Annotated in this window: 48 protein-coding genes (1 of these 48 running past the window's edge); 20 read left to right on the top strand and 28 right to left on the bottom strand. The window is 67.9% G+C overall.

Annotated features, from left to right (window positions below; translation table 11 throughout):
• The 6 genes from GGR89_RS12555 to GGR89_RS12530 all read left to right on the top strand — a co-directional run.
• Positions 1-1406: the 3' portion of a D-arabinono-1,4-lactone oxidase gene (locus tag GGR89_RS12555; RefSeq protein ID WP_164542678.1), read on the top strand. 178 nt of this gene lie to the left of the window's left edge; the window shows 1406 of its 1584 coding nt (coding positions 179-1584); the start codon falls outside the window, past its left edge; it ends in the stop codon at positions 1404-1406.
• Positions 1403-3487, top strand: a complete 2085-nt coding sequence (locus GGR89_RS12550) for a RiPP maturation radical SAM C-methyltransferase (RefSeq protein ID WP_125976727.1) — start codon at positions 1403-1405, stop codon at positions 3485-3487. The genes GGR89_RS12555 and GGR89_RS12550 overlap by 4 nt, the downstream gene beginning before the upstream one ends.
• 169 nt (positions 3488-3656) lie before the next feature.
• Positions 3657-3947 (top strand): hypothetical protein, encoded by a 291-nt coding sequence (locus tag GGR89_RS12545; RefSeq protein WP_164521836.1) that lies wholly within the window; start codon positions 3657-3659, stop codon positions 3945-3947.
• A gap of 78 nt (positions 3948-4025) precedes the next feature.
• Positions 4026-4178 (top strand): hypothetical protein, encoded by a 153-nt coding sequence (locus tag GGR89_RS12540; RefSeq protein ID WP_164521837.1) that lies wholly within the window; start codon positions 4026-4028, stop codon positions 4176-4178.
• Between the two features lie 253 nt (positions 4179-4431).
• On the top strand, positions 4432-4590 hold the full coding sequence (locus tag GGR89_RS12535; protein ID WP_164542679.1) for a hypothetical protein: 159 nt from the start codon (positions 4432-4434) through the stop codon (positions 4588-4590).
• 105 nt (positions 4591-4695) lie between these two features.
• Positions 4696-6387, top strand: coding sequence for a serine hydrolase domain-containing protein (locus tag GGR89_RS12530; protein WP_164542680.1), 1692 nt, complete (start codon positions 4696-4698; stop codon positions 6385-6387).
• On the opposite strand, the gene GGR89_RS12525 is transcribed toward GGR89_RS12530, so the two are convergent.
• The 12 genes from GGR89_RS12525 to GGR89_RS12470 all read right to left on the bottom strand — a co-directional run bounded on the left by GGR89_RS12525 (position 6330) and on the right by GGR89_RS12470 (position 20761).
• Positions 6330-7073, bottom strand: coding sequence for a phytanoyl-CoA dioxygenase family protein (locus tag GGR89_RS12525; protein WP_164542681.1), 744 nt, complete (start codon positions 7071-7073; stop codon positions 6330-6332). The two genes, GGR89_RS12530 and GGR89_RS12525, sit on opposite strands and share 58 nt — an antisense overlap.
• Positions 7055-8497: a S41 family peptidase gene (locus GGR89_RS12520; protein WP_125976731.1), complete on the bottom strand. Its 1443-nt coding sequence runs from the start codon at positions 8495-8497 to the stop codon at positions 7055-7057. Before GGR89_RS12520 ends, GGR89_RS12525 begins: the two co-directional genes overlap by 19 nt.
• Before the next feature lie 4 nt (positions 8498-8501).
• Complete coding sequence (locus GGR89_RS12515; RefSeq protein ID WP_125976732.1) at positions 8502-11675, bottom strand: type 2 lanthipeptide synthetase LanM family protein; 3174 nt, start codon at positions 11673-11675, stop codon at positions 8502-8504.
• Positions 11668-12876 carry a cupin domain-containing protein gene (locus GGR89_RS12510; RefSeq protein WP_125976733.1) on the bottom strand — a complete coding sequence of 403 codons (1209 nt, stop codon included), beginning with the start codon at positions 12874-12876 and terminating at the stop codon, positions 11668-11670. The genes GGR89_RS12515 and GGR89_RS12510 overlap by 8 nt, the downstream gene beginning before the upstream one ends.
• Before the next feature lie 3 nt (positions 12877-12879).
• Positions 12880-14112 carry a cupin domain-containing protein gene (locus GGR89_RS12505; RefSeq protein WP_125976734.1) on the bottom strand — a complete coding sequence of 411 codons (1233 nt, stop codon included), beginning with the start codon at positions 14110-14112 and terminating at the stop codon, positions 12880-12882.
• Positions 14113-14147: 35 nt separating this feature from the next.
• Positions 14148-15014, bottom strand: coding sequence for a phytanoyl-CoA dioxygenase family protein (locus GGR89_RS12500; RefSeq protein ID WP_125976735.1), 867 nt, complete (start codon positions 15012-15014; stop codon positions 14148-14150).
• Entirely contained in the window at positions 15011-15814 is an 804-nt protein-coding gene (locus GGR89_RS12495; RefSeq protein ID WP_125976736.1) for a phytanoyl-CoA dioxygenase family protein, read from the bottom strand. Before GGR89_RS12495 ends, GGR89_RS12500 begins: the two co-directional genes overlap by 4 nt.
• Positions 15811-16887: a prenyltransferase/squalene oxidase repeat-containing protein gene (locus tag GGR89_RS12490; protein WP_125976737.1), complete on the bottom strand. Its 1077-nt coding sequence runs from the start codon at positions 16885-16887 to the stop codon at positions 15811-15813. The genes GGR89_RS12495 and GGR89_RS12490 overlap by 4 nt, the downstream gene beginning before the upstream one ends.
• Positions 16884-17933 carry a hypothetical protein gene (locus GGR89_RS12485; protein WP_125976738.1) on the bottom strand — a complete coding sequence of 350 codons (1050 nt, stop codon included), beginning with the start codon at positions 17931-17933 and terminating at the stop codon, positions 16884-16886. Before GGR89_RS12485 ends, GGR89_RS12490 begins: the two co-directional genes overlap by 4 nt.
• Entirely contained in the window at positions 17926-19218 is a 1293-nt protein-coding gene (locus tag GGR89_RS12480; RefSeq protein ID WP_241217999.1) for an arginase family protein, read from the bottom strand. The genes GGR89_RS12485 and GGR89_RS12480 overlap by 8 nt, the downstream gene beginning before the upstream one ends.
• A 518-nt stretch (positions 19219-19736) precedes the next feature.
• Complete coding sequence (locus GGR89_RS12475; protein ID WP_125976740.1) at positions 19737-20363, bottom strand: response regulator; 627 nt, start codon at positions 20361-20363, stop codon at positions 19737-19739.
• A complete protein-coding gene (locus GGR89_RS12470) occupies positions 20360-20761 on the bottom strand; it encodes an ATP-binding protein (protein ID WP_125976741.1) in 402 nt (133 codons plus the stop codon). The genes GGR89_RS12475 and GGR89_RS12470 overlap by 4 nt, the downstream gene beginning before the upstream one ends.
• Positions 20762-21101: 340 nt before the next feature.
• On the opposite strand from GGR89_RS12470, the gene GGR89_RS12465 reads away from it, so the two are divergent.
• Positions 21102-21527, top strand: coding sequence for an organic hydroperoxide resistance protein (locus GGR89_RS12465; protein WP_125976742.1), 426 nt, complete (start codon positions 21102-21104; stop codon positions 21525-21527).
• Positions 21528-21720: 193 nt separating this feature from the next.
• Here the strand turns inward: GGR89_RS12465 and GGR89_RS12460 are convergent, their stop codons facing one another.
• A complete protein-coding gene (locus GGR89_RS12460) occupies positions 21721-23088 on the bottom strand; it encodes a DUF418 domain-containing protein (protein ID WP_125976743.1) in 1368 nt (455 codons plus the stop codon).
• A gap of 444 nt (positions 23089-23532) precedes the next feature.
• On the opposite strand from GGR89_RS12460, the gene GGR89_RS12455 reads away from it, so the two are divergent.
• Both GGR89_RS12455 and GGR89_RS12450 read left to right on the top strand, forming a co-directional pair.
• Positions 23533-23982 (top strand): DoxX family protein, encoded by a 450-nt coding sequence (locus tag GGR89_RS12455; RefSeq protein WP_125976744.1) that lies wholly within the window; start codon positions 23533-23535, stop codon positions 23980-23982.
• A gap of 295 nt (positions 23983-24277) precedes the next feature.
• Positions 24278-25216, top strand: coding sequence for a hypothetical protein (locus tag GGR89_RS12450; protein WP_125976745.1), 939 nt, complete (start codon positions 24278-24280; stop codon positions 25214-25216).
• 42 nt (positions 25217-25258) lie between these two features.
• Here GGR89_RS12450 and GGR89_RS12445 read toward each other — a convergent pair whose 3' ends face one another.
• From GGR89_RS12445 to GGR89_RS12435, 3 genes are all read right to left on the bottom strand, one after another.
• Positions 25259-25786, bottom strand: coding sequence for a VOC family protein (locus tag GGR89_RS12445; RefSeq protein WP_125976746.1), 528 nt, complete (start codon positions 25784-25786; stop codon positions 25259-25261).
• Between the two features lie 149 nt (positions 25787-25935).
• Complete coding sequence (locus GGR89_RS12440) at positions 25936-26745, bottom strand: alpha/beta fold hydrolase (RefSeq protein WP_125976747.1); 810 nt, start codon at positions 26743-26745, stop codon at positions 25936-25938.
• 29 nt (positions 26746-26774) lie between these two features.
• On the bottom strand, positions 26775-27194 hold the full coding sequence (locus tag GGR89_RS12435; RefSeq protein ID WP_125976748.1) for an Ohr family peroxiredoxin: 420 nt from the start codon (positions 27192-27194) through the stop codon (positions 26775-26777).
• Positions 27195-27315: 121 nt separating this feature from the next.
• On the opposite strand from GGR89_RS12435, the gene GGR89_RS12430 reads away from it, so the two are divergent.
• The gene (locus tag GGR89_RS12430; protein WP_425338757.1) at positions 27316-27789 is read left to right on the top strand and encodes a MarR family winged helix-turn-helix transcriptional regulator; all 474 of its coding nucleotides are present in this window, start codon (positions 27316-27318) and stop codon (positions 27787-27789) included.
• On the opposite strand, the gene GGR89_RS12425 is transcribed toward GGR89_RS12430, so the two are convergent.
• The 6 genes from GGR89_RS12425 to GGR89_RS12400 all read right to left on the bottom strand — a co-directional run bounded on the left by GGR89_RS12425 (position 27781) and on the right by GGR89_RS12400 (position 35546).
• The gene (locus GGR89_RS12425) at positions 27781-28542 is read right to left on the bottom strand and encodes a response regulator transcription factor (protein WP_125976749.1); all 762 of its coding nucleotides are present in this window, start codon (positions 28540-28542) and stop codon (positions 27781-27783) included. The genes GGR89_RS12430 and GGR89_RS12425 overlap by 9 nt on opposite strands.
• An 86-nt stretch (positions 28543-28628) precedes the next feature.
• Positions 28629-30248, bottom strand: a complete 1620-nt coding sequence (locus GGR89_RS12420) for a GMC family oxidoreductase (protein WP_125976750.1) — start codon at positions 30246-30248, stop codon at positions 28629-28631.
• A 319-nt stretch (positions 30249-30567) separates the two neighbouring features.
• On the bottom strand, positions 30568-31764 hold the full coding sequence (locus GGR89_RS12415; RefSeq protein ID WP_277600113.1) for a benzoate/H(+) symporter BenE family transporter: 1197 nt from the start codon (positions 31762-31764) through the stop codon (positions 30568-30570).
• Positions 31765-31791: 27 nt separating this feature from the next.
• A complete protein-coding gene (locus GGR89_RS12410; RefSeq protein ID WP_125976752.1) occupies positions 31792-32874 on the bottom strand; it encodes a GAF domain-containing protein in 1083 nt (360 codons plus the stop codon).
• A 411-nt stretch (positions 32875-33285) separates the two neighbouring features.
• Positions 33286-34563, bottom strand: a complete 1278-nt coding sequence (locus GGR89_RS12405; RefSeq protein WP_164542683.1) for a cytochrome P450 — start codon at positions 34561-34563, stop codon at positions 33286-33288.
• Between the two features lie 77 nt (positions 34564-34640).
• Complete coding sequence (locus GGR89_RS12400) at positions 34641-35546, bottom strand: alpha/beta fold hydrolase (protein ID WP_164542684.1); 906 nt, start codon at positions 35544-35546, stop codon at positions 34641-34643.
• A 406-nt stretch (positions 35547-35952) separates the two neighbouring features.
• Between GGR89_RS12400 and GGR89_RS12395 the strand changes: the two genes are divergently transcribed.
• Positions 35953-36678, top strand: a complete 726-nt coding sequence (locus GGR89_RS12395; protein WP_125976755.1) for a hypothetical protein — start codon at positions 35953-35955, stop codon at positions 36676-36678.
• Positions 36679-36756: 78 nt separating this feature from the next.
• Complete coding sequence (locus GGR89_RS12390; RefSeq protein WP_125976756.1) at positions 36757-37179, top strand: Ohr family peroxiredoxin; 423 nt, start codon at positions 36757-36759, stop codon at positions 37177-37179.
• Between the two features lie 121 nt (positions 37180-37300).
• Here GGR89_RS12390 and GGR89_RS12385 read toward each other — a convergent pair whose 3' ends face one another.
• On the bottom strand, positions 37301-38089 hold the full coding sequence (locus GGR89_RS12385; protein ID WP_125976757.1) for an SDR family oxidoreductase: 789 nt from the start codon (positions 38087-38089) through the stop codon (positions 37301-37303).
• Positions 38086-38415: a nuclear transport factor 2 family protein gene (locus GGR89_RS12380; protein WP_125976772.1), complete on the bottom strand. Its 330-nt coding sequence runs from the start codon at positions 38413-38415 to the stop codon at positions 38086-38088. Before GGR89_RS12380 ends, GGR89_RS12385 begins: the two co-directional genes overlap by 4 nt.
• A 96-nt stretch (positions 38416-38511) precedes the next feature.
• On the opposite strand from GGR89_RS12380, the gene GGR89_RS12375 reads away from it, so the two are divergent.
• Positions 38512-39423, top strand: coding sequence for a LysR family transcriptional regulator (locus tag GGR89_RS12375; RefSeq protein WP_125976758.1), 912 nt, complete (start codon positions 38512-38514; stop codon positions 39421-39423).
• Positions 39424-39630: 207 nt separating this feature from the next.
• Here the strand turns inward: GGR89_RS12375 and GGR89_RS12370 are convergent, their stop codons facing one another.
• Positions 39631-41310: a carboxylesterase/lipase family protein gene (locus GGR89_RS12370; protein WP_125976759.1), complete on the bottom strand. Its 1680-nt coding sequence runs from the start codon at positions 41308-41310 to the stop codon at positions 39631-39633.
• A gap of 29 nt (positions 41311-41339) precedes the next feature.
• Entirely contained in the window at positions 41340-44168 is a 2829-nt protein-coding gene (locus GGR89_RS12365; RefSeq protein ID WP_167712960.1) for a TonB-dependent receptor domain-containing protein, read from the bottom strand.
• Between the two features lie 394 nt (positions 44169-44562).
• On the opposite strand from GGR89_RS12365, the gene GGR89_RS12360 reads away from it, so the two are divergent.
• Positions 44563-45453: a LysR family transcriptional regulator gene (locus GGR89_RS12360; protein ID WP_125976761.1), complete on the top strand. Its 891-nt coding sequence runs from the start codon at positions 44563-44565 to the stop codon at positions 45451-45453.
• A gap of 62 nt (positions 45454-45515) precedes the next feature.
• Here GGR89_RS12360 and GGR89_RS12355 read toward each other — a convergent pair whose 3' ends face one another.
• Positions 45516-48305 (bottom strand): TonB-dependent receptor domain-containing protein, encoded by a 2790-nt coding sequence (locus GGR89_RS12355; protein ID WP_125976762.1) that lies wholly within the window; start codon positions 48303-48305, stop codon positions 45516-45518.
• A 269-nt stretch (positions 48306-48574) separates the two neighbouring features.
• Here GGR89_RS12355 and GGR89_RS12350 point away from each other — a divergent pair, with 269 nt between their 5' ends.
• The 6 genes from GGR89_RS12350 to GGR89_RS12325 are packed head-to-tail and all read left to right on the top strand — an operon-like array spanning position 48575 to position 57237.
• The gene (locus GGR89_RS12350; RefSeq protein ID WP_209092254.1) at positions 48575-49930 is read left to right on the top strand and encodes a CitMHS family transporter; all 1356 of its coding nucleotides are present in this window, start codon (positions 48575-48577) and stop codon (positions 49928-49930) included.
• Positions 49927-51267, top strand: coding sequence for an acyclic terpene utilization AtuA family protein (locus GGR89_RS12345; protein ID WP_125976764.1), 1341 nt, complete (start codon positions 49927-49929; stop codon positions 51265-51267). The genes GGR89_RS12350 and GGR89_RS12345 overlap by 4 nt, the downstream gene beginning before the upstream one ends.
• Positions 51268-51597, top strand: a complete 330-nt coding sequence (locus tag GGR89_RS12340) for an AtuA-related protein (protein WP_125976765.1) — start codon at positions 51268-51270, stop codon at positions 51595-51597. It abuts the gene before it with no gap.
• Positions 51594-53588, top strand: coding sequence for an alpha/beta hydrolase domain-containing protein (locus GGR89_RS12335; RefSeq protein ID WP_125976766.1), 1995 nt, complete (start codon positions 51594-51596; stop codon positions 53586-53588). Before GGR89_RS12340 ends, GGR89_RS12335 begins: the two co-directional genes overlap by 4 nt.
• Positions 53575-55056 carry a tannase/feruloyl esterase family alpha/beta hydrolase gene (locus GGR89_RS12330; protein WP_125976767.1) on the top strand — a complete coding sequence of 494 codons (1482 nt, stop codon included), beginning with the start codon at positions 53575-53577 and terminating at the stop codon, positions 55054-55056. Before GGR89_RS12335 ends, GGR89_RS12330 begins: the two co-directional genes overlap by 14 nt.
• A 15-nt stretch (positions 55057-55071) precedes the next feature.
• Positions 55072-57237: a glycoside hydrolase family 3 C-terminal domain-containing protein gene (locus GGR89_RS12325; protein WP_125976768.1), complete on the top strand. Its 2166-nt coding sequence runs from the start codon at positions 55072-55074 to the stop codon at positions 57235-57237.
• 9 nt (positions 57238-57246) lie between these two features.
• On the opposite strand, the gene GGR89_RS12320 is transcribed toward GGR89_RS12325, so the two are convergent.
• The gene (locus GGR89_RS12320; RefSeq protein WP_125976769.1) at positions 57247-57522 is read right to left on the bottom strand and encodes an Arm DNA-binding domain-containing protein; all 276 of its coding nucleotides are present in this window, start codon (positions 57520-57522) and stop codon (positions 57247-57249) included.
• Between the last annotated feature and the right edge of the window lie 149 nt (positions 57523-57671).

Here is a 57671-nt window from a genome sequence, read left to right as displayed (position 1 = left end):
GGCAGCGCCATTCGCAGCCGCCCCTGGTGATCGGCACGTCGGACCCGTCCGGCCGCCCGCTCTATTTGGTCGACATGTCCTGTTATGCCGACCTAGGGCCTTCAGGCGACCAGACGATGGTGGTCGATGTCGTGAACAAGCGCATCACCGTGAATACCGGTGTTCGCGAAGATCAGGTCGACGAATTGTTGACCCGCAACAACCTGATGCTGCGCACCGTGACCGCAGGCGGCTTTTTCAGCATCGGCGGCATGACCGCGGTGGACGTGCACGGGGCGACCATCGATGCGCCGATCTTCGCCGGCACGGTCTCCTCCTTCACGATTCTGCGCGCCGACGGCACGGTGGTTACGATCGACGAGACCAGCAGCGCGGTGGACGGCTGGAAGCCGATGCAGTTCGCGCGCGTCAATCTCGGCGGGCTCGGCATCGTCACCTCGGTGACGATCGATGTGCTCGATCGCCCCTATGCGACGACGCTCCAGGCGAGCAGCGTTTCGTTCGATGCCACCAGTCGGGACGCGTTCGCCCAGCGTTTCCAGCAACTGCTGACCAGCCACGATCGCGTCGAGGTCTTCTACAATCCCTATTTCGTGTGGCCGATCACCAACGAATATTTCGCCGCCTGCTGGGACGTCGTCGATCCTGCGGAAAAACTGCCCAACCAGCCCGTACCGGCACAGGATGCCTGTACCTTGGCGCAGGAGGACGAATTCGGCGCGCCTTTGCTGCCGGGCGAGGCGGTTGCCGAGTGGGTGGCGATCGAGGCGCAAAAGGCCAAGCTGTCGGCCGGCGGCCTTACCGTTGCCGGGATCGCGTCGATCAGCAAGTCTGTCGCCGAGGCGGCGGCCGCGCATTCCGATCTCTGGTTGACCGAAGCCGCGCGGGTGATGTTCATGTCCTATTTCCTGCCGATGCCCGCCATCGATGCGGAATCGCTGGGCAGGGTGTGGGACAGCCTGCAGGTCGTGGGCAAGCGCATGCAGCAGGGAAGCTCCTTCTACATCGCCGCGCCGATGGAGTTCCGCTTCGTGACGGGCAGCGACGTGGCCATGGCGGGGACGTACACGGCCGATCCCGGCACGCTCTTCGTCAATCTCGATCTGATCGGGTTCGTCGAGGCGGTCAGCACCGACCAATATCCGCCTGCGCTGCTGCAGTTCTTCGCCGATGTCGAACGTGCATGGGTGGCAATGGGGGGGCTGCCGCACAACGGCAAGATGTACGGCTTCTACGATCCCAAGGGGCCGCCCGGCAACTACACGGCAGCATTCAATCCCAATTTTCTCGCCGAGCTGCGCGAGCGGCGGGGAGCTCCGCTGAAGGCGTTTGCCGCCTATCGCCAGTCGCAGGATCCAGGCGGCACCTTCTACAACCCCTATCTTCGCGCGCTGCTAGAGGGATGAGACAGGGCGGTGCAGCGTCTGCGCGCGCGCCGGCCGTCCCCTTCCTGGGGGGCGGACTGGAAGCCGAGGGTGCGGGCATCGCGGGTGGCGGACAGGTGGGGCGGAAGGACGTCTGCCTCGTCTCGATGCCCTATCCGGTCATCGACCAGCCATCGGTTGCGCTGGGCTTGTTGCAGAGCGCGCTCGAGCATCGCGGCATTGCCACCCGAAGCTGGTTTCCCTGCCTCTGGTTCGCCGAGGAGATTGGCCTGGACGTCTTCTCGTTCATTGCGGACAGCAAGCAGGAGTTTCTGGTCGGTGAGTGGACCTTCGCCGGGGCGGCCTTTCCGGAGTTCGCGCCCGACCAGGAGGCCTATCTCGACACGGTGCTTTCGGCGGCGGTGTCGCGCGGGCTGCTGCTGCGCAGCGGGTTTCGCGACGATCCCCGCAGCGCGCTGCTGCGGGCGCGGGCGGCGGCACCGGACTTCGTCGATCGTGCCGCGCGCCAGATTCTCTCGGTACGGCCCAGGATCGTCGGCTGTACGTCGACTTTCTTCCAGCATTGCGCGTCGCTCGCCTTGCTCCGCCGCATCCGCGCACTCGACCCGAGCGTCATCACGGTGATGGGCGGTGCCAATTGCGAAGGGGCGATGGGCGTCGCTACCCGCCGCTGTTTTCCATGGGTGGATTTCGTCGTCTCGGGCGAAGCGGACACGCTGTTCCCCGAACTGTGCGCGCGGCTGCTCGCGGAAGGGCGGGATCTTCCGGCCGAAGCGCTGGCGGACGGCGTGGTGGGGGCGGCGAATATCGACCGGGTCGGCACCGGCGCCGCCGCTCCCCGCGCATCGGTGCGGGACATGAACGACGTCCCCGCGCCCAATTTCGACGATTACTTCGCGGCGCTCGAGGCGTCGCCGCTGCGCCCCTATATCGATCCCGGCCTGGCGGTGGAGACGTCGCGCGGGTGCTGGTGGGGCGCGAAAAAGCATTGCACCTTCTGCGGGCTGAACGGCGGCAACATGGCGTTCCGCTCGAAAGCGCCGGAGCGCGTGCTCGGCGAGCTTCGGCATTTGTCGGAGCGTCACCAGATTCGGAAGTTCAACGTCGTCGATAACATCCTCGACATGAAGTATTTCCGGACGCTGCTGCCGCAACTGGCCGAGGAGGAGCCCTACAGGCTGTTTTTCGAAACCAAGGCCAATCTCCGCCGCGACCATCTGGAACTGATCGCGGCCGCAGGTATCCGGCGCCTGCAGCCCGGCATCGAGACCATGCATGACGAGATCCTCCGGCTGATCGACAAGGGCACGACCGCGCTGCAGAATGTGCAACTGCTGAAATGGGCGCGCGAGCTCGGGATCTTCATCACCTGGAACTTCTTGTGGGATGTGCCGGGCGAGTGCGACGGATGGTATGGCGAGATGGCTGATTGGCTGCCGCGGGTGGCGCATCTGCAGCCGCCCGGCATCGACCGGATCCAGTTCCACCGCTTCAGCCCCTATCATCAGCGTGCGGCGGACTTCGGGCTCACCCTGGCACCATATCCCAGCTATGAATCGGTGTACCCCGTGGCAGCGGCGGACCTGAAGGAGCTCGCTTATTATTTCGATGCCGTGGGGCGGCCGCCGGCGGCCCGGATGCTGGCCGAGCGCCGGCAGCTGAAGCGCGTGGTGCGGATCGTCGGCAGCTGGAAGCAGGCATGGGACCGCGAGGATCCCGCCGACCGCCCGGCGTTGCTGGTCCAGCCCGACGGGGCGGACCTGGTCGTTGCGGACACGCGGCCGGGAGCGCCGGCGGCCGGCTATCGGCTGACGGGGCTCGCCGCGAGGCTCTATGCCGCGTGCGACGGCATCATTTCCTTGGCGCAACTGATGACGCTGCTCGCTTCGGATTCGCTGCCGGTCGACGAAGCAATGGTCCGCGAAGTTCTCGCCGATCTGGTGCGTCGGGAGCTCCTGCTGGAGCAGAATGGCCGATACCTCGCGCTTGCGCTGCGCCAGCTTGCCCCCATCCCGGATGGTCCGGCCGACTTCCCCGGCGGAACGACCAATCTGAGGGCCTGGTACGAAGATCATGCCGCCTTGGAGGAGGTGCTTGCATGAAGGCTGGCCGCAACGGCCCGCAAAGCAGCTAGATGTCGTGATCGTCATGCAAGCAATTGTCATGAATATGCGTGAATCGGATCGGTTTATACGTTGACCATCACGGCACGGAGAAATTATATATATAATCGAATCCAAGTCTTTTGGATTCAAACAACTTGGGAGTCGGATGATGAGCACAAACACCGTTACCGACCTTTCGGCTGAAGAATGGGCCGGCCTCAAAGCAATCAGCAAGACTCAGCATAACACCGTGTACGATGGCGAGAATTCCGGAACGGCAACGACGGATACGCCGGGGCTGGGCAAGACCGTAGTCGGGTATAGCTATGATCCGGGGAAGAAGACGGCTGAATTCACCATCAAGGAGAAGCCGGAATCGGTGCCTGCAGAGGTGATATGGTTCGCCCTTGGTGCGACTGTCGCACATGTGTCCGGTGCAGCGGCGCGGACCTATTGAAGAACTATGATTCGATACATGCATGTATTCTTGTATGGGATGAAGGATTTGCTTGATCCACAATCTGGAGGATAGGACATGGAAAGCGGACAGATCATCGATACCAACGTCGACTCGCGCAAGATCGCGGAGCTCGCGCTCGAACAGGAAATGGGCGAGGAGCTGACGGATGAGCAGTTGCTCCAGATGGCCGAGGGTTCCTGTTCTTGGGGTGCCAACTGCCGCGGCTGATCTCGGCAGGCAAGCTATTGGGGAAGCCGGATGCTCCTATTGCTGGCAGTTCGGCAGATACTACCAAGACGCACTGACAAGAGCCCACTCCTACGCCCGATCCGTCGCCCCCGCAACGCGAGGAGGCAATTGGGGTCTCGCTCGGGGCGGTTGCTGAGACCGAGAAGCGAAAGGATCCCGTTTTGGTCCGGATCAGGGCGTCGAGGTGAGATGAGTCCCTGCCAGCGCAATTTGGTTTGAGGGAGAATTACGCATGAACGTGCAATCAAATACGGGCGTCGACACGGGCGTGGAGCGCGTGGAAGAAGCCAAGATCGATCTGATGCTAGGCGAGGAACTGACCGACGAGCAGCTGTTGCAGATGGCGGAAGGATCGTGCTCCTGGGGTGCCAATTGCAACAAGGGGTGCTGAGCGGCGACGTGCAATCCAGGCACGCCCCGGATGGCAGGCGTTGATGGAATGGAGGGGCGTTGTTGTGACGCTCCCCCATTTCCCGTTCCGCGTGTTTGCACCGATATGGCTCTAGCCGATATTGGTCCTGATTTCCTGACCAGCCTGTTTGCCTGGGCCACCAACGATGGGCCGGGTGCGGCGCTGGGTATCTATCGGGACGGCCAGCCGCTGTTGCTGCGCGGCTTCGGCCTGGCCAATGTCGAGCATGGCATGCCGATAACGCCCGGCACGGTCTTCCATGTCGCGTCGCTGTCGAAGCAGGTGACGGCGTTCTGCGTCGCCCTGCTTGCCGAGCGCGGGATGCTGGACCTCGATCAGCCGCTCGGGGCGCTGTTCCCGGAAATCCCGATCGCACGAGAGATCACGCCGCGCCAGATCCTCCACCATTGCAGCGGGCTGCGCGATCAATGGGGGCTGCTCGATCTGGCGGGCTGGCGGCACGAGGACGTGAAGCACGACGCCGATATCCTTGGGCTATGCGGCCGGCAGCGCGCGCTGAACTTCGCGACGGGCACGCGCTTCCAATACATCAATAGCGGCTACACGATCCTTGCCGCGGCGATCGAGCGCGTCACCGGCATGGCGTTGCGGGCCTTTGCGCACGAGGCGCTGTTCGTGCCCCTGGGGATGCACCGAACCTGTTTCCGCGATGCCTTCGACCTGCCGCTGCAGGGGCGGGCCGATGCGTATGCGCGCGCGGCGGACGGCACGCTGCGCATCAACAACCCCGCCTATGCGACGGCGGGGCCGACGGGATTGTTCACCACCGTCGCCGATTTCGCCGCCTGGGAGCAGCATCTGCTGCAGCCGCAAATCTGTTCGCAGGCATTGATCGCGGCGATGCATCGCCCCGGTCTGCTCAACGACGGGCAGTCGACCGGCTATGGCTTCGGCCTGGCGATCGGACGCTATCGAGGCTTGGAGGTCGCGGAACATGCCGGGGGCGATGCTGCCTTCCGCGCGCATTATCTGCGCTTTCCGGTGCAGCGCCTGGCCGTCGCGATCTTCTGCAACACGGCAACCGCGCCACCGGGCCAGATCGCCCGGAAGATCGCCGATCATCTGCTGGCCGACGCGTTCGGGGCCGCCGCGGATCGTGCCGCCGCGCCCGCGCAAGCGAGCCGTGCGGTGGGAGCGGAGATGCCGGCGGGCGATGCGCTGCTCGCCTTTTGCGGAAGCTATCGCGAGCCGGGGGGGCAGGATCGCGTCGAGGTGCGCTACCGCGACGGCCGCCTGTTTCTCTGTCCGCCGGGCGGCCCCGACTATGAGCTCGCACCCACCGGCCCGGCGAGCTTTGCTTTCCTCGGCCTGGATGCGACCTGCGAATTCCTGGTGGAACCCGGTGCGCCGATGCAATTCCGGACCTTTTATGGCGGCACCCAGACGGCCTCGCTGGAGGCGGTGCCTCCCGAAGCCGCGGGGACGCCGGCACCCGTCACGGACTATGTCGGGATCTACGACAGCGCGGAACTGGATGTCGCGTACCGGGTAGCGCTGCAAGGTGAGGCGCTGGTGCTGGACCGCGGCCGGCGCGGCGCGCACCCGCTGATGCCGTTGAGGCAGGACGACTTCGCCTGTGCGGGTGGCCTCTCGATCCGCTTCGAACGCGACGCGGCCGGCGCGGTCGCGGCGATGCTGGTCAGCACCGAGCGCGTCTGGGATCTGCGCTTCGAGCGCAGGGCGACCCTGTGCGCCGATCAGGACAAGGCGATGGCGGGGCACGCCGGCCCGTCCACCGGCGCGCCCTCGCGGTAATTGGCGTCGTCCAGATACGGCGCCAGCCACTGCCAGCGCGCGGGCGAGGCTTGCAGGGCATCCCGCGTCGCGAAGCGGGTATCGGCCGGAATATAGGACAGGCCGACTGCCTCGCGCGCCGTCATTCCGCCATTTGGATCCGAGGCATGCAGCGTCCAGCCATCGTGGATCGCAACGTCGCCAAGCGCCATCGGCGCCGCGCGAAGCAGCAGTTTTCCTTCCGGTGGCGTGTCGTACGATGCTTCGGTGAACCCGTCGCGATGCGATCCGGCGGCGTAGACCATCGGCGCGAGCGCTGCATCGATCGGGGCGAGCGGGAGCCAGAGCGTCAGCATCGTCGCATCGACGATCGGAAAGAACCACAGGTCCTGGTGCCAGAAGGTGGCCGGAGCGCCCGGCGGCTTGATATAGGCGGCCGCCGCGACGAGCCGGACCGCCTCGGTCCCCAGCCAGTCTGCCGCAATTCTGCCGAGCGCCGGCGCGGTGAGGATGTGCGCGATCGCCGGCGCCGCGCGATGGGGTTCGAATACCGCTGCGATTTCCTGCCCGCTCGCGCGGTTGGGCAAATCGTGGGCGGCCTCCATCAGCTGCGGTCGCCAGGCGGCGACCAATGCCGGGTCCAGCACACCGCGAAGATGGGCGAAACCGGTATCGTGATAGCCGTTGCTCACTGCATCATTTTGCATTCGTGGATCACCCGTTCGATCAAGTCGGCCTCGCCTTCCAGCAGGTCCCGCCGGGTCAGGGCATGGACCGCATCGGGCACGACACCTCCGCCCTCGATGGGCCGTCCGGCCTGCGCGCCGGTACGGTGGCATCGCAGCACGGCGACCCGCAGGCTGGCGGCGTCCTCGTCCGGCGCGAACAACGGGTCGCCGCTCAGCCGGTGGATCAGCTGCTGCGACCAGGCCGCGCCGCCGCCGCCGCCCGTGCGCGGCGCGACTCCGATCACCTTGCCAATGCGGTGGTCCTGCACGCCGGCGGCGAACATCTCCGCCGTGCTGTAGGTGTGCGCATCGACGAGCACGATCACCGGCCCGGGATAGGGCCGGACGTGCGGGCCGATGGTCGGCGACGGGGTGAGCGGGCGCGTGGCGGTGTGGGAGGTGCCGGCCCGCCTGGCGGCCTCGATCGGCTCGCGCCAGGGCGCCAAGGCTGCGCAGTGGTTCGCGAGATCGCGCATCCAGTCGGTCGAGCGCAGCGCGAAGCCGAGGGGTGTGATCGGTCGATCGGTGAACAGGCCGAGCATGCGTTCGCCGGTCTGGACAAAGCCTTCCTCGCAGCCGCGCAGATCGATCACCACGCCCGTGCGAGGCTGGCGATCCAGCACCTCGGCGAGCATGGGCAGGAAAGGGTCGGCCGGCGCCTGGAGCGAGGCGATGCGAATCCAGCCGATATCCCCGCCCGGCGTGGCAATCCGTCGATGGCGCAGGTCGCCGGTGACCGCCTCGAAGTCCGGTTCGGGCGGAATCCAGGCGGCGCATGCGCGGGCCAGCTCCTCGGCGCTCGCGACCTGCCATTCGACGGTCATGCTGCGGGCACCCGAGGCCGTTTCCACCTCGATGGCGACGGCCTGCTCCTCGGGCGGTGGAAGGAGGCCGAGCGGCCGGATCGTGAGCGTCTGGATCGCCTTGGCGCGGCGAGCTTCGCTGTTCGCGCCGAGTTGCCCAGTGCCATGGGCATCCAGCGCCGCTACGATCGGCTGGCCGTTCCAGGCATGGAGCCGGTCCCCGCGCCGGAGCCGCGGGTCGGCGGATCCGGTGACGAGCAACGTCATGCCCCCCTGGTCCCAGCATGCGGCGACGGTGAAGGGCAGGGCGGCGAAGCGCTGGCTCTCGGCGGGCGGCAGGACGAGGCGGGTGTGGCGATCCCCGAACGCCGCGAAGACTCCCATCAATGCGCGATACAAGTGGGTACGCGGCGCGGGCGGGTTGGCAGCGAGTGCCCGCAACCGAGCCAGCGGATCGATTCCTTGGGCACGCCGATCGGGCAGGTGCACGCAGATCTGGTCGAAGGCGCGCAAGGCCCGATCGATCAGAAGCCGGTCCGCATCCTCTGCCGGTGCCGCGCAGGCCGCATCCTCCACCGCGTGCAGGCTCTGCGCATCCATGGCGCTATTCCCAGCCAAGGACCGAGGGCAGCGTCTGCGGCGCGGCGATCCGCAGCAACTGGTATCCGATGCCTGACAATCCCTGGAAGAAAGAGGGGTCGAAAAACTCCTGCCCCCCGCGTCCGGCCAGCCGGTAGCCGCCCGCCTGGCGCCGCCGCGCGAGTACTTGGCCGGCCCAGGCCTGCGCACGTGCGGGCGCCGCAGGATCGAGCAGGCGGGCCGCCGGCAGCAGGAAAAGCTCGGCCCGGCCGAGCGCGCCGCAGCACAGTCCGTCGCGATCGCCGATGCCGTGGCGTTCTGTCGTGCGGAGCGCGACTTCCAGATCGCGCCGGTGCTCGGCTGGTGCCCCGTGCGACGCACGCCCGATGCCGATCCCGGGCGCGCCGTGGCACCAGGTCGTCATATAGCGCGGCGCGGTCGCAAGGTCGCCGCCGCCATGGCGATGGTCGCGCCAATTGCCCTCGGCCAGATCGAAGGCGTCGTTCTCCGCCGCGATCGCTTGCGCCGCCGCGGCCGCGAAGCGCGCCTCGCCGGTTGCCCTCGCCAGCCGGTCGAGGGCAGCGGCGATACCGGCCGCGCCATGCGAGAAGCCGGTCAGCGGAGGTCCTCCGCCGGGAGCGGGCCAGGCGATTCCCGCACCGCTCCGGATCGCGCTGGCCAGCAGGTGGTCGCCGCACTGTAGGGCCTTGTCGAGCAGCACCGGATCGGGACAGCGGCGGTGCAGGCACAACAATCCCAGGATCGCGCCGGCCGATCCGGACATGATGTCGAACGCCGTGTCGTCGCGGATCCAGGCCGGGCTGATCCTGCTGCCGAAGGCGATGGCCTCGACGTAGAGGTCGGGTTGTGCGAGCAGTTCGCCGCACCAGGCAAGCGTCGCGACGAAGGCGCCCGCACCCGTCGCGGCGCCGAGCGTATAGCCTTCGCGTACCAGTTGTTCGGGCGTTGCGGCGTGCAGATGGCGTTGCAGTGTCGCTAGGGCAGCGATGGCGAGGTCGCGCCCCGATCCCGTCACGCGCGCCAGGGCGGCGAAGAACAGCGCCACGCCGGCGATGCCGGAATAGAGGTCCATGCGCAGGGGGCGGAATTCGTGTCGATTGGCACCCGGCAGGAGCTGCGGCGCGATCCAGGTCCCCGCGCCGCCCGACAGGATTGCCTTGCCCGCCAGTTCCTCCCCGATCCTGCGCGCTGCTTCGATCAGCTCCCGCGGCGCCGCCGCTGGGGTCGGTTCCGCGTCGGAAGTCGCGGACGTGGGCACATGCTGCACCACCGATTGCGCCAGCCCCAGCGACGCGCGGATGAATTCCTGCTGCAGCTGCAGATCGGCTTCGTCGAGCGAGCGGATGCGGCGTTGCACCCGCTCGATCGCCGATTGCTCGAACAGGTCGTCGAGCGCGATGCCGGTGGGCAGCCGCAAGCCGCGCTCGGTCGTGCGGACGGCGAACTTCGGGATATCCAGCCGTTCGAGCGCCGCGAGCTCGGCTTCGAGCAGCGGGCGGAAGCGCATCTGCTTGTGGCTTTCCAGGTAGAAGCGGCTGATCACGTCCATCTCGATGCTGCGTTCGGCACCGTCGCGCAGATGCCGTGGGGCGCCCAGCCGCTTGAGGACCAGTCCGTAGATCCGCGTGGCATGGAAGACGAAGCGGATTTCGCTGCCGGCGAAGCGCTTTGCCAGCCCGTCGCCACCGGTCCCGGCCCAGCGCGGCGCCTCGGCCATCAGGCGTCGATAGATGTGCGCGAAGCCTTCCACGAGTGCGTCGACATGGTCGGCGGCATGCCCCGGTACCCCGTGTGCCGATGGAAGATGGTCGCTGCTGTCGACGAGGATCGGCTCCTGCGCGAGGGTCATCGCGTCGGTACCGGCGTCCCGCCAGACCCGACGGACATAGGAGGTGACCTGCCCCGGTGCCGCAGCAAGGCCGCTGATGTCGACGCAGTGCCCGGCTGGTCCCATTTCCCACGCCGGCAGGAAACCGGCGCGAAACACCGAATTGAACAGCATGTCGCCGGCGACCGCTTCGGCCGGGGAGAGATCGCTGGGGCCCCGGATCACCGGATGCATCAGCGTTTCCATGTCGATCAGCAGCGGATACGCCCCGCGCGCGACGATGTTTTCGAAGAAACAGTCGGATGCCTCGACCGCGTAGAGGAGCGCGAGCAGCATGCCGGCGCGCCGATAATAGGCGGGCAGATCACCCGAATCCGCGCAGGGGGCAGGGGCGGCATATTCCACCCAGCCATGGCTCTCGCGGGACAATACCCGCAGCAGTCCGAAATGCGCACCGTTGTCGTTGAGGTCGGCCAGCCAGGCGAACCATGCCCGCTCCACATCGATATTCCGCGGCTTGTGTACGATCGTCAGCCCGCGCTCGAAGGTGAGGATCGAAACGGTGCGGCCGCCATTGTGCCGGTCCGACAGCGAGGTGCGGAGGCCCGCGACCCTCCCCGGCGCGCTGCCGCCGGCGAAGATACGGGCGATGTCCGCCCGGTCGGCGGCCAGCGCTTCGGCCATGGCGGTGGTGTTGGCGACGAAATCGGCGAGGGTCGTGGCGAGCAGCCGCGCCAGGACCGGATATTCGAGCAGGAAGCCGTGCATGCCGCCCGCGAGCATCTCCGCGACGAACGCGTCATAGCAGGCGGTCGAGGATGCTGCCGCCGCGTCCCTCCCGGCGGCGCTGCGCCGGGCTGCGAACTTCAGATAGAAAGCGGGTGCGGCGAGATGGCTGAGCGCTTCGGCGAGGTCGCCGAACAGGGCGTCGGTCGCCGCCTCGGTAAAGCCGGGCGCCAGCACCGGTGCGAGCGCGCGGCGCGCTTCGGCGACGAACGGCGCTACCAGCGCACCGAAGGGGCAGGCGGGTACCTTGGTGGGATGCTGCTCGATCGCCGCGAGCGACCGCGTGATCCAGTCGGTCCAGTCCGGCAGCGGCCCGGTGTGATGCAGCAGGCCGAGGCGGCGCTGCGCCGCTTCCGGCGTGGTGTCGAGCCAGGCCAGCCGACGGGCGAAGGCCGAGGGATCGGCCCCGCCGATCTTGGCGCGCCACTGCGCCAGGCGGGCCTGTGCGAGCTCGGCCGATGCCGGGCTGTCGACCGGGCGGAAGGGGCCGTGCAGGCGTTCGGCGACGGTCGCGGCACCGACGACGAGCTGCCGCAGATATGCCTCCCCCGGGGTGTCAGCCATCGTACCGGTGCTCGGCGACGGGTTCGACCTCGAGCAGGCCTTCGCGCACCAGCCGCGTCGCCAGCACCTGCGCCTCCCGCAGGCTCAGCCCGGGATCCAGGTCGCGGATCGCGGCGCGGCGGTGGCGGGAAAGATGGTGGAGCGCCGGGCCGATCTTGGCCGGGCCGGCGATGCGCCCGCCCGAATAGCGGATGCAGGCCATGCCTGCTGCCTCGAACACCTGGCAGGCGATGCCCTCCCGCACCCGGACGATCGTGTCTTCGCCGAGCGCCGGTGGCGCGTGCAGGAAGTCGTCGCCGGGCGGTGGCGCGCGTTCGACCAGCCAATCCTCGGCGAGTTGCCCCAGCGCGCGATCGGGATCGAGCAAGGCGGGCAGGGCGGCGGCCAGCGCGCGGAATTCCTCGCGGATCCCGCTGCCGTCCAGATAGCCGGGCGGTAGCGCCCCGCGCAGCCGCTCGTCCGCGCGCGCCGCCTTGATCCCGGCCTGCAGGAGATCCAGCCATGTCCTCGGATGGACGCCGATGCTCAGATGTACCGACATGCAGTCGGTCGCGGCGGCCGAATGGACGTGGCCGCGCGGGATGTAGAGCATGCCCCCGGCGGTGAGATCGCCGTCGAACACCAGCGGCGGCAATTCTCCGGTCACCGGGGCGTGTTCGTCGCGCAGCGGCCGGTCCGTCGCCGCCGTGCGAACCTGCCAGGCCTTGCTGCCGGAGACCTGCAGGATGAACACGTCCATGATGTCCCAATGGTGCGAAAAGGCGCGCGCACCCGGGGGCGTGACATAGAGATTGACGTCGACCGGATGCTGCAGCTCGGCCTGCAACGCCATTGCGTAGCGCTCGACGGGCTCCCACAGCTTGTCGATACCGTTGACGATCAGCGAATAGCCTTCGCCGAGCGCCGCCCGCACCGCGGTGAGCCGCGGGGTGCCGTCGACATTGGTCCAGCGCTGCCCGTAATGCTGGCTGTCCTTGACGAGCAGCATGCCCTCGGGCGGCGCGGGCTTCAGATAGTGGAGAAGCCGCCCGATGTCCTCCAGCCGGAACAGACGGGTGAATCGCGCGGGATCACCGCTCGGGACGACAAGGGAGCGGCGCTCCCAATAGTCGTCGACAAAGGCGCGCGCGGAAATCGGCGCGGTGAGGCTGTCGAGGATCGGTCGGGATGCCGTATCCTGCTCGGGTTCCAGCAGCAGCATCGCTTACGCCAGCCGTAACAGGCCGATGGCGACCAGCCGACGCGCCAGGACCAGCTTCTCGCGATCGGCCAGGCTCGGCAGGTCTGCCACGGCGAAGCGCGGGTTCGCGGCGATGTAGGCCAGCGCCGGGCGGATCTTCGCCGGGCCGAGGATGCTGTTGCCGGAGAATTGCAGCCCGGCCTGCGCTTCCGTTTCGATCAGGCGCGCGAGCGTGATGGATCGCCGCTCAAGGCGGGTGCCGAGCTGGATCGGCTCGAACAGCACCGCGAAATGCCCGTCGGGCAGCGGCGGGCGCTCCACGACCAGATGCTCGACATGCTTGTGGACGGCATCGTCGAGCGTCGCTTCCTGCTGGAGGTGCTGCTTGAACCCTTCGAACTGCTCGCGCAGCGCCTCCATGGCGGCGTCATCGTGCAGGAAGCCCAGCGGCAGCGAGCGTCGATACCGGGTGTCGCGATCGGCGAGCGCGGCGAGCGCATCGTGCATCAGGTCGAACCAGGAGCGGACATGGATTTCCAGCGTGATGTGGAGCGACGGGCTATCGTCTTCGGCCACCCCTTCGTGTGGGAAGCCGCGCGGGATATAGAGGACCGCGCCGGGGGACAGGACCGTGTCGAGGATCGGCTCGCCGAGCTGGGCGCGGTCGACCGGCGTGTACGATCCCTCCACTTTCGGTGCTTCCTGCAGCGGGGCATAGACCTTCCACCGCTTCGTCCCGTCGACCTGGACGAGAAATCCCTCCTGCGTATCGAAATGCGGCTTCACCCCCTTGGAGCGCGGCGGGGTAAGGTACACCGCGACGCCTATCCGGTGGTTCAGGTCGCCCTCGAGCTGCTGGCAGAAGGTGGCGAGCGGCGGCCAGCGCATCTCCAGCCCGCTCAGGATGATCGTGCTGCCCTTGAGATAGCTTTGGTAGACGAGATTGAGGTTGGCGGTGCCGTCGGCGTTGAGGAAATTGTCGCGGACGAACCCTTCGTCGCTGACCAGGTCGATGCTGCCGGGCTCGGGCCGCTGGTAATGGATGAAGGTGTCGACGTCGCGGCTGGAGAAGAGCGCGCGAAACATGTTCGCCGATCGGGCCGGCGCGACATACGGCTTGCGCTCCCAATAGTCGGCGAGGAATGCGTCGCGGGACAGCGGAAAGATCAGGTCGTCGAAGCGCAGCGCTTCGGGCGCGCAAGGCTCGGCCTCCGCCGGAGCGGGGAGATGGGGCGCAGCGGTTGCGGCCAGCTTCATGTCGGAGTGCCTCTTATGGATGGTCCGGATTGCGTTCAGCGCGCGAACACCAGCGGCGTCATCGGGCCGGCGGCGATCTCGCCCGGCGCGAGGCCGGGTAGCGACGTGTCGCGGTTCTGCTTGCGGATCAGGCGCGCGAAAAAGTCCTGCGGCGGGGCATCGCGGGTCATCGGCCGCTCGGCTGCCAGCCTTGCGCCATCGGCGAAGAACACGATCACGATCGCCTCGCGAAGCTGCTCGGCGGTGTTCGAGCGCGAACTGTGCATCGTCCAGGCCGAGTGCACGGCGATGTCCCCCGCGTCGAGCCGGCCGTAATTGTGGATCGCAAGCCCCCGCGCGCGCATGTCCGCCTCGAACGCGTCCATCGCTTCGTCGTCGCCGGTCGAGGGCGCGATGAAGCCGTGGCGATGCGAGCCGGTGACATAGCTCATCGGCGCCAGTTCGGGCACGATGTCGGTCAGCGGGATCCACATGGTGACGATCTGATCGGTATCGAGCGGCATGAAATAGGCGTCCTGGTGCCACGGCGTGTTGGCGCCGCCCGGCCCCTTGAAATAGCTCTGGTCGCGGAAAAGCCGGACGGCATCGACACCCATCAGGTCGGCGGCGATCTCCCCCAGCCGCGGCGCCAGCACGAACAGCCGCGCGACCGGATCGAGCGTCCACAGATTGTTGACGAACATCCAGTTCTTGCCATTGCCGGCGACCTTCTGCTCCATCGCGTGCTGGTCGTCGTTCGAGCGGGCGACGGCCGCTTTCAGCGCGGGGCGATAGGCGGCGATCTCGTCGGGCGTGAGCACGTTGCGGAGCAGGACATGGCCATCCCTTTGGAAGCTGGCGATCGTCTCGGGCGCGAGGGCGAACGTGCCGTCGAGGGGCGGCGGGTCCACGAGCAGCGTCATGATCTCACTCCTCCAGCTTCGATATCGGGGTCGCGATAGACCAGGGGAACCGCGTCGCCGCGGGCAGGCGCACCGGGTTCCAGGCCGCCCAGTGCCGCTGCCAGCAGGCTCGCCATCATCGGCGGGCCGCCTTCGGCCGATCGGACCAGCGCGCCATCGGGGAAATAGCTGATCGCCAGCGCCTCGCGGGGATGGTCGGACCGGTTCGGCGCGGAGCGATGCGCGGTCCAGCCGCTGTGCAGCGAGACGTCGCCGGGCTGCATCGGCGGATTGGTGAAAAGCGGATAGCGGGTCTCGATGCCGGCGAGGTCGATCGGCCCCGCGCGATGCGAACCGCTGGCAAAGGTCAGCGCGCCGCTGTCCTCGCCAACCGGCACCAGCGGCAGCCACAGCGTCACCACGGCATCGCAGGCGAGGGGGATATAGCCCATGTCCTGGTGCCAGGGCGTCGCCATGCCCCCGGCCGGCTTGTAGAAGCCGTTGAAGTGGAGCACGCGCACCGCCGGCGCCCCCAGCGCCTGCGCGGCGATCCTGCCCAGCACGGGCGCGCAGACCAGGCTGCGCACCGCCGCCGGCGCGGCGGCGAGGCTGAACACCGTGCGGGTCGCGCTTGCCCCCAGCGACCGCTCAAACCCGTTGAGCTCGGCATGACATTGGGCGACATAGGCACGAAGCGGTGCTGCTGCGGCGAGAACGGCCTCGCGCGGCGCGGCACCGGGCAGCATGCAATGGCCCTGATCGACGAAGGTGCCGATCTCGAGCGTGTCGGTCGCGCGCGTGAGCAGCGTCGCGGCAGTCACGCGGCTGCTCCCTTGGTGACCGCCCGCAGCGCGCGCAGCGCCGTCGCCGCGCCGAAAATGCCGCGATGGTCCGGGCTGAAATTGGTAAAGGTCGCGGCGAGCCCCTCCAGCGATGCCGGTGGGTCCGCGGGCATGCCTTGCCAGCGCGTCCAACGGACGTCCTCGGGCGGGTCGATCGCGTGCGGCGGGGGCACCCGCAGCCGGGCGGTCGGCCCCCATCCGCCACTGTCTCGCTGCCACGCGGCGAGCGCAGCGGCACCGGCGCGGGCGGCACGGCGCGCGTCCGCCTGATCGGATGCTTCCGCGAGCGCATGGGTGGCGCAGGCAAGGGCAAAGGCCGGACGGATCGCGCCCTGCGCCGCCGCCAACAGCGAGGCCCGGCGGATCAGCCAGCCGGTCGCGCGCTCGATCGCCGGGCGGTGGGCCGTGGCGTCCAGCTTGGCCAGTGCCCGCACCGCCTCGCTCGTGGCATATTCGCGGTCGAACCAGAAATAGGCGGGCCAGCTGCCATCGTCCGCCTGCCGGTCCAGCAGATAGGGGGCGAGCGTATCCGCATGCGGAGCAAGGTGCGCGCCGGCGGCGGAAACGCAGGCGTGCGACTGCGTCCAGCCGTCAAAGGAAATGAAGGCGGGCAGGCCGACATAGCCGCGAATGGCGGCGGGATCGGCATAGGTGGCCAGTCCGCCATCGGGCCGGACATGGCGCGCCAGGAACGCAAAGCCGCGCTGCGCCGCCGGCGATTCCGCCTGCGCCAGCCCATCGGCCAGGCGGAGGGCCCAGAGGCTGCTATCGGCATCGCCAGGGACGCCTGGGTTATAGCTCCAGCCGCCTTCTGGCAGGCTGTGTTCCCGCAGGAATCGCCAGGCTCGCTCCGCCGCGGCGCGCGGTGCCGTATCCTCTCCGTCGCCGAGCAGGGCTTCGGCCGTATAGGCGGTTACCCAGCTGTCGCTGAGACCCGCGGGCAGCAGGAAGTCGCGCCAGCTGCCGCCTGGATCCTGCCGCGCCAGCAGGAAATCCACGGTACGCGCTGCGGCGGCGCCGATGTCCGCCTGCCGATCGAGCAGCGCCGTCATCCGCCCTGCTCCACGTCGCGCAGCGCGATGCCGAAATAGCCCTTGGCCTGGGCGCGGCCATCCCCGGCCAGCACCAGCTTGACATGGCTCAGCCCGCGCAGCAGCAACCGCGGCACCCCGTCCAGCACGACGTGCTGATGCCCGGTCCAGTCGAGCAGCGCCGCATGCTTGGCGGGCGTGAGCACGCCGCCGTCGGACAGCGCCTGCCAGATCCCCGCCCAGCGACCTTCGCGATGCGGCTGGCGCGACCAGCTTCCCGAGCGGAAGTTCGGCTCGATGCCGATATGCGGAAACACCTGTGCGGCGATGTCGAAGTGCAGGCCGATGAAATCGCAATGTGGCGCCAGCGCCGCCAGCCAATGGTCGAGCGCGGCGCGATCCCCGGCCCAGCCGATCGCATCGAGATAGGCCGGCACGGCGGCGAGCGGCAGGTCGAAGATGCACAGGCGAACCGCCTGGATCGGCCGGCTCAGCATCACCCCGATCTGGAAATCCCCGGTGCCCGCCGGGCAGGCGCGGAAGGCGCGATCGAGGCTGTCGTGCAGCGCCGCACTGTACGCGCCGTCGAACAGTTCGGGGAACAGCGTGTGCTGCATCCACTCCCAGGGGCGCGCCGTCTGCGGCTCGTCGGGCCAATAGCCGAACAGCAGGTTCGGCGCGGGATCCGCCTCGCCCGCATCGAATTCCAGCCAGGTCGAGGCGGCATCGGCAAAGGGATCGGCATGGGTTTGCTGCCAATGCCGATAGAAACGGCCGATGCGTTGCCAGGTGCCGGTGCCCGAGCCGATCGCATCGGCGGCCAGCAGCCGTGCCCCTTTCGGGGAAAGGTTCAGCGCGCAATCGGTCGACTGCGCGGCGCCTTCCCCCAGGCGGCATTCGAACCCGAAGAACTGGACGGCGTGGAGCGGGAACAGCGCGCCGACCCGCCGGCTATGGTCGAAGCTGGTGGGGGACATCAGCAGCGGTGGCAGCAGCGGCGCGATCTGGTCGAACGCGGCGGCAAGGCTGCCCTGCTCGACGACGGGGTCTGCGGTCAGGCTATGCATGGTCGGCAGGCTCCAACGACGGTACCGACGTCGCAGTGGGCGCCGTCCTTCCCGTCGCCCCCTCCGCCGGACCGGTCGTTCGCCGCGTATAGGAGGCGAGGGGATCGAAGGGCACGCCGGCAAGCAGCAACCGGCGCAGCAGCCCCGCAGCGCAAAGTGCGGCGCCGTTGGTCGCGCGCTCGGACTGGCCCACCTCGACGATGTCCCAGCCGACCAGCCGGAATCGCTGTGCCGCCGCGTCCACCAGGTCGAGTGCCTGGTGATAGCTGATGCCGCCGGGGAGGGGGGTGCCCGTCTCCGGCGCATGGATCGGGTCGATGCAGTCGATGTCGAAGCTCAGATAATAGGGAATGTCCCGCGGCAGGCCGGCGAAAACCGCATCCGTCGAAAGCTGTCGCAGCTCGCGCGCACTGACATAATCGACTCGAGGGTCGTGGTGCAGGCTGGCGGCAGCGGCCGTTTCGAACGTGCGCAGCCCGAACTGCCGCAACACGCGCAGGTTCGGCCGTGCCAGCGCGCGGTGGAACACGTTGGCGTGCGTGACATAGTGAAATTGTGCGCCCGCGGGCGGCCAGAGATCGTGATGCGCGTCGAAATGGAGAATGCCCAGCGCCGGCCAGTGGCGAAGATGCGCCTCGATCGCGAAGGCGGTGCAGGAATGATCCCCGCCGAGCATCGCCGGCACGCAGCCCTGCGACAGGAGGATCTCGCTCAACAGCGAGAGGCGCGGCCCATAGCTGGCGATGCCTTCGCCGACCAGTCCCGCGACGTCGCCAAGATCCCCGACCGATGGAAGCGAGGCAGCATAGGATCGACGCATCTCGAAATCGAGACAGACGCGGTCCTTGCCAGCCGCCGCGGAAGGCGCGGCAAACGGGACCTGCGCGTGGCGGCGTATCTCGGACGGGCCTGCACGTGCACCACCGCGACCGCTCGATGCGACATCGGTCGGCGCGCCGAAGAGGACGATGTCGGGCTTGCTTCCCGGTTCGAGGAGTTTCGACAGGGTCAGCGGACCGCCAATTGCGGCGGCGGTCTGGGTGAGTAGCTGGTCCGCCGCCACCAGCAGCGCGTGGCGGATCGCCGTCGGCACGTCTCGCGCCTGAGCCTGCGCCCGTCCGAACCATTCATGAAGCGGCCTGGGTCGCGCGAAAAATTCGAGAAGTTCCACTATATCCCGGTGGAAGCTCTTCTCGGTGCCCGCCGCCAGATTGGCTACCGAAATCGTCTCGCCTCTATCGATAATGCGCAACCCGGGCACGGTCACGAACACGGTATCGACCATATCTGCCAAGGGATTCATCCTGACGCCCCGACCGAGTATTTCGCTTTTACGGATAATATCTGTAAATGTGCGAGAAATGCGGCATTAAAACGGGCGACCGATTTGTACGCAGCGCATCACAGTCTGGCAATTTTTTGACAGACAAGTGATATGACAATGATTCTTGCTATGTTTGTGTGGAAGGGTATTTACGAGGAAAAGGAGAGTCAAGTTGATTGTGTCCGAGTGGAACTAATCATTCGTTGGATTTGCGAAGCGTGCGCCGCAAGAACCATGCGGCCGTGCCGGCGAATTTGATGCTTTTGCCGAAGCGGGGTTGTGGTGCGATCATCGCTTGGCGCAAGATACCGGACGCCCTTGCGTCGGAAGAGGGCGGCTGAGAGGAGGCTGGGCCGAAGCGTTCGCAACGTCGCTCGCGCCGCTGCGCTATGGGGAGAGTGCCGTGCCGCCCTCTTTCGCGCGTGGCGGTGCCGTCCGTAGCTGGCAGCGCAATGCGGCTATTCCAAGCGGCGGTGGCGTCAAAGGTTGATGATCCCTCGCCTGAGCGCGGTCGTCACCGCCTGGGTTCGATCGCTGACGCCCAACTTCTGAAAGATCGTGCGCAGATGCGCTTTCACGGTTTGTTCGGAGACGCGTAGCTCATGGGCCACGAGCTTGTTTGCTTTGCCTGCGGACACAAGGGTGAGAATTTCGACCTCGCGATCGCTGAGCGGCTCTTCGGCGGAATGTAGCGCGATTTCCTGGGCGACGTCCGCGGGGATGAACCGGCGGCCGCCATGTACGGTCCGGATCGCGGTCAGCAGTTCGTCGATCAGAGAACTTTTGAGGAGGTATCCGTACGCTCCGGCCTTCAGCGCTTTTACCGCCTGAACATCGCCGGGATAGGTGGTCAGGACGATGATGCGCGCATTGGGCGCAAGGTCACGGATCCGGCTGATCGCCTCGATTCCAGGCAGAATCGGCATCTGCAGGTCCATCAGCGTGATGTCGGGTCGCATCCGCTCGAATGCCGCGACCGCCTCCGCACCGTTTGCCGCTTCTCCGACTATTTCGAGATCGGGCTCAGGCGCAACTATTCCCGCGATACCCTGTCGCAGCAGCACATGGTCGTCTGCCACCAAGATGCGAATGGGCTTCGACGTCATGGCCGTACCCGCCGGGCGATGCGACATATCAAACCATCGACGCCAAATCGCCGCGCCGGATCGTCCCGATCTGCCGTGCTGTCGGGGAGGACGAGCCTCAGTTCGGTGCCATCGCCCAAAGGACTGTTCACAACGAGTCGACCTCCTATCGGTTCGGCGGGCTCCCGCATCCCGCGCAATCCATCATGGCGCGGCCGTTCGTCTTGCGCCAGCACCTCGGGCGGGATGCCCATCCCGTCGTCCCGCAGCACCAGGCTCGGCCGTCCACGGTTCCCAACCAGCGGGACGGTCGCCACGGTTGCTCGCGCATGCTGCCGGCCATCGGACATCGCCTCCCGGTACATCCGAATAGCCTCTTGCTGTGCACCCTGATCCGCCGGGGCGCGTAGCGCGACCATGCCGCGTCGGCACCGCCCAAAAGATCAGGGCGGCGATACCCCATCTTGGGATGCGGTATCATGCGGGCGCCTGCTAGCCGCGAACGGGGATTTGCCGCCCGCCGCGCCGCTGCAGACTGCCGATGAAGCCATGTCGATGGAGGAAGGGATGAACGGAGATGCATAGGATCGCCCGCTTGCGCCGCAAGGTGATGCGATGGCTCGCCCGGGAAGCCCGCGAGGGGGGCGGCCCAGCTCGGCGCTTTCCATCCGCGATCGGGCCATTGGGCCGGGTGATGGGGAGCGGATGCAACCACGCATCGCGCACCGTTGCCCCCCCGGATCCCGGAAAGGGCATGTGATGGAGATCCTCTACGAAACACGCGCACGCGTGGTAGGTGGGCGCACCGGCAACGCGACGATCGACGACGGTGCGCTTGCGCTCAGGCTCACCAGCCCGCCCGCGCTGGGCGGCGGCGACAGCGGCGGGACGAATCCGGAGCAGCTATTCGCCACCAGCTATGCGGCATGCTTCCTGAGCGCGCTTCGGTTCGTGGCCCATCGGCGGCCGCTGGTGGTCCCGGAGGGAAGCGCCGTGGTCGCGTCGGTCGGCATTGGCATGCGCGAGGACTGTGCCGGCTTTGGCTTGGCGGTGACACTGTCGATCAGCTTGCCGGGACTGGAGCCAAGCATCGCGGCCGAACTCGTGGAGGAGGCGGAGCAGGTCTGCCCCTATTCCCACTTGATGCGGAACGGAGTGGATATCTCCGTGGGTATTCGCGATTGAGGCGTGCGTGCGGGCAGCCGGAACGTCCGGCCGGCGCCGCTGCGCGCGCATGTTCTCACCTGCCTCGGGAGAACGGGCACAACCGCTCCGGCAGCGCGTGGATAGGGCAATGTCGATGCGCCGCATTGCCCTCGGATCGCAGGATGAAGTGCAGTGCATCGGGAATGGCCCCCAGGCGACGACAAGGGCTCGCTCAGCAAAGGGGCGCGCGCGGTCGCATGCGCGCGAGGACAATCGGCTGGCGCTTCCAATAGGTCAGCGATCGCCACGCCCATTCGAGCGGACCGAATTCGAAGACGCGGAGCCAGAGCAGGCTGAAGACGATGTTGAAGGTCCAGACGCCGATCACCACCAGCATCATCTGATAGTGTTCCAGCGTGTCGACCGGCAGCAGGTAGGTCCAGGCGAACAGCGTGCGGCACAGGATGCTGGTGAAAAGATAGTTGGTAAGCGCCATGCGGCCGACCGCCGCCAGGCAGCGCTGGAGCGGCATCAACGCGCCCTGGCGTACCAGCAGGAGGAGGATGGACGCGTTGGCGAGGCACCCCGGAATGGCCTGGAACTCGTAGGGCAGCATCATCGCGACCGTGGTGACGCTGCTGCTGAAGTCGTAGTGCGAGGCTTGGACCAACCCCCCGAGGACGATCGGCCAGGCGATGCCATATCCGGCCAGGGCGACCTTCGCGTACGTGGCCGATGTCAGCTGGCCGGTGAGGAACCCCGTCCTGAACAAGCCCATCCCGGCGATGAGAAGCCCCAGCGTCTCGAGAATCCAGCCCGAGGCGAAGATGCTCGTGACGAACTCCCGATAGGCGGCGGCGGGCAGGCTGCTGACGTAGGAACGCGGTTGCTCGGGCATCGGCGTGGCCAGTGCTTTCAATTGCGCGCTGCGCGCCGCCTCGGCCGCGTGCAGCGCGACCAGCTGTGCGGCCGTCGGCAGCGCACCTCGTGCGAGCGCGCCCCGTCCGTCCGCTTCCAGCTGCGCGGTTGCCCAAGAGGCCGGGATGTTCATCGCCTGCGAGATGCCGAACGTCCCGCCGACGAGTGCCACCGACAATCCGATTGCCACGAGCCGGCGGCCGGGGAGGTGACGGAGCGGATACAGCACCAACAAGGCGCCCGACGCGTAGAAGAGAAGGACGTCGCCGCTCCAGATCAGCGTTCCGTGCAATGCACCGATCAGCAGCAGCCACAAGTTGCGACGATGGAAGATGGCTGCCGCCATGCCCGCATCATGTCGCTGCTCGAGGCGCTGCAGCAGAAGCAGCGCGCTGGCGCCGAACAGCATCGAGAAGAGCGCGCGCATCTTGCCTTCGAACAGAAGCCATTGGATCGCCATGACGACCAGATTCAGTTCCGGTTGCTCTCCCGAGGAGGAGATGACGCGCAGTGGTACGTTGAAGGCGACGCTGGGTGACCCCGCGAACAGCTGAATGTTGATCACGAGGATTCCGAGCAGCGCGGCTCCGCGCAACACGTCCAATGCCGCCAACCGGTCGCGTTGGGGTACGGGAGCCGGTTGCGCTGCGCGGGCGCGCGAGCCTTCTGTTGCATCCTGCATGCGAACGATCCTGTTTGGGAGGAAGCGGCAGTGGTGGCGCCGGTCGCGCTACATCCAGGCTGCGAAATCGAGGAATCATGTTGCCGACGGAATTTGGTGGGCGCACGCGCACTTCGGTGCGGCGGGCGTCCATATTGCACCTGTAGCCGATGGTGCGTGCCCGGTAGTCGGAGCGTCGCGCCAACGGGCCAATCGAGTGGCATGTCCGAGCCTGATTCCTGTCGGCCGCGCGGGATACGACGCGCGGTTTGGGATGCCCTGCTGCTGGGCTTCTGCGCCCAACACCATGCCCAATATCCCATGGCTTCGACGGCGGCCTTGATGGACGCATTGCACGCGCGGACCGCGAAGCGAAACCGCGGCGCGGCCGTCGAGAGTGGGGCCGTGCATGGTCACTCCGCCTGGTCGCGCGCATCATCCTGGAGAAAGAGCTTGCCCGAATGTATGACGAAGCTTCTGCGCGCGCCGGCGATGGCATGCCTCGCCCGCACGCTGTTGACGTTGCCCTTCTGGGTCAGCGGGGTCTCGAAGCTGCTGTTCTTCGACGCCGGCGTCGTCGAGATGGCGCGCGCCGGATTGGAACCTGCCGTCGCCTTCAATATCGCGACGATCGTGGTGCAACTGGCGGGATCGGCGCTCATCATCCTCGACCGGGGTGCCTGGCTCGGTGCGGGCGCTTTGGGATCGTTCACCGCGTTGACGATCCTGCTCGTCCACCGGTTCTGGGCCATCGCCGACGAGCCTTTCCGGACCATCGCGCTGCACGTCTCGACCGAGCATCTAGGCCTGATCGGCGGCCTGCTCTGCGTCGCCGTCCTCGCGGTCCGCCAGGAGCAGCCGGACCGCGCCCGTCACAAGCCGCCCGCCCATGGTCGACCGGAGGTGCGTCGATGATCGACACCGCTGCCGGCGGATTCAGGACCTTGCCCGTGCCACGCGCATGCTGGCGCGCCTCGGTGCATCGCTCAGGCAGCGGGCAACCGATTCTGCCAGCCGCGCGGCGTTCGCTCGCATCGTGGCGCTGTCCCGCACCCGTCCTGCGCTTGCCGCCGCAGCGTGCTGCCTACATCTTGAGGACGAAGCGATGGGCATCTGGTCGTGCCGATCCCGGACGCTCGGAATCGCCGCACCGGGCCGGCGGGCGTAGAGGCACCTGCATGATTCCAGTGGATCGCTCAGGAGATTTGCCATGAACCTTCGCCTCGTTCTTGCGGCCATGATCGCTTCGCCCTGCGTCGCACCCCCGGCATCGGCCACGCCGCTCCTCGATCCTCCGGCCTCCTGTGCAAGGCAGTTCGATCCGGCGACGCCACTGCGCGCGCGGGTGGGGGAGCCTTCGTCCGAGGTTCTCGCGGCCTATCGGGGATCGGGCGCCACCGGCGTCGGGCCGCACAGGCTTTCGGACGTCGAGTGGCAGCAGGTGGATGCGGCGATCGCGGCGCTGCCGCAGCGACACCGCGACATCCTGCGGCGGCACCTGCGCCGTATCAGCTTCATCGAGGCCTCCACTGGTGCGGGCAACGCGCTCACCAGCCGCGTCGAAGCGGCGTGCGGAGAGGCGCTGTTCGACCTCACGCTTCGCGCTGGCCTGTTCCGAGAGACGCTGAGCGATTTCCTCACCACCAAGGAGGCGGGGCTGTTCCAGGGCGACGGCTCCGGCACCACGGTGCGCATCGAGGCCGGGAAGATGCCTGCGGTCCCCTATATCCTGTTGCACGAAAGCACCCATATCGTCGACGGGGTGCTCGGCTTGGCGACGCGGGACGCCTTCCGCGAAGGAGTCTGGGCAAAAGAGGGGGGCAGGGCGCTGGCCCCGGGCCTCGCGGCGAACCCGGTCGGCAGCATTGCCTGGCGCGGTGGTGCCAGGCGTCCGATCGGCGAGGCGGCGGCACTCTATGGCGGCCTGCGGCAGACGCCGTTCACATCGCTGTACGGGAGTGTTGCGCCGGGGGAGGACCTCGCCGAATTGGTCGCATGGCAGCAGCTTGCATCGCGCTGGAAGGTTCGGCCCGCCATCGTCGTGCGCGGTGCGGACGCGAAGGTCCGGCTTCGTTACCGGCCGCTCGCGACACCCGCGGTCCGCGCGCGCATGCGCCGCGTGGCCGTGCTGCTGGGCACGGCATCCTGAGCGGCGGGCCGGGAACGGAGCCCGCCGCCCAGCGCCCGCGCGTCAGGCGTCGCGGGGAAGGTGATTGTTGACCGTGCGGTCGCCGGCCAGCCAGCGGGTCAGCGCATCGCGTGGCGCCTCGCGCGTGTCGGCGCCGGGATGGTCCGGATCGACGCACAGCTCGATCGTCTGGCCATCGGGATCCTCGACATAGAGCGAGCGGGCATAGCCGTGGTGGAACGCCATGGCGGGGATCCCGGCTTTCTCCAGCCGCTCGCGCAAGGCGGCCTGCTGCTCGGGCGCGATCTTCAGCGCGAGATGGACGAACAGCCCCTGCCGCTTGGCCGCATAGCGCGCCTGCAGCTCGGCATCGGCGAAGTGGAAGAAGGAAAGCGAACTGCCATCGGCGAGGCCGTAGGAGGCGAGCCCGAATGCATGCGGTACGCCGCCCAGCACTTCCCGTTCGATCCAGAAGTCGGTGAGCGGCAGGCCGAGCACGTCCTCGTAGAAATGGCGGGTGCGCTCATGGTCGGAAGAGACATAGGCGGCGTGATGGAGCCGCGCCGGGAGCAGCGAAGATAGGGAGGTCATGCGATAGGCTTTCCTGCTGGAGTGGAAGCACGGAATCTGGGACGCTGCGGCTACCGCTGCGTCACGCAGCGGGGCGGTTTCCCAACGATCGTAGTGCACCGTCGCGCACGGGCAGGGAGCATGCGGCGCCTGCTCCCTGCCGCTATCGCTCAGTTCGACTTGCGCTTGTGCGCGGCGTGCTTGGCGGCACCGTCGATCACGTCCGCGACCACCGCGGACTGAGTCATGAACACCGCATGGCTCGCCTTCACCTCGGTCACCTCGGCGCCGATCTTGGTCGCCATGCTGTGCAGCATGCGCTGGTCGAACGCCTTGTCGTCGGTAGCGATCACCGCCCAGCTCGGCCGCGTCTTCCAGGCGGCGTTCTGCAGCTTGACCCCGAACGAAGCCATCGCGATCGGCACCTGCGAATCCCGCAGGAAGGCGGCTTCCGCATCGGTGGCATCGGCGGCGAAGCCGGCCTGGAACTTGGCCGGGTCGATATAGCCGAACCCGTCCGGCGTCGTCTTCAGCACGAACTCGGGCGGGGTGGTGAAGCCCTTATACTGGTCGGCCGTCGTTTCGCCGGCATCGGGGGAGAGTGCGGAGACGTAGACCAGGCCGGTCACCTTGGGGTGGACGCCTGCTTCCGTGATGACCGTACCGCCCCAGCTATGCCCGACCAGGATGGTGGGGCCATCCTGCTGGTCCAACGCGCGCCTGGTGGCGGCGACGTCGTCGGCCAGCGAGGTGAGCGGGTTCTGGACGATCGTCACGCGGTAGCCGCGGCGGGTGAGATTATCGTAAACGGCGCGCCAGCCGGAACCGTCGGCGAAGGCGCCGTGGACCAGGACCACGTTGCGGGCAGCGGCCGGCGCCGGTGCGGCCTGCCGGGCGGTGGCGACGCCGGGGGCGGCGGCAACCGCGGTGAAGGCGAGTGCGCCAAGGGCGGCGATGAAGGTGCGCTTGTTGGTCGTCATGGGTCTACTCCTCTCGGTTCGTTGGCAAATCAGGCGATGGGAAGCTGGACGCGGTGCCCGTGGCGGGCGAGGGATGAGAGCGGGCAGATGTCGCCGGCTTCTTCGATCAGGCTGCCGGCCAGCTGCTCGGGCAGGCCCGGCAGGGTTACCGACAAGGCCACCGACAGATCGAACCCGATCGCGTCCTGGCGCAGGCCGATGCCAAGGACGGCTTCGACGCTGCTGTCGACGGGCAGCGCGACCTTGCGGCGCCGTGCGACGGTGCGGAGCGCACGCAGGAAGCAGGTGGCATATCCGGAGGCGAGCAGTTGCTCGGGATTGATCCCCTCGCCGGAGCCGCCAAGCGCCGGCGGTGCGCTGATGCGCAACGTCAGGCCGGCATCTGCGATGGTCAGCACGCCCTCCTCGCCACCGGCAGCACGGGCGCTTGTCTGGTACAGCATGTCCATTGCAACCTCCACCGGGATAACAGTTATCGCGATAACCGTTATCCCTGATTCACGTGCTCTTGTCCACCAGATTTTTATCGCGATATATATTCTCGCGGATTGGTGCCCAGAGGAGCAGGACGTGACGGATCAGGAGGCAGGGCCGGTAGGGCTGGAGCACCAGCTCTGCTTTTCGGTCTATTCGGCGGGCATGGCGATCCAGCGGCTGTACAAGCCGCTGCTCGACCGGCTCGGGCTGACCTATCCGCAATATCTGGTGCTCAACGTGCTGTGGCGCGACGACCAGCTGCCGATCGGCCACATCGCCGAGCGCCTCGCGCTCGAACCGAGCACGCTGACGCCGCTGCTCAAGCGGCTCGAAGCCGCGGGGTTTCTGCGGCGCACGCGCAATCCGGAGAATGAGCGCCAGGTGATCGTCGCGCTCACCGATGCGGGGCGCGCGATGCGGGCGCAGGCGCGCTGCCTCAACGAGGCGCTGCTCGCGGCGTCCGGAGACACGGTGCGTGCGCTGGGCGACCTCAACGCCCGGATCATCCGCCTCCGCGATGCCGTGTACGCGCGCGGCATGGACGACACCGACCCCCTCTCAGAATAGCGATTCAACCTCGGCCTCCAGCCGATAGCCGAACCCGCGCTCGGTCTTGATCAGCGCCTCGCCGCCCGGCGCCCGCGCCAGCTTCTTGCGCAGTCGCAGGACCTGCACGTCGACGCTGCGGTCGAAGATGTCGTCGTGGGCGCGGGTAGCGCGCATCAGGTGGACGCGCGACAGTGATCGGCCGGGTGCCTCGAGCAAGGCGGCGAGCAGGCTGTACTCGCCCTTGGTGAGATCGATCTGGGTGCCGTCGGGTGCGATCAGCGCGCGTTCGGCATGGCGCATCTCCCAGCCGGCGAAGCGATAGCCGCCGCGGAGGGGGGCGCTGACGACGCGGCCCAGCTCCTGCCGGCGCAGCACCGCGCGGACGCGTGCCACCAGCTCGGCGAGGTTGAGCGTACCCGCGAGAAAGTCGTCGGCGCCCAGCTCGAGGCCGACGATCGTGCTCACGCTGTCGGCCTCGCCATCGGCGTACAGGATCACCGGCACGTCCGAGCGGCCGCGGATCTCGCGCAGCACGTCGAGCGCGTTGCGGCTGCGCAGGCGTGCGCTCAGGACGACGAGGCTCAGCTGACGGCTGTGCAGCTGGTGGGCGACATCGCGCGCGCCCGAACCGATCGCGGTCCAGCGATGGTCGCGCAGATAGGCGAGGATATGGTCGCGTCCACGCTGGTCTTCGTCGACGACGAGAATGCGGCCGATGCTGGTCGCGCGGTGGACCTGTTCCTGAAATGCATGCGTGGGAAAGCGGTACATGGTGGAACTCCGCAAAGGACGTGCGCCCGGGTGGGGAGTGCCGGATATGCCTGCGATCCGCTGGCACACCCGGCGCAGCCGGCGGGTCAGAGCTGATGCGCCGCGCGCAGGCTTGCCGCCGCCTGTTCGCCGATGATCGCGCAGGGCGCCTGGGTGTTGCCGGTCGTGACGCGCGGCAGGACCGAGCCATCGGCGATGCGCAGGCCCTCGACGCCGTAGACGCGGAGCGACCCGTCGACGACCGACATGCTGTCACGACCCATCTTGGCGGTGCAGGTCTGGTGCCAGTAGGTCACCGCCGAATCGCGGACATAGTCCTTCAGCGCCTCTCCGCGCAGATCGCCGGGCATCACCTCGCCGCGGACCAGCGGTCGGAACGCCCGGGCGTTGCCGAGTTCGCGGCAGAGCTCGATGCACGCCAGCGCGGCGGTCATGTCGGCAGGGTCCGACAGCATGTTCGCATCGATCTGCAGCGCCGCCGCCGGATCGTCGCTGCGCAGCCGCAAACGCCCGCGACTCTGCGGCTGGGCGAGGCCGGCGAACATCGTCCAACCATGCTCGGGCACGCCGCGCGCGGCGGTCCGCTCGCTCGGCACCGGGAACTCGACCTGGCAGAACAGCAGGTCGGGGGCGGTCAGTTCGGGACGGCTCTTCCAGTAGAGCGTCGCCTCGCTGCCGCTGTTACGGGGCGCGATCGGCTCGGCATATTCCCAGGTGCAGCCGAACGACACATGGTCCTGCAGATTGGCGCCCACACCCGGCAGATGCTGGCGGACGGGAATGCCCACCCGGCGCAGTTCCGCCTCGTCGCCGATGCCCGAATGCATCAGCACCTTGGGCGTCTGCATCGCGCCCATCGAGAGCACCACTTCCTGCCGCGCGCCGATCCGCGTGCGCGCGCCGCCATGAAGGAGGTCGACGCCGACGGCGCGATTGCCCTCGAAGGCGATCCGCTCGACCGTCGCGCCGGTCATCACGGTGAGGTTGGGGCGATCGAGATAGGGCTGGACATAGGCACGGAACAGCGACTGGCGACGCCCGTCGCGCACCAGCATGTCGGTGATCGCGGCGCCACCTTCGCTTTCCATCATCCGGCCGTTCGGGCTGTCGAAGGTGGGGATGCCCAGTTCGCTGGCGGCATCGAGCAGCGCGTGCGCGATCGGGCTCGGATCGGCGGCGGGTTGCACCCATACCGGGCCGTCCGTGCCGCGATGGCTCGGGTCGGGCGCGCCCCGCCAGTTCTCGATGCGGCGATAGATGTCGAGTACGTTCTGGTAGTTCCACCGCGCGTCGCCGCTTTCCGCAGCGAAATGTTCCCAGTCGCTGCGGTGGCCGCGCGCCCAGACCATCACGTTAATGCTGGAGCCGCCGCCCAGGCCCTTGCCCATCGACATCGGCAAGGCGCGGCCGTTCAGGTGCGGATTGGGCTCGGCGGTGAAGCCCCAGTCGCGCTCGGTGCCGAGATTGGTCGGCCACAGGGCGGGGTTCAGCACCGACTCCGCTTCGTCGCTGCCGCCCGCTTCGACGAGCAGGACCTGAACGGCCGCATTCTCGGCCAGCCGCCGGGCAACCACCGAGCCGGAGGAGCCGGCGCCGCAGACGATGAAGTCGTAGGCGGGCTCGAGCTCGGCGGTGAGGCGCGCCTGATTCTCGGCGGCGCGGCGCAGGATGTCGGCTTGGTCGGCAGGATGGGCTTCGGTCATCATCAAACTCCTTCGAATGGCTGAGGCGCCGTCGGGAGGAGGCACGCCTGCTCGTTGGCGCGGCGACGGCGTGGGACACGCCGCCAGCCGCACCCGGGACGGGTGGCTCGCAACTCGATCGTGCCGCCGAACGCAGCAGCAGGGGGACGTTGGCTGCATTCGGTGTTCCGAAGGATTGGGGATTCGTGCTTCGACCTCCGGTGGTGCCGGGGTATCATTTCTATCAAATATGGCAATACTGCCGGATTGAAAATACGGCTACAGACATGTTACGGCAGCGTAGCCGGAGAAGCTCCGCATCCCGGACCGGCGGTTGTCGGGGCTATTGCCGCTTCAGCAGGCGGGCGGCGGAGAGCGCGAGGAGCCCGGCGACGATCCCCCACAGCGCCGAGCCGAGGCCGAAGATCGACACGCCCGAGGCGGTGACGAGCAGGGTGAGAATGGCGGCGTCGCGATCCTCCGGCGCGGTGGCCAGGCTGCCGATCGCCGCGCCCAGCGGCGGGAGCAGCGCAATGCCGGTCAGCGCCGCGATCAGCGTAGTCGGCAATGCCAGGAACTGGCGTACGAGCAGTGGCGCGAACGCGGCGAGCAGCAGGTAGAAGCCGCCATAGAGCAGGCCCGTCTTCCAGCGGCGGCGTGGTTCCGGATCGGCCTCCTCGTTGGTGCAGATCGCCGCCGTGATCGCCGCCAGATTGACCGCATGGCCGCCGAAGGGCGCGGCGGCGAGGCTGGCGAGTCCCGCGCCGAGCAGCAGCGGCGTCGGCCGCGCCGGATATCCCGCGCCGCGCAGCACGGCGAGACCGGGCAGGTTCTGCGACACCAGGGTGACGAAGAACAAGGGCAGCCCGATGCTCGCCAGCGCGCCGGCATCGAACGCGATCGGCGCCGGCACCAGGCTGCCGAACACCGCGCCGGGCACCACGGCGCCGACCTGGCCGCGGATCAGCGCCAGCGCGATACCCGCGGCGAGCACGACGAGCAGCGCATAGACCGGGAAGCGCCGTCGGGCGACGAGGAAGAGGATGACGAGACTCGCCACCAGCAGCGGGTCGACGCTGCCCAGCCGAAACAGGTTGAGGCAGAAGGGCATCAGCACGCCGGCCAGCATCGCCGCGGCGATCGCGTGCGGGATCGCCGCCGCCAGCCGGCCGAGCGCCGGGATCAGGCTGAACGCGATCCCGACCAGTGCCGCGAAGAGGAAGGCGCCGACGGCGACACTCCAGGACACGCCCGACACGCCGGCAAGCAGCGCGGCGCCGGGCGTCGACCAGGCGAGGATCACCGGCACCCGCTGCTGGATCGACAGCACCGCGCTGCCGATCGCGATTCCCAGGCAGAGGGCGGTAAGCGCCGTGCCGATCTGCGGCCCCGTCGCGCCGAGCGCCTGCAGCGCCCGGATCACCAGCGCGACCGTGCCGCCGAACCCGACCAACGCCGCGACGAACGCGGAAATCCAGGCGGACGGCGGCGGCAATCGATGCATCGGCAAGCGCTTTCGATGGGAAAGGGAACGGCGCACGACCGTGAACGCCGCGCGGCGGGAAGGCTAGCGCCTGGCGCGCGTGGCCGAGCGCAGCTTGCGGTCCAGCGCGCGGAGCCGCACCTCGTCCGAGGCGACGGCGGCCAGCGCCTGGATCGTCTTCGCCTCGCGCTCGCGGAGCACCCGCGGCTTGCGGTCGATCACGCACAGCGATCCGACGATGAAGCCGTCACCGTCGATCACCGGTGCGCCGGCATAGAAGCGGAAGCCCGGTTCACCGGCCACTGCGGGGTTGTCGGCGAAGCGCGGGTCGGCCGAAAGGTCGGCGACGGTGAACACGTCGCGCTGCAGGATCGTATGGTTGCAAAAGGCCCAGCTGCGCGGCGTGTCGGCCATGTCGAGGCCGATCTTCGACTTGAACCATTGCTTGGTGGGGGTGAGCAGCGTCAGCAGCGCGATCGGCGCATCGAAGGTCTGGGCGGCGAGCCAGGTCAGCCGATCGAAGCTCTCTTCGGCTTCGGAGTGGAGCAGGCCCGAGCGCTCGACCGCCATCAGTCGCCGCCGTTCGTCCTGCGAAACCGGGAAGGCGACGCCCCAGTCGGCGAATCCCGTATCCTCCGCGACGAACGCCGATCCGCGCAACTGCGCGAGTGCCTGTGCCGGCGTCGCCACGCGCGAAACCCGGCCGGCGAGGTCTGCCGGAACGCAGCCGTCGCCGCCGACGGCAAGGAGCCGGGTCGTCGCGATGGTCTTGTTCGCCGCGAGGCTGCGCAACAGCGGCTGGCTGTTCAGCCCCGAGGTGCAGTCTACCAGCACGGCATAAGGGCGCGCCGAGCCGATCGTGACCAATGCGGCGAGCACATCGTCGAAATAATCGATCACGAAATCGGCTGCGTTGGCGGCGGCGGCGCGATAGTCCGGCAGCCGGTCGCTGGCGGCAACGACGACGAGAACGGCGGACGCCTCAGCCTCCGCGGACGGCTGCTTGCTGTCGATCAGGGCCCGCACATCGGCGAGATAGACCCGGCGGTGGCCGCCGGGCGTCTTCCAGGACGGAATCGTGCCCCCCTCGATCAGGACCTGAGCCGTGCGCACCGAGACCCCCAGCAATTTGGCGGCGTCCGCGGTGGTCAAAATGTCCTTCTTCACGCTTCCGACTCCCTGCCCCCGCCGGACCCTCTCGCAACGTCTTTGCGGCGTCTCCACTCTGCTAGCGCGGTATGGGGCCCGATATATTGATAGAATCGGCAATTTAAAGAGCGGTGAGCCGTTGGGAAGGCGCGGCGAACGGTGCCAGATCGCAATGTCGCTGCGAACGTAACGTCATTTTCGTCGCTTCCTCGCCAATATGGAAACTATCCCGGTGAAGTATCTGCAAAGAGGAACGCGGCGGAGTCTCCCACATGCCACAAGAATCGCTCCGTAGAGGCGATGCCGATCGGGGAGGCGTGGCGCAATGGGAACGGCTGCTCCGATTGGCGCTGCTGTGCTCGCCCTTTTGCGACTGGATGTCTCTGGATGGGGAGGCCGACCGCCTGCGGCAGATCTAAGGGGCCTCGATCACGATAGCCGCACGCGGACGCGCTGATATCCGTGAATGAAGGTGGACGGTATCCGCAGCGGTTCCGCCTCCACTTCGAACGACAGCGCGCGTTCCAGCATGGCTTCCCACAAGGTGCGGATCTGCAGCTCTGCCAGGCGCGCGCCGATGCAGCGGTGCATGCCGGTGCCGAGCGCGAGATGGCGACGGGCATTGTGTCGATCGAGGAGGAAGTCGTCGGGACGTTCGAACAGCGCTTCGTCGCGATTGGCGGAAAGGTACCACAACACCACCTTTTCGCCGCGACGGATGGTTCGGCCGCCGACCGTCACGTCGCGCGTCGCGGTGCGCCGCATATGCGCGATCGGCGTCTGCCAGCGCAGCAACTCGGGCGTGAGATTGGCCAGCAGGTCCCGATCGGCCTGGAGCTTGCGCCATTCCTCGGGGAAACGGTGCATGGCGAGGATGCTGCCGCTGATGCTGTTGCGGGTGGTGTCGTTGCCGCCGACGATGAGCAGCAGGATGTTGCCGTAGAATTCGTCCTTCGGCATGGCGCGGGTGTCGGCGCCCCGCGCGAGGAGCGAAATCAGGTCATCGCCTTCGCTGGCCTCGCGCCGCTCCGCCCAGATCGCGTCGAACGTGCCGAAGCATTCGTGCATCACCCGCAGCTTGTCCTCGAGCGACAGGAAGGCGGGGTGCCCGGGCAGCGCGACCATCGCGTCGGACCAGCGGATCAGATCGCGCGAGCGTGCCTGGGGAAAGCCCAGCAGCAGCGCCAGCGTGCGTGCGCTCAGTTCGATCGAGACGCGGTCGACCCAGTCGAACCAGCTGCCGCGCGGGAGCCCGTCGAGGATGTCCGCGGCCCATTCGCGCAACCGCGGCGCCATCTGCGCCAGCCGCTCGGGCGAGAAGGCCGGCGCCACCGCCCGGCGCTGTTCGGCATGGCGGGGCGGGTCCATCGAGATGAACGCGGGGAAGAATTGCGGGTCGTCGGCGCTGGAGCCGATGGTGATCCCGCCATTGGCGTGCGCCGAGGAGAAGGTCTCGGTATCGAGCTCGATCGCCTCGATGTCGCTGTGGCGCGTGATCGACCAATAGGGCCCGAAGCGGCTCTCCGCGCAATGATGCACCGGCGCCTCGTGGCGCAGCCGGGCGAGATAGTGCGGTGCCAGCCCCGCCGCGAACAGCTCGGGCTGGGCGACGTTGAGCGCGTCGACCGGAAGCCGGTGCAGCGCCTGCTCGAAATGCGCGGCGTCCAGGGTGCCGATGGCCTCGGCCGGGCGGGGATCGTTGCTCATCGGCATATGATGCCGTCCCCCCGGCTACCGTCGTGCTACCGTTCGAGCGGCGGTGGTGACCGGGGTAGCGACGTGCGTTAGCGCTGCAATGCCTCGCGCCGTCGCCCGCACGGTGCGTGCGCGAGGAAGGTCAGCAGCGATCGATTGAACCGGTCGGGCATCTTCCATGGCACGAAGTGGCCGCCGGTCGGAAACAGTTCCAGCCGCGCCGACGGAATGGCACCGGCGAGCGCGCGGAAATGGGCCGGCAGGATGAACTCGTCGTCTTCCGCGCCGGCGATGGTGACCGCCGTGCGGATCGTGGCCAGCTGTGCGGGGCCGATATCCTGCTGCGCCGCCTGCATCGCACGGGTCGCCTCTGCCAGCCGGCCGAACCCGTTCGGATCGGGGGCCAGTGCCGCATAGTCCGCGGCGAGGCGCGGCACGATAGTGGCGAGAATGGGGGCATCGTCCGCGCCCGGCCGCACGCTCGCCTTGTCCATGTTGGCACCGAAGGCATAGACCGCGCAGGGCCGGGCATTCCCGCGCATCGCCAGCATCAGCGCGACGATGCCGCCGTCGCTCCAGCCGATCACGATCGGCCGGGCGAGGTGGAGATGCGCCAGCACCGCGCGCACGTCGTCGGCGAGCAATTCGTACCGCAGGGGATGGGGGCCCAGCGTGCTGCGGCCATGGCCGCGACTGTCGATCAGGATGACGCGATACCCCGCCGCGACCAGTGCCGGCACTTGGCCGTCCCAGCTTCGGCTGCTCGCCATTCCGCCGTGCAGCAGCACCACCGGCGTGCCGTGGCCGATGCTCGCATACCAGATGCGGGCACCGTCGACCTCGACATGGCTGCCCTGGGTCTTCGTCCCGGCGATCGCGCGCGGGGGGTGTTGGTGCTCGGCTTCGTGCTGGGCCATCGCGGGCGAGCAGGCCAGCGCCGCCGCCAAGCCGTGCCAAAGTCCGCGCCGGACGATATGCTTCGCGATTCTTCTCATGATCCATATCCGTTCGGGCGTGCGGCACGCCGGGGCGCCGCAACGCGGAAGAAAAAGGGCCCGGCGCTGGGGCTGCGCCGGGCCAGGGCAACGCCTCCGCTGGAAGAGGCGTCGGGTCGCTCGCGCCTTTTGGCGCGGCTGGATTTCCATCCCGCTTCAGTCTTCACCGTAAGGAATACGATGGTAACGTCCGTGGGATGTGCTGCCGGGTAAACCGCCGTGCATCGGGAATATGTAAACACTCTGGCCGACAACATAGTAAATGCAGATACATTGTTTGTTATGATGCATCACAATAGCTGCCATTACCATTGAAACTCATTACAGCTTTAACGGATGTTTACCAGAAACTACGGGAGCGAGGCCAGCCGCGTTTTTGGGCTGAACAGTTGTTTCTGGAGGATTTGTGCGTAACTTGGTTTCTACACTCGCCGCTGTCGGTGCGTTGTTCGTCACGGTGCCTGCCTTTGCGCAGGCGCGGCCGACCGCAGAAGAGCCCGGCGCCGGATCGATATATGTCGGCGGCTTCCTCGGAGATCGCTTCGGCCGCGAGCAGACCCTGCGCGGCGCGACTCCCGCCGGCCTGCCGCGCGTCATCGAGACCGATGCGAAAGACGGTCTCACGGGTGGCGTTGTTCTCGGTGCGGTGGCCGCTACCGGAGATTGGGGGCGCGCGCGCGTCGAAGCCGAATTCTCGGCCAGCCGCAACACGCTCAAGCGGCTCGATCTGAATGGGCAGCAGCGGACGCTGCTCGAAGGCCGTCGTTCGGTGACCACCGAGATGGTCAACCTCATCTATGATACGCCGCGCATCGCCGAGCGGCTGCGCTTCTCGCTGGGGGCCGGCATCGGCCATGGCGCCATCGACTACGATACGCGCTATCTGGTTGCCGCCGATGGTCCGGCGATCAACATTCCGACGAACGTTTCCGGCAAGGTCGCGCTGCAGGGCATTGCCGGCGCTTCGGTAGCACTCGGCGGCGGCCTCGAACTGGTAGCCGATGTGCGGTACGCCCGGATCGGGCGGCATCAGGTCGAGCGCTTCAATGCGACGGCCGGTACGTTGGATTCGGTGCTCTCGACCCGCTACAGCAACGTGATCGCGACCGGCGGATTCCGCTTCTTCTTCTGAAGCGGAGGGGCCGCGGACGAACGTCGCGGCCCCGTCTATCCCGCGTGCCGACCTGCAGAGGAAAGTGAGAAGGTCGCAATGCACATCCTGTACGAGGCGCGCGCCCGCGTGGTCGGTGGCCGGTCGGGCAGCGCGACCATCGAGGGCGGCGTGCCGGCTATCCCGCTCGCTGCGCCGCGCGCGCTGGGCGGCGACGATGCCGGCGCCAATCCGGAACAGCTTTTCGCCACCAGCCATGCCGCGTGCTTTCTGAGCGCACTGCGCTTCGTGGCGAACCGGCGGCGGCTGGTCCTCGCCGACGACAGCGCAGTGGTCGCGGCAGTGGGGCTCGGCATGCGCGAGGACGGCGCCGGCTTCGGGATCGAGGTGCGGCTGACGGTCAGCCTGCCGGGGCTGGCGCGCGATCTTGCCGCCAGCCTCGTGCAGGAGGCGGACCGGGTCAGCCCCTATTCGCACCTTGCCCGCCACGGGGCAGGGATCCACGTCGCGATAAGCGACTGATGTCGAATCGCGCTCGGAAAGGTGCGGGGCGGGGGCGGCCTTCCTCCCGCGCCTTCGCATCGAACGCGGCGCGACCGGCCGTCCGGTCACACCGCGCTCGAGGGCCGTGCGCGCAGCCCCCTCAGACGGTGCGGATGGTCCCACCGTCGATGACGAACTCGGCGCCGTGGATCGCCGCTGCGCGATCGGCGGCGAGATAGGCGATGAGATCGGCTACCTCTTCGGGCTCGGCACCGCGCCCGATCGGAATCCCCCCGAGGGCATCGAGCACGGACTGGCGCGCCTCCTCGATCGTGCCGCCCTTCGCCGCGCGAAGCCTTTCGAGGAAGGCTCCGGCAGCCTCCGTCATGATCCAGCCGGGCGAGACGGCGTTGACCCGCACGCCCTTCGGACCGAGCTCCTTCGAGATCGCCTTGCTGTAGGTCCGCAGCGCAGCCTTGGCGGCAGCATATCCGGTCGTGGAGTCCGGCAGCGGCAGGACGGCCTGGATCGAGGTGACGTGCACCACGGTGCCGGCGCCGCGCTCGAGCATCTGCGGGATCAGCAGGCGGTCGAGCCGGACGGCCGCCAGCAGATTGAGGTTCAGCTCGGCGAGCCAATGGTCCTCGGTCAGCGCGGCGAAGCCGCCTGCCGGCGCATGCGAGCCGCCGAGAACATGGACGAGGATGTCGATCCCGCCCAGCCGCGCAAGCGCCGCGCTGGCCAAGGCTTCGCCACCTGCAGCGGTGGTCAGGTCCGCCTGCACATAGTCGACGCCCTCGATCGGGTCCTGGACCGTGCGGGCAGCCGTGACGACCCGCGCTCCTCCGGCGAGGAAACGCGCGACCGTGGCGCGGCCCAGGCCCTTCGTGCCACCGCTGACCAGCACGCGCTTGCCGGCGAACTCCGTGGGATCGGCCTTGCCGCTCATACCGTGGCCTCCAGCGTCTTGATGGCGCCGTGCGCCAGGGTGAAGCGGTAGGTGAAGCGGAGCGGGCTGCCCGGGAACGTACCATGGACCGGACCTTCGACGACGAAATCGCCGTCTTCTTCCCGAGCCGTATCGGGCGTGAAGATCGCCTTCACCGGAATCACCTCTTCCTCGATGAGCCGGCGAATGGCCGCATGGCCCACGAAGTGCTTGCCGTTGTCGATGAAAACGGCCTCCTTGCCAAAGGGCTTCAACATGCCATCCCCGTCGAGACGGGCGTTGGCCTCGATATAGTCCGCGATCGGCTTGGGTAGATCTGGTTGCATCTTCATCTCCTGAACGGTGACGAGGCGCATTTAGCGTTTGCGTTTCGGCCTGATAATCGAGACAAATCGGCATAGCATGTTACGGAAATCGGGATAATGAAGCGCCATTCGCTGATCGAGCTGGAGGCGGTTCTCGCCATTGTTCGGTGCGGCTCGTTTCGCGCGGCGGCGCTGGAGCTTGGCATGTCGACGACCGCCGTCAGCAATGCCGTGGGCAAACTCGAACGCGAGCTTTCGGTCCGTCTTTTCAATCGCACCACGCGCAGCGTCTCTCTCACCTATGCGGGCAGAGTGTTCGTTGCGCAGATCAAGCCGGCGCTCGAGGATATCCAGAAGGCGATGAACACGGCCCGCGCCCAGCAGGAGACGCCGTCGGGCACCTTGCGCATCAACGCCTTCGCGACGGCGGCGCGCGAGATCATGGCGCCGCTGATCCTCAGCTATCTGCAGCGATATCCCCAGGTTCATATCGACCTCGTGACGGAGGGGCGGCTTGTCGACGTCGTCGCGGCGGGCTTTGATCTCGGCGTGCGCAGCGCGGACCTGGTACCCGCCGACGCGATCGCCATTCCGCTCGGCCAAGTCCGACGCATGGCGATTGCCGCATCGCCCGCCTTTTTCGAGAACCGGGCGATACCGCAACTGCCGCGGGAGCTGCTCGCCTACCCTTGCATTCGTGTCCGGCTACCCAATGGCGCGTTGTTCAGATGGCGGTTCGAGAAGGACGGCGAACAGCTGCAGCTCGATGTCGATGGTCCGATGACCCTCGACGAAGCCTCGCTCGCCCGAATCGCGGTGACGAACGGTTTGGGCATCGGCTATTTCATGGAAGCGGATGTCTGCGACGATATAAAGGCGGGGCGGCTCGTGCGCATTCTTGAAGACTGGACCCCGCCGCTGGTTCCATTGTGCCTCTATTATTCCAATCGGCGCAATTCTTCCGCGGCCTTTCAAGCGTTCATCGCGCTCGCGCGCGAATTCGCGGCCGGGCGCGTGCGGCAGCATTGAACCTGGAGCGGGTGCCCGGTCGCCGCGATCCTCTCCATCGTGTTCGCAGATGTCGGCATGTGGAACCGCGTCCGGAGGCAGTGCTGGCCGGATCGCGGGTATGATGAAGCGGGCCGGGGGCTTTGCTTCGCGACCTCGAGCCTTCGCGGCAGGGGCGGCCCTTGGCGCCGCGCCTGCCGCGGTGGTGAAGGCTCTGGGGGGCGAGGTTCAGCTCGGCTTGGTGGGTACCGTCGCCAGGTCCGCATCAATCGCCTTGAGCTTGGCATCGGTCAGCAGCGCCGGGAAATAGGCCCGGATGCCGACCAGCGTCTGCCCGCGGGCCATGTCGATTTGCGGGTTCTTGACCATGTCGGGCAGATGCTTGGCGAGTACCGCCCGGGCGGCGGGATCGTCGAGCATCTTGCCCAGCGGCGTGGTCAGGCTGTTATACTTGCCCGACGTCATCGCCGCTTTGGTGCGGGCCTGCAGATCGTCGATCTCCGCGCCCCAGGGATCGCGCGCCGCCACCGCCTTGCCGTCCGCGGCGAAGTCGAGGATCTCGTCGCCCGATGCGGTGAAGCGCGGCCAGGCCGGCAGGCCCGCGCCGTTGGGATCGCCCTTCTTGGCGAAGTTGGCGAGATAGGCGCTGATCGTCTTGCCGACCTGCTCGTCCTTCGCCGTCGTCGCCGCGCCATATTTGATGCGGGCATTGTCGAAGAAGAACGGGATGTCAGTGGCATGCCCGGCGCCCGGCTGGCCGACCGAGTCCGCAACATAGGAGAAGCGATACTCCCAGACCGGCACCTTCTGCGCGGCGACCATCGCGCTCGCCTCGCGCGCGCCAGCGATCATGAAGCCGGACTTGCCGCCCATGTCGGCGCTGGTCGCGCCGATCAGCATCGGCACATGCGCGAAGTCGCCGCTGGCATAGGCCTTTTCCTGATCGACGAGCAGCTTGCCGTCGAGCATCGGGCCGCCATAGGTGCGCGGCCCCGGCTTGGGCTGGAACAGCTCCATCATGCTGAGGCCATCGGTCACCTGCTCGGCGCTGAGCGCGCGGAGCTTGGCGAGCGCATCCGGGGCGGCGGGGTCGATATCATGGGCGCGGGCGAGGTTCTCGCCGATCGCCTCGGCATCCTTGAGCGTCGCGTTCTTCGCCGTCTGCGCGTTGCCGCCGGACATCACGACCGCCTTGCTGAACAGCCCGCGCGACAAGGGCGAGGTGACCAGCGTGTGGACCGACATGCCGCCGGCGCTCTCGCCGATGATCGTCACGTTCGACGGATCGCCGCCGAACGCCGCGATGTTCTTCTGCACCCATTTGAGCGCGGCGATCTGGTCCATGAAGTTGTAGTTGCCGAGCAGCCCGCCGTCCGGATTCTCCTTGGTGAGCTGGGGCAGGGCAAAGCTGCCGAAGCGCCCGACTCGGTAGTTGAAGCTCACGAACAGCACGCCCTGCTTGGCCATGTTGGCGCCGGCATAGGTGGGCGGGGAGGCGCCTCCGTTCACGAAGCCGCCGCCATAGATCCACACCATCACCGGCAGCTTGGCGGTGGCCGATGCGGCAGCGGGCTTCCAGACGTTGAGGTACAGGCAGTCCTCGGCCGGCGTGGTGCCGAGCGGCGCCGCATCGCTGGGGAAGGGCTTCTGCATGCAGTCATGGCTGTACTGGATGGCGGGGCGGACGCCCTGCCAGGCCGCCGCCGGCTGCGGCGCGCGCCAGCGCAAGGGGCCGACCGGCGGCGCGGCGAAGGGGATGCCCTTCCAGCTCGCTACGCCATCCTCAATCGCGCCCTGTACCTTGCCCGTGTCGGTGGTAGCCACCGGCGCGCGCGTCTGCGCCACCGCGGCGGCGGGGATCGCGCAGGCCGCCACCCCGCAGGCCAGCGACGTCATCCATGCCTTCATGCTCGCATCTCCCGTTGAAAGTCTCATGGTCAGAAGCTCTTGGTAATCTGGAAATTGAACGTGCGCCCGAGGATATTGGCGTTCGACGGATCATAGGCACCGAAATTGCTGCCGGCACGGGTCAACACGATCGGCGGATCTTCGTTGGTGACGTTCTGCACGTTGAGGCCGAGCCGCAACCCGCCGAGCAGTTTGCCGCCCTTGGGCACGGCATAGCTGATGCCGAGATCGGCGGTGGTCCAGGACGGCACTTCGGATTGCGGCTGGCCGGGCAGCGGGATCGTGTTGGTGTAGCTGCCGACATAGTTGACGAACAGGTTCACCCCGAATCCCGACTTGTTCCAGCCGATCTGGCCGCGGCCGCGCAGGCTGACCGGATAATAATAGGTATCCAGCACGTCCTGGGTCATGCCGCCGGCGACGGTCTGCAGCGTCTGGTTGAGGATACGCGTGGCGTTGGCGCTGACGAACCAGCGGCCGATCCCGGTCTGCAGCGTGTAGCTCAGCTGCACGTCGATGCCGTCCTGGAAGGTCGTCGCGGCATTGGCCGAGCGGCCGTCGACGATGACGTTGACCGAGCAGGCGCCGAGCACGGGCACGTTGTAGAGCGCGGGATGTCCGGCGATGAAGCGGGCCAGCACCGGGTCGTAGGTGGCGGGGCTGCCGCTGACGCACGTCGCCGGATTGTTCACCGGGATGATGTAGCGGCTGTAGAGCGAGGCGAAGGTCGGGTTCGACAGGAACAGGCCGGTATTCTGGCCGACGATCTGGTTGCTGTAATGCGTGTTGTAATAGGTCACCGACGCCCGGAAGCCCGACGTCTTGGGCGCGAAGTCGAGGCCCGCGGACCAGGTCGTGGCGGTTTCCGGCTGGAGGTCGGGATTGGCGCCGATGATCTGGTAGGCGCTGGAGTTGCCCGGGAAGACGAAGCCGATGTCCGGCCGGCCCGATGCGTTGACGATCGGCACGCCGATCACCGCCGCCGAGAAGTTGCGCGGATTGGTGTCGGTCAGCGCGGGCGCGCGGAACGAGGTGCCCCAGGAGCCGCGGATCGAAAGCGCGTCGTTCACCCGCCAGGTGGCGCCGACCTTGGGGTTGGTGGTCGAGCCGAAGTCCGAATAATTGTCGTAGCGCACCGCCGCATCGAGATCGAGCGACTGGACGAGCGGTATCCCCATGTCGGCACCGAGGATCGGCACGAACAGCTCGGCGAACGCCGAGGCGGTGGTGCGCCGCGCCGTCGTGTCGTTGGTGACGGCGTAATTGTTGTTGGCGGGATTGTTCTCGAACGCGTTGTTGCTGCCGTTGACCAGATGCTGGCGATTATAGGCGAGTTCGCCGCCGAAGGCGGTGCGCACCGATCCGGCGGGCAGCGCGAACAGCGGTCCGTCGAGCTTCAGCAGGCTGTCGTAGAAGGTGTTGTACGCGAGCTGGACGTTCGATCCCATGAACGTGCCGTATTGCGCGGCGGTGAGCGGCGTCGTCGTGAACGGATCGATGCGGCCCGCCCGGATCTCGGCCGACAGCGCCGCGCCATTGGCGTTGTTGTCATAGTTGCAGATGCCGCAGGTGGAATCGTGCGCATAGGTGAAATAGCCGTCCACCTTCCAGCTGCCGGGCAGCTTGCCGGTAAAGCCGCCTGTGACGCTGATCGTCTCGGCCGGATTGCTGGTGACCGACGGGCCGTTGAAGAACAGCAGCGGATCGACCGCGATCAGCTGCCCCGGCGCACCCCCGCACAAGGCGCTAGACGATGCGGCGTTGGCCGGCGCGCCGCCGATATAGGTGGGGCTCCCCTGGCAGATGGTGATGTTGTTGCCGAGCCGGCTGTTGCCATAGGCGCGGCTCAGCGTGTCGCGCTTGGTGTAGAAGCCCTGGGCGAACACCGAGATCGCGTCGTTCACGTCCTGGTTCAGGATCAGCGCCCCCTGGTGCCGCTTCTGCTTGCCGAGGAAGTCGGTGTAATCGGCGGAGTCGACCAGATTGGCGCCCGGCGTCAGCTGCCCGAAGGCGATCCCCGGGCCGGCCCCGCGCGGCAGCGTGTAATAGCTGTATGGGCTGCCGTTGCCGCCGACGATCAGCGTCGGTCCGGTCACCCCCAGCGTCGCGTCCACCGCACGCGTGTCGGGTCCGCCGACGCCGCGGAGGTCGCGACGGAGGAACTTGGAGCGGCCGTTGGCGAACGGCTCGCGATAATCATAGTCATAGGTAGCGAGGACGTTGCCGCTGCCCCAATCATAGCCGGCGGTGATCGATCCGCCCCATTGGTTGTTGTAGCGCGTCACCGTGCCCCGGCCGGTAACCTCGATGCCGGTGAAGTGCTTGCGGAGCACGTAGTTGATCACGCCCGAGATCGCGTCCGAGCCGTAGATGGCGGAGTTGCCGTCGCTCACCACTTCTACCCGCTCGATCGCGGCGATGGGCAGCTGGATCGCTTCGGTGAAGGTCGTCGCGGCACCGCTCGGCACCACCCGCCGGCCATCGACCAGCGTCAGCGTGGCGGAGGTGCCCAGGCCGCGCAGGTTGATCGCGGTGCCCTGGGTCGAGTTGCCGCCATATCCGGCGGTGCCGCCCTGGCGATAGACCGGGCCGGAACCGCCCGAATTGGGGTTGTTCTGCACCTGCGGCAGCGTCTGCAGCACCGAGGCGACGTCGGTAAGGCCGGTGGCGAGCATCTGGTCGCGGTTGACGGTGACGGTTTCCGATCCGACCGGCTTCACCCCCGAGATGTTGGTGCCGGTGACGATGATTTCCTGCTCCTGGGCAGGCGAGAGCGGCTCGGCGGCCGTCGTTTCCGGCACCGCCTCCTGCGCCCAGGCGGGTGCGGCAAGGGCCGTCGTCAGCGCCAAAATGCTCATGCCCGCCGCGGACCGAACCAGCCGTCGCGTTGCTTCCATCGTCATCCTCCCATTTCGTCTTGCGGGACGATGTCGATCGCTCGCCCCGTAGCGGGTCGGTCGGATGGGCGGGCCGAGAACGGGTGTCGGACGGGCGCGTGTCGATGATCGGCGCGGCAGCGTGTGCCGGCGCGTGCGCTTTCAGAAATCCCCTCTCGTGCCCGGCCTGTGTCGACCGGCTTCGCTCGAAAATAGGTATGACGTATTGCTATTCAGCGAAGAAATAGAATTAGTGGATCGATTGATTACAAGAATGAAACGATGGCGGGCGCACTTGCCCGAAGCGTCATCGACGCAATAACATGATCCGCCGATCGGATAACAAAAGCGGATCGGTTTGCGAGGAGAGGGCAGAATGCGGCGGACGCCGAATCTAACGAGCCTGCGGCTGTTTCTGCAGGTCGCCCAGCATGGCAGTTTCAGCGAGACCGGCCGCTCGGCCAATGTGTCGCAGCCGGCGCTCAGCCGCACGATCCGGCTGCTCGAGGAGCAATTGGGCGTGCGCCTGTTCGATCGCAATTCGCGCAATGTCGCGCTCACCAGCGCCGGCGAGGCGCTGCTGCCGATCGTCGAGCGGCTGACCGCCGACTTCGACCACGCCTTTTCGGAACTGGCGCAGAATTTCGCGGGATCGCGGGGTCGCGTGGTGATCGGCGCGCTGCCGTCGGTCGCGGCGGGCACGCTGCCGGCGGCGATCGCCAGCTTCCGCGAGCTGCATCCCCAGGTCGAGATCGTGTTGCGCGATCACCTGTCCGGCGCGCTGTTCCAGGCGATGGAGGAGCGCCAGCTCGACCTGGCGGTGACCACGCCCCCCGACGCCGGCAAGTTCGTCTTCGATCCGCTGATGCAGGATGCCATGGTGCTGGTGGTACCCGCCGGCGGCCCGCTCGATACCGGCAAGCCGGCGCGGTGGAGCATCTTCGCCGAGCATCCTTTCATCGCCATGGCGCCGCGCAGTAGCGTCCGCGCGCTTACCGACGCGGCGATGCTCCAGGCCAATGTCGCCGCGCGGGCGCTGTACGACTGCACCCAGCTGGCGACGGTAGGCGCGCTGATCGAAGCGGGGCTGGGGATCACGGCACTCCCCGAAACCACCTTGCGGATGCTCCACGGCGGCCGGATCGCGGCGCGCCCGCTGGTCGATCCGGTGATCGAGCGCACGATCGGCGTGGCGCGGCTGGCCGACCGGACGCTGCCGCCGGCGGCGCAGCGCTTTCTCGAGCATTTCCTGAAAGTCGCCCGCTGACCAAAAAAGAGGGCGCACGATCGCTCGCGCGCCCCTGAGGAGGGAACGGGTCGGGCTACGCGCTAGAAGCGGGCGCTCGCGCGAATATAGGTCTGGCGGCCATAGGGATCGGCGACCGAGGAGAGGTAGCCGGTATAGATCGCGTGCGGCGGCGCCTTGTCGAACAGGTTGGTCACGCCGACGCCGAGCTCGAAGCGGCGATCCGGGCCGAACCGGAAATTGTACTGCGCGTCGAACACCGACCAGGCGCCGATCCGCGCCACTTCCGGCGCACCGACGACCTGCTGATAGTCATCGCGGACGCTGGAGACATAGCGCCAGTCGATGCTCAGCGCATGATCGGCCAGCGAGACGTCGACGCCGGCGACGTTGCGGTAGCGCGGTGCGGCGGCGGCGGTGAGCGGCGAGGTCTGGTAGTTGTTGCGCTTGCCGACGCCATCATAGACCAGCGTACCGGTATCGACATCGTATTTGACCAGGATGCTGAGGTTGTCGCGGAAGGTGAAGCCGACCGGGCCGGTGGTACCCTCATAGCGTCCGGCGACGTCGATGCCCGAGGTCGCAGTGCCGCTGGGGGCATTATAGGAGGTGACGATCACCGACTGCGCCACGCCGGCCGCATCGCGGATCACGTTCGGCCCATTGGGGTCGGCGTTGATCACTGCCTGGCCGTTCTGCAGCTGGATCTGGCTGCGATAGCGATAATGCCAATAGTCGACCGACAGGCTGGCACCGCGCACCGGCAGCAGCGTCGTGCCGATATTGAAGACGTCGGCCTTTTGCGGCTGGAGCGACGGGTTGCCATATTGCAGCACCGATCGGAACACGAGCGAGCCGTCGCGCGGATCGATGATGTTGGCGACGTTGGTGCCGATCAGCGCGTTGCTGGAGTTGGCGATGGCCGGCGCCTGGAACGCCTTGCTGGCCGAGGCGCGGATCGCGATTTCCGGGATGATCCGCCAGTTCGCCGACAGCTTGGGCGCGACGGTGTTGAAGTTGCCATAATCCTCGTAGCGGGCGGCGGCATTGAGCGTCAGCGTGTCGAGCGGCTTGAAGTTCGCCTCGGCGAAGACGCTCTTCACCTCGCGCTTGAGGTCGGTATCGCGGAACGGGCCGTTGAAGGCGCCGAAGCCGTTCTGGAACAGGTCCGAATAGCGGCCCACCTGCCGCTCCTTGCGGAACTGGGTGCCGACCGCGATGTCCAGCGGCCGCCCCGCGATCTCTACCAGCGTGCCGTTCAGCACGGCCTCGCCGATCAGATATTCGCGGATGTTGGTCGAGGTCTCTTCGGTCTGGATGTTGTAGAGCAGCGACGGGTCCTGCGTCAGATTGTCCTTGGCGAAGGGGCTCAGATACAGGCAGTTGCCCGAACCCGGCACCGCGCCCGAGCCCGCGCCGTTGAACCGGATGTTGCAGTTGGGGCCGCCAAAGCCGTTCAGCGCGGCCTGGAACAGCCGCATGTCGGTGTCCTTGTCGACCGAATTCACTTCGCCGCGCGACCAGGTGAAGCTGGCGGCATAATTCCACCGGCTGGAGATCGCCCCTTCCGCGCCGACCACGAGGTGCCGCTGGTCAACCTGGTCGCGCTGCACCTTGTAGCGCGTGCCGGCGAAGCCCTGCGATCCGATCGCGCGGCCGATGAAGCCGACATCGACGCCGAAGGGATTGAGCGGGTTGCTGCCCGGCACTATCGGCGGGGTGGGGCCGTTGCGGTTCTGGGCGAAGGAGGGGACGCCGTAGCGCTGCGCATCCTGGTGATAGAGGCCGAACTCGACGTACAGCGCATGGCCGGGGGCGAACTTGAACCGCGTGTCGTTGTGGACGAGCACCGATTGCGAGGCGGGGCGGATCGGGTTCTGCGCCTGGAAGCTGAACTGGCACGCGCCGAGGCCGAAGCCGGGGCTGTTCGCGGCCGGCACGTAGCGGCTCTGCGTCGCGGCCGATCCGCAATCCGGATCGACGACGGTCAGCGTGCCTGCGGCGTTCTTGAAGCGATCGTACAATGCCGAATAATTGTTGCCGTTGATCACGACGTCGCCGGCGCTCGCGGTGCGCGGGCGGGCATAGAGCACGAAGGCGCCGGGATTGGCGCCGGAGCCCGATGAGGGGTTGAAGAAGTTGGTGACGTCGCGGTCGCCATTCTGCAGCCGCTCGATGTTGCGATAGGCGAAGGAGGTGACGCTGCGGATGCGGTCGTCGCCCAGCCCGACCATGCCTTGCACGTTGAACGCCGGCGTGTCCTCGATATGCGTATACTGGCCGGTGAGCTTCACCCCCTCGAACCGCGTATCGGTGATCACGTTGAGGACGCCGGCCACGGCATCCGCGCCATAGGTGGAGGAGGCGCCGTCCAGCACGGTCTCCAGCCGCGCGATGGCGATCTCGGGCGTCAGGCTGTTGAGGTTGACGAAGCCGTCGGTCGGTACCACCCGGCGGCCGTTGAGCAGCACCAGCGTCGCCCCGGCGCCCAGACCGCGAAGATTGGCCGAGCGCGTGTCGCGCGAGTCCGCGCCACCGCCCTTGGCAAGATCCTGGATGCCGCCGGCACTGCCGACATTCTGCGGGATATAGCGGGTGATGTCGGCGAGCGCGTTGACGCCGGTGCGCGCGATGTCGGCCGCGCTGACCGAGAGGATCGGTGAGGCGCGATCCTCCTGCCGCACGTTGCGAAGGAAGGAACCGGTGACGATGATCTCTTGCTCGGCGGGCGGCGCGGCTTGCATGGTGTCGGATGGTGCGGCCTCGGGCGCGGACGTCGTCTGCGCAAAGGCGGTTCCGGCATGCAGCAGCGCAAGGCTGGCGGTCGCGAGCGAAATGCTGGCGCACAGGCGGTGCGATCGAGCGTTGGTCATGGCACTCCCCTCAATTTTTGGCAGGCGGGGACTGTACGGCCGGCGACATGCCGGCCTCGGCGCAGCGGGTGCGCAGAACCTCCCCTGATGTTCGGCTGGTGTCTTCCCGAGCCTGCCGCTCCGCTATGCGACGCAGAGGCGCTTTTAAAAAATAGAAAGTTTGGAAGCATTGATCCGGAAAGTTGATGGCTCGCGCCCGTCTCCAACCCATCAACAATATGCATTGATCAATAGAATGTTTGACATTGCGGTATGGGTTGCTCCTCCGCATGATTGCGCTGCCCGGCATCGACCGGGTGGGGAGGATTATGCTGGCCTTTATCGGCGCCCTTGCGGTCCTGGCACTGCTCGCGCTCATCTTGTCGAACCGGACATCGCCGCTCGCCGCGCTCATCCTGGTGCCGGTTGCCGCGGCGCTGCTCGCCGGGCTGGGCGGGGCGATCCCGGCCTATGTGCTGGCCGGCATCGGGAAGATCGCACCGGTCGCGGGCATGTTCATCTTCGCCATCCTGTTCTTCGGGATCATGACCGATGCCGGGCTGCTTGCGCCGCTGGTCGGGCTGGTGCTGCGGCTGGTGGGCGAGCGGCCCCGCCATATCGCCATCGGCACCGCGCTGCTGGCGCTGCTGATCCATCTCGACGGTTCGGGGGCGGTCTGCTTCCTGATCACCATCCCGGCGCTCCGCCCGCTCTATGACCGGCTCGGCATGGACCGGCGGGTGCTGGCCTGCACCGCTTCGCTCGCCGCCGGGGTCAACTTCCTGCCCTGGACCGGACCGACGCTGCGCGCCTCGGCGGCGCTGAAGGTGCCGGCGGCGCAGCTGTTCGTGCCGATGATCGGCGTGCAGGCAGCAGGGCTCGCCTTCGTCTTCACCGCGGCCTGGTGGCTTGGGCTTCGCGAGGAGCGGCGCATCGCCGCCGGCATTCCGCTGCCCAGGTCGGCGGGCGCTACGATGGCATCCGCGGCCGCCGCCGAGCCGATGGCGGACGATCCCAACCTGCGCCGCCCGCAGCTGATGCCGTTCAATATCCTGCTCACGCTCGCCGTCGTGGGCACGATGATCGCGGGGCTGGTCGAGCCGGTCGTGGCCTTCATGATCGGGACGGCGCTGGCGTTGATGATCAACTATCCCGATGCCGCCCAGCAGCGCGCCCGGATCGACGCGCATGCGCGCGCGGCGCTGCTGATGGCGGGCGTGCTGTTCGCGGCGGGCGCGTTCACCGGCATCCTCAACGGATCGGGCATGATCCGGGCGATGGCCGAGGCGGTGGCGCAGCACGTGCCGGAGGGCGTGGGCGGAAGCCTGCCGGTGCTGCTCGGGGTGGCCTCGATGCCGCTCAGCCTGTTGTTCGATCCCGACTCCTTCTATTTCGGCGTGCTCCCGGTGCTGGCCGAGGTCGGCACCCGGTTCGGCCACGCGCCGGCGACCATGGCGCAGGCCGCGCTGCTCGGGCAGATGACCACCGGATTCCCGGTCAGCCCGCTCACCCCGGCGACGTTCCTCGTCGCGGGACTGAGCGGCATCGAGCTCGGCGCGCACCAGCGCTTCGCCATCCCCTGGCTGTTCGCCGCGACGCTGGTGATGGTTGCCGCCGCGCTGCTGATCGGAGTGCTCCCGCTGTGAGACCGGAACCCATCCGCATCGGCGCCGGCGCCGGCTTCGCAGGCGACCGGATCGAACCGGCGCTGGAGCTGGTCGAGCAGGGCGATCTCGACTTCCTCGTCTTCGAATGCCTGGCCGAGCGCACCATCGCCGCGGCGCAGCAGCTCCGCCAGAGCGACCCGCACGGCGGCTTCGATCCGCTGTTGCTCGAACGGATGCGCCGGGTTTTGCCGGCGGCGCGCGCGCGCGGGGTGCGGATCGTCACCAATGCGGGCGCCGCCAACCCGGTCGGCGCCGCCCATGCCGTCGCCGCGCTTGCCCGCGACATGGGGCTGCAGGGCCTGCGCATCGCTGCCGTCACCGGCGACGACGTGCTCGATCTGGTCCGCGGCGCCGAGCATCCGCTGATCGACCGTCCGGGTACCAGCGCCGATCTCGCCCGCATCGTCTCCGCCAACGCCTATCTGGGGGCGGGGCCGATCGCCGACGCGCTGGCGCAAGGCGCCGAGGTGGTGATCACCGGCCGGGTGGGCGATCCCGCGCTGTTCGTCGGGCCGATGGTGCATGCGTTCGGCTGGTCGCTGGACGATGCGCCGTTGATCGGCCGCGCCACCGTGATCGGCCATCTGCTCGAATGCGCCGGCCAGCTGACCGGCGGCTATTTCGCCGATGACGGCCGCAAGCAGGTGCCCGGCCTCGCCCGGCTGGGCTTTCCCTTCGCCGAGGTATCGGCGGATGCGAGCGCCGTGCTCGGCAAGGTCGCAGGATCGGGCGGTGCGCTGACGCTGGCCAGCTGCAAGGAGCAGTTGCTGTACGAGATCCTCGATCCGGGCGCCTATGCCCAGGCCGATGTCGTGGCCGATTTCCGGTCGGTGCGCTTCGCCGAGCTGGGGCCCGATCGCATCGCGGTCTCTGGTGGCGACGGTCGGCAGCGACCCGACGCGCTCAAGGTCTCGATCGGCTATGACGACGGCTTTATCGGCGAAGGGCAGATTTCCTATGCGGGGCCCGGCGCGGTCGGGCGCGCGCGGCTCGCCGCCGCCATCGTCGAGGAGCGGCTGGCGATCATCGGTGCCCCGGTGACCGAGCTGCGCAGCACGCTGATCGGGCTCGACTCGGTCGATCGGACCGGCCGGCCGCCGGAGGTCGACCCGCGCGAGGTGCGGCTGCGCGTCGTCGGGCGCGCCGCCACGGCCGAGGCGGCGGCGCTGATCGGGCGGGAGGTCGAGGCACTGTACACCAACGGGCCGTTCGGCGGCGGCGGCGCGACGGCGGCGGTGCGCCCGGTGCTTGCCGTCGCCTCGACGCTGATCCCGGCGGCGCAGGTCCGGCCCGCGATCACGCTGGTGGAGGCCTGAATGCTGCTCGGCGACATCGCGCACGTCCGTACCGGCGACAAGGGCGACCTCTCGCAGTTCTCGGTCATTGCCTTCGACCCGGCCGATTATCCGCGCCTGCTCGCGGCGGTGACCGTGCCGCGCGTGCTGGCCCATCTCGCCGGCCTGCGGGTGCGGCAGGCGACCCGCTATGCCCTGCCGGGGCTGGGCGCGCTCAATTTCGTGCTCGAAGGCGCGCTGAGCGGCGGCGTCACCCGCTCGCTGGCGCTGGATGCCCATGGCAAGTCGCTGGGCGCGCAACTGCTCGACCTGCCGATCGACGACGCATTGCGCGTGGAGGATGCGGAATGAAGCGCCATCACCTGTTGCTGGCGGCGACCACGGCCAGCCTGTTGGGGACCGGCGCGGCGGAAGCGCGGGTCACCCGCTTCGTCGTCGAGCAGCGGCGCGAGGTGCCGGCGGTGCGGCCCGGCGCGCCGGCCTATGTGATCCTGCGCGGCCATTATGAAGGCACGATCGATCCGCGCGACCGCCGCAATGCGATCATTACCGATCTCGCAGCCGCGCCCCGGCGGAAGGATGGTCGTGTCGCCTACCGCGCGACCTTCGCCATCGCCTTGCCTGCCGATCCGGCGCGGGCCAGCGGCTTCCTCCTGTACGACGTGCCCAATCGCGGCAATGGCGACGTCGCCGCCGATGCGGAAGGCCATGTGCGGGTGGTGAGCGGCTGGCAGGGGGACATTGCGCCGCAGCCGGGTATCCAGACCCTCGCGGTGCCCACCGCAGCGGGGCTGACCGGCTGGGTGCTCCAGCGCTTCACCGGCGTCGCCACCAGCACGGCCAGCATGCCCATCGACGGCGGCATCGGTCGCCCAACGCCGCGCCCGTTGCCGGTGTCGCTGGACACCCGCCAGGCAACGCTGTTCGTGCAGGCGGGCGACGATGCGTCGCGCAAGGCGATGGCTGCGCGGGACTGGGCCTTTGCCGATTGCCGCACGCAGCCCTTTCCCGGCACGCCCGACCCCCGCCAGCTCTGCCTGCGCGGCGGGTTCGACGCCGCCAAGGGTTATACGCTCGTCTATCGCGGCAAGGATCCCAGGGTGCTCGGCATCGGCTTCGCCGCGGTGCGCGACCTCAATGCGTTCCTGCGCTTCGCCAAGGTCGATGATGACGGCACGCCCAATCCGCTGGCGGGCACGATCCGCTGGGCGATCGTCAGCGGCACGTCGCAATCGGGCAATTTCGTCCGCAGCCTGATCGCGCTCGGCTTCAACCAGGCGGAGGACGGGCACCGGGTATTTGACGGCGCCAACCCGAACATCGCCGCACGGCAGGTGCCGCTGAACATCCGTTTCGGCGTTCCCGGCGGCGCGGCGGGCATGTTCGAGCCGGGCAGCGAGGGCAGCCTGTGGTGGAGCCGCTATGACGACAAAAGGCGAGGCAGAGGCGTCTCCAGCCTGCTCGACCGCTGCACCGCGACGCGCACCTGTCCCAAGATCGTCGAGACCTTCGGCTCGGCCGAGTTCTGGGGCCTGCGCATGTCGCCGGGGCTGATCGGTACCGATGCCAGGGCGGACGTGCCGCTGCCGGCCAATGTCCGCCGCTATTACTTTCCCGGTGTGACGCATGGCGGCTCCTATGTCGGCGGCTTCCCGCTGGACGGCGACAAGGCCTTTCCCGGCGCGCCCGCCTGCACGCTCGCGTTCAATCCCAATCCCTCGATGGATACCCGGCGTGCGCTGCTCAAGGCGCTTGCCGACTGGGTACAGACCGGCAAGGCGCCTCCGCCCAGCCGCTACCCGATGCTGGCCGCCGGCGATCTGGTGGAGGCGACCGCGTCGGCAATGGGCTGGCCCGCGATCCCCGGCGTGCCAGGCCCCACCGGCATGCTCAACCAGCTGCCCGACTATGATTTCGGCCCCGGCTTCCATGCCGTCGATCTCAGCGGCGTGCTCACCCGCCAGCCGCCGGCCGTGCGGGGTACGATCCCGCAGCTGGTGCCGCGGGTGAATGCCGACGGCAACGAGACGGCGGGCGTGCCCTCGGTGCAGCTGCAGGTGCCTTTGGGGACCTATACCGGCTGGAACCAGTTGGCGCGCGGCTATGGTGCGGGCGGCAACTGCGGCTTTGTCGGCGGCTTCATCCCCTTCGCCCGCACCGAGGCCGAACGTCGCGCCAGGGGCGATCCGCGCCCGTCGCTGGAGGCCCGCTACCGTGACCATGCAGGCTTCGTGGCGCGCGTCCGCTCCGTGGTGGCGGAGCAGATCGCGCAAGGCTGGCTGCTTGCGGACGACGGTGCGCGGCTGATCGATCAGGCCGAGAAGAGCGATGTCCTTCGCTAGCCTCGCCCTGGCATTGGCAACCCCGGCCGCACCCGAGGCCGCCTGCGCGGCGCTTTCGCGGCAGATCGCCGACAGTCGCACCGAATGGGCCGAGGCGCGGGTCATAGCCGGACGACATTTGCCCGCGCATTGCCGGGTGATCGGCACGCTGCAGCCGGTACAGGGCTCGCGGATCGGCTATGAACTCTGGCTGCCGCGCAGCTGGAGCGGTCGGCTCCAGATGCTGGGCAATGGCGGCTATGCCTCGGCCCTGCCCGAAGCGGCGATGGCGGAGGGGCTGGCGCGCGGCAGCGCGGTGGTCGCGACCGATACGGGGCATGAAGGCGACGATCCCGACTTCGCCCGCGGCCGCCCGCAAACGATCGCCGACTGGGGATGGCGCGCCGTCCATGAGACCGCGCTGGCCGCGAAGCAGCTGGTGGCGCGCTTCTACGGCCGTGCGGCGGCGCACAGCTATTTCAACGGCTGCTCGACCGGCGGCCACCAGGCGATGATGGAGGCGCAGCGTTTCCCGCGCGACTTCGACGGCATCGTTGCCGGCGCGCCGGGGTCCAACCGCGTTCGCCTCAACGCCGCGTTCCTCTGGCAATATTTGTCGAACCACCGCGCGGGCGACGATCAGGCTCCGATCCTCGACGGGCAAGACCTGAAGCTGCTCGCTGCGCAGAGCTTCGCCTTGTGTCGCGGTGCCAATGGCAAGGCCGCCGGAGGCTTGCCCGGCGATCGCTGGCTGAACGATCCGCTCCAGTGCCGGCCCGATCCGGCTGCGCTGCTTTGCCGGCCGGGGCAGACCGTCGGTTGCCTCAGCGCCGAAAAGGTGGCGGCGGTCGCCAGGATGCGGGCGGGGGTGCGCGATGCGCGCGGCGCGCAGGTCACCTTCCCCTGGCTGCCCGGCAGCGAGGCGGGGTGGAGCGCCTATTGGGCGGATCCACGCCAGCCCAGCCAGCCGATGCGGGTCAATTTCTGGCGGGTCTGGGCGTTCGACGATCCTGCCTGGAACTGGTGGCGCTTCTCCTATGCGCGCGACCTGCCCGCCGCGATGCGGCGTCTGTCGCCGGTGATCGACGCGACCGATGCGGACCTGCGCGCCTATCGCGCACGGGGCGGCAGGCTGCTCGTCTATCACGGCCTTGCCGATCCGGTGGTCTCGCCGCTCGATACGCTCACCTATCGCCGGGCGATGCTCGCGCGAACGGGCGCGGCAGCGGACTGGTACCGGCTGTTCCTCGTGCCGGGCATGGGACATTGCGGCGGCGGGGACGGACCAAACCGGTTCGATGCGCAGGCCGCGATCGAGCGCTGGGTGGAGCAGGGGCAGGCACCCGCGCGGCTCACCGGCACGCTCGCCGACGGCACGACCCGACCGATCTGCGCCTATCCGGCCCGCGCCCTGCACCGCAGCGGGGACGGCACGAAGGAAAGCGATTTCATCTGCGCGGCACCACCGCCGCCGCGCATCCGACGATAAAACAGGGAGAGGGACATGAAGAGGATCGGTTTGGGTTGGCTCGTTCTGGGCCTGATGAGCGGCACGGCGATGGCGCAGACCGCGCCGAAGAGCATCGACGCGGCGGATGCGCGCGCCCGCGCGGCCGAGGCGAAGATGACCGATGACGAGCGGTTCCAGCTGCTCCACGGCATCATGCCGATCGCCTTTCCGGGCACGCCGCCGCTGCCGCGCGCGGACCTGAAGCCCACCGCCGGCTGGATCCCCGGCGTGCCGCGGCTCGGCATACCCGACCTGTACGAGACCGATGCCAGCCTGGGCGTCGCCAATCCGCTCCAGCTGCGCAAGGGCGACTATTCGACCGCCCTGCCGTCCGGCCTCGCGCTGGCGGCGACCTGGAGCCCCGAACTCGCCTTCAAGGGCGGGGCGGTAGCCGGCAACGAGACGCGGCAAAAGGGTTTCAACATCCTGCTCGCCGGCGGCGTGAACCTGGCGCGCGATCCGCGCAACGGCCGCAATTTCGAATATCTGGGGGAGGATCCGCTGCTCGCCGGCCGGCTGGCGGGCGCCTCCATTCGCGGCATCCAGAGCCAGAAGGTCGTCTCGACGATCAAGCATTTCGCGCTGAACGACCAGGAGACGCTGCGCAACAGCATCGACGCACGCATCGACGAGAAGCCGTTCCGGGAGAGCGATCTGCTCGCCTTCCAGCTGGCGATCGAGGACGGCAAGCCCGGATCGGTGATGTGCGCCTATAACCGCGTCAACGGCGACTATGCCTGCGGCAACGACTTTCTGCTGAATCAGGTGCTCAAGCGCGACTGGGGCTTTCCCGGCTGGGTGATGTCCGATTGGGGCGCGGTGCACGACGTGAGCTATTTCGCCAAGGGGCTGGATCAGCAGTCCGGCGCGCAGCTCGACAAGCAGATATTCTTCGACAAGCCGCTGCGCGCCGAAGTGGCGGCAGGCCGCGTGCCGATGGAACGGGTGCGCGACAGCGTCCGGCGAATCTTGCGCTCGCTTTACGCGGTGGGCGCGGACGCGCCGCTCGCGGAAGGCGCGATCGACGAAGCCGCCCATGCCGCCGCGGCGCGCGCGGTGGCCGCAGCGGGAATCGTGCTGCTCAAGAACGACGGCGATGCGCTGCCGCTGGCGGGCGCCAAGTCGGTCGCGGTGATCGGCGGCCATGCCGATCTGGGCGTGCTGTCCGGCGGCGGGTCGAGCCAGGTGACGCCCAAGGGCCAGGTGACGGTGCTGCCGCTGGGCGGGCGGGGCATGATGGGGGCCTGGGCCCGCCAGCTCTATATGCCCTCCTCGCCGCTGCGTGCGCTGGCCGCCGCCATGCCGGGGGCGAAGGTGGAGTATGACAGCGGCTATGACCTTGCTGCGGCAACGGCCTTCGCGAAGCAGTCGGACGTGGCGATCGTGTTCGCCACCGCGTGGAGCAGCGAGGGCAATGACTTCAGCATGACGCTGCCCGAGGGGCAGGACGCGCTGATCGCCGCCGTCGCCGCCGCCAATCCCAACACGATCGTGGTGCTGGAGACCGGCAATCCGGTGAAGATGCCGTGGCTGGACAAGGTGAAGGCGGTGGTCGAGGCCTGGTATCCGGGGCAGGAGGGCGGCGCGGCGATCGCCGACGTGCTGACCGGCAAGGTCAACCCCTCGGGCCGGCTGCCGATCAGCTTCCCTTCGGATGAGACGCAGCTCCCCCGCGCGGAGATTCCCGGCTGGGGGCAGCCGGAAGGTTCGCAGGCTACGGCGACCTATCCCGAGGGTGCGGAGGTGGGCTATCGCTGGTACGCTGCCAAAGGCACAAGGCCGCTGTTCCCCTTCGGCCATGGCTTGAGCTACACGCGGTTCGAGCAGTCCGCCTTGCAGATCCGCGGCGGTGCCCAACCCGAGGCGACGGTGACCGTGCGGAACGTCGGCAAGGTCGCCGGTGCCGAGGTGGTGCAGCTCTACCTGACCCGGCGGGGCGCCATCGACACGCGCCGCCTGGCGGGTTTTGCGAGGGTCGAACTTTCTCCCGGCGAGAGTCGTTCGGTGGTCGTGAAGATCGAGCCGAAGGTCCTCGCCGACTGGACGCCCCGGGGATGGCACCTCGCGGCCGCAACCTACAGCTTCACGAGCGCAACCTCAGCCGGTGGCGCGGGCCTTGACGCTACCATTAGACTGCCAGAGCGCCAGCTGGGCAGGTAACAGCCCGTTCTAAGTCTGATCGCCGGCATCGCTGCTGTTCCAGGATGCCGGCAATCTACCCCTAAGGGCAAGGTAGGCAATCTTCCGAGCATTCGCGCGGTCCTTCCGGTAGACGTTAGGATAGACGCCCAGCGCCACCGTGCCCGGCTTGCCGTCGTGACGAAATCCCACCGCCAGTACCGAATCACCGCCAGGCTGAACGAGGAGGTACATGCCGTGCATGTCCTGAGTCTTAAATGCTTTGTCCCGCGGTTTGACTCGACGGACGGCTGCATCGGTGAGCATGCCGGTATCTCCTCCGCCGGCGCAGTGCTGATACCGTCAAATATGCCGTCAGGTTGAACCGCGCCGGGTTTGCCGGAGGCCATTAGATGTGAGTCACGCCGCCATAACGATCTGCTCAGCGGCAGCATAGTAGTTCGCTTCGGCTTCGG

It is taken from the genome of Sphingomonas trueperi (assembly GCF_011927635.1).
Lineage (GTDB): Bacteria > Pseudomonadota > Alphaproteobacteria > Sphingomonadales > Sphingomonadaceae > Sphingomonas > Sphingomonas trueperi.
This window is presented reverse-complemented; position numbering and strand designations above follow the sequence as displayed.

Excerpts from the sequence above, each read along its gene's own strand:
- GGR89_RS12550 (WP_125976727.1), top strand. The coding sequence starts at position 1,403 with ATGAGACAGGGCGGTGCAGCGTCTGCGCGCGCGCCGGCCGTCCCCTTC.
- GGR89_RS12545 (WP_164521836.1), top strand. The coding sequence starts at position 3,657 with ATGATGAGCACAAACACCGTTACCGACCTTTCGGCTGAAGAATGGGCC.
- GGR89_RS12540 (WP_164521837.1), top strand. The coding sequence starts at position 4,026 with ATGGAAAGCGGACAGATCATCGATACCAACGTCGACTCGCGCAAGATC.
- GGR89_RS12535 (WP_164542679.1), top strand. The coding sequence starts at position 4,432 with ATGAACGTGCAATCAAATACGGGCGTCGACACGGGCGTGGAGCGCGTG.
- GGR89_RS12530 (WP_164542680.1), top strand. The coding sequence starts at position 4,696 with ATGGCTCTAGCCGATATTGGTCCTGATTTCCTGACCAGCCTGTTTGCC.
- GGR89_RS12525 (WP_164542681.1), bottom strand. The coding sequence starts at position 7,073 with ATGCAAAATGATGCAGTGAGCAACGGCTATCACGATACCGGTTTCGCC.
- GGR89_RS12520 (WP_125976731.1), bottom strand. The coding sequence starts at position 8,497 with ATGGATGCGCAGAGCCTGCACGCGGTGGAGGATGCGGCCTGCGCGGCA.
- GGR89_RS12515 (WP_125976732.1), bottom strand. The coding sequence starts at position 11,675 with ATGGCTGACACCCCGGGGGAGGCATATCTGCGGCAGCTCGTCGTCGGT.
- GGR89_RS12510 (WP_125976733.1), bottom strand. The coding sequence starts at position 12,876 with ATGCTGCTGCTGGAACCCGAGCAGGATACGGCATCCCGACCGATCCTC.
- GGR89_RS12505 (WP_125976734.1), bottom strand. The coding sequence starts at position 14,112 with ATGAAGCTGGCCGCAACCGCTGCGCCCCATCTCCCCGCTCCGGCGGAG.
- GGR89_RS12500 (WP_125976735.1), bottom strand. The coding sequence starts at position 15,014 with ATGACGCTGCTCGTGGACCCGCCGCCCCTCGACGGCACGTTCGCCCTC.
- GGR89_RS12490 (WP_125976737.1), bottom strand. The coding sequence starts at position 16,887 with ATGACGGCGCTGCTCGATCGGCAGGCGGACATCGGCGCCGCCGCAGCG.
- GGR89_RS12485 (WP_125976738.1), bottom strand. The coding sequence starts at position 17,933 with ATGCATAGCCTGACCGCAGACCCCGTCGTCGAGCAGGGCAGCCTTGCC.
- GGR89_RS12480 (WP_241217999.1), bottom strand. The coding sequence starts at position 19,218 with ATGGTCGATACCGTGTTCGTGACCGTGCCCGGGTTGCGCATTATCGAT.
- GGR89_RS12475 (WP_125976740.1), bottom strand. The coding sequence starts at position 20,363 with ATGACGTCGAAGCCCATTCGCATCTTGGTGGCAGACGACCATGTGCTG.
- GGR89_RS12470 (WP_125976741.1), bottom strand. The coding sequence starts at position 20,761 with ATGGTCGCGCTACGCGCCCCGGCGGATCAGGGTGCACAGCAAGAGGCT.
- GGR89_RS12465 (WP_125976742.1), top strand. The coding sequence starts at position 21,102 with ATGGAGATCCTCTACGAAACACGCGCACGCGTGGTAGGTGGGCGCACC.
- GGR89_RS12460 (WP_125976743.1), bottom strand. The coding sequence starts at position 23,088 with ATGCAGGATGCAACAGAAGGCTCGCGCGCCCGCGCAGCGCAACCGGCT.
- GGR89_RS12455 (WP_125976744.1), top strand. The coding sequence starts at position 23,533 with ATGACGAAGCTTCTGCGCGCGCCGGCGATGGCATGCCTCGCCCGCACG.
- GGR89_RS12450 (WP_125976745.1), top strand. The coding sequence starts at position 24,278 with ATGAACCTTCGCCTCGTTCTTGCGGCCATGATCGCTTCGCCCTGCGTC.
- GGR89_RS12445 (WP_125976746.1), bottom strand. The coding sequence starts at position 25,786 with ATGACCTCCCTATCTTCGCTGCTCCCGGCGCGGCTCCATCACGCCGCC.
- GGR89_RS12440 (WP_125976747.1), bottom strand. The coding sequence starts at position 26,745 with ATGACGACCAACAAGCGCACCTTCATCGCCGCCCTTGGCGCACTCGCC.
- GGR89_RS12435 (WP_125976748.1), bottom strand. The coding sequence starts at position 27,194 with ATGGACATGCTGTACCAGACAAGCGCCCGTGCTGCCGGTGGCGAGGAG.
- GGR89_RS12425 (WP_125976749.1), bottom strand. The coding sequence starts at position 28,542 with ATGTACCGCTTTCCCACGCATGCATTTCAGGAACAGGTCCACCGCGCG.
- GGR89_RS12420 (WP_125976750.1), bottom strand. The coding sequence starts at position 30,248 with ATGATGACCGAAGCCCATCCTGCCGACCAAGCCGACATCCTGCGCCGC.
- GGR89_RS12405 (WP_164542683.1), bottom strand. The coding sequence starts at position 34,563 with ATGAGCAACGATCCCCGCCCGGCCGAGGCCATCGGCACCCTGGACGCC.
- GGR89_RS12400 (WP_164542684.1), bottom strand. The coding sequence starts at position 35,546 with ATGAGAAGAATCGCGAAGCATATCGTCCGGCGCGGACTTTGGCACGGC.
- GGR89_RS12390 (WP_125976756.1), top strand. The coding sequence starts at position 36,757 with ATGCACATCCTGTACGAGGCGCGCGCCCGCGTGGTCGGTGGCCGGTCG.
- GGR89_RS12385 (WP_125976757.1), bottom strand. The coding sequence starts at position 38,089 with ATGAGCGGCAAGGCCGATCCCACGGAGTTCGCCGGCAAGCGCGTGCTG.
- GGR89_RS12380 (WP_125976772.1), bottom strand. The coding sequence starts at position 38,415 with ATGCAACCAGATCTACCCAAGCCGATCGCGGACTATATCGAGGCCAAC.
- GGR89_RS12375 (WP_125976758.1), top strand. The coding sequence starts at position 38,512 with ATGAAGCGCCATTCGCTGATCGAGCTGGAGGCGGTTCTCGCCATTGTT.
- GGR89_RS12370 (WP_125976759.1), bottom strand. The coding sequence starts at position 41,310 with ATGAAGGCATGGATGACGTCGCTGGCCTGCGGGGTGGCGGCCTGCGCG.
- GGR89_RS12365 (WP_167712960.1), bottom strand. The coding sequence starts at position 44,168 with ATGAGCATTTTGGCGCTGACGACGGCCCTTGCCGCACCCGCCTGGGCG.
- GGR89_RS12360 (WP_125976761.1), top strand. The coding sequence starts at position 44,563 with ATGCGGCGGACGCCGAATCTAACGAGCCTGCGGCTGTTTCTGCAGGTC.
- GGR89_RS12355 (WP_125976762.1), bottom strand. The coding sequence starts at position 48,305 with ATGACCAACGCTCGATCGCACCGCCTGTGCGCCAGCATTTCGCTCGCG.
- GGR89_RS12350 (WP_209092254.1), top strand. The coding sequence starts at position 48,575 with ATGATTGCGCTGCCCGGCATCGACCGGGTGGGGAGGATTATGCTGGCC.
- GGR89_RS12340 (WP_125976765.1), top strand. The coding sequence starts at position 51,268 with ATGCTGCTCGGCGACATCGCGCACGTCCGTACCGGCGACAAGGGCGAC.
- GGR89_RS12335 (WP_125976766.1), top strand. The coding sequence starts at position 51,594 with ATGAAGCGCCATCACCTGTTGCTGGCGGCGACCACGGCCAGCCTGTTG.
- GGR89_RS12330 (WP_125976767.1), top strand. The coding sequence starts at position 53,575 with ATGTCCTTCGCTAGCCTCGCCCTGGCATTGGCAACCCCGGCCGCACCC.
- GGR89_RS12325 (WP_125976768.1), top strand. The coding sequence starts at position 55,072 with ATGAAGAGGATCGGTTTGGGTTGGCTCGTTCTGGGCCTGATGAGCGGC.
- GGR89_RS12320 (WP_125976769.1), bottom strand. The coding sequence starts at position 57,522 with ATGCTCACCGATGCAGCCGTCCGTCGAGTCAAACCGCGGGACAAAGCA.